The organism is Mycobacterium sp. NGS59 (genome assembly GCF_059812345.1).
The window spans coordinates 402,412-460,082 of record NZ_JCALCN010000001.1 but is presented as its reverse complement, the minus strand read 5'-3'; the positions used below and the strand labels follow the sequence as shown (position 1 = coordinate 460,082).

Annotated in this window: 39 protein-coding genes and 1 riboswitch (1 of these 40 running past the window's edge); of the genes, 20 read left to right on the top strand and 19 right to left on the bottom strand. The window is 67.8% G+C overall.

The genetic code is table 11. The features are described 5' to 3' along the window. The 5 genes from sucT to AC5Y46_RS01875 all read left to right on the top strand — a co-directional run. On the top strand, window positions 1-1,002 hold the 3' end of the coding sequence (gene sucT, locus AC5Y46_RS01895) for an acetyltransferase SucT (protein WP_499989896.1). It extends 1,146 nt beyond the left edge of the window; 1,002 of the gene's 2,148 nt are visible here — the last part of the coding sequence; its start codon lies off the left edge, out of view; the stop codon is at window positions 1,000-1,002. Between the two features lie 52 nt (window positions 1,003-1,054). Then, window positions 1,055-3,247: a glycogen debranching protein GlgX gene (glgX, locus tag AC5Y46_RS01890; RefSeq protein ID WP_499989895.1), complete on the top strand. Its 2,193-nt coding sequence runs from the start codon at window positions 1,055-1,057 to the stop codon at window positions 3,245-3,247. A 3-nt stretch (window positions 3,248-3,250) separates the two neighbouring features. Further along, window positions 3,251-5,551 carry a malto-oligosyltrehalose synthase gene (treY, locus tag AC5Y46_RS01885; protein ID WP_499989894.1) on the top strand — a complete coding sequence of 767 codons (2,301 nt, stop codon included), beginning with the start codon at window positions 3,251-3,253 and terminating at the stop codon, window positions 5,549-5,551. Further along, the gene (gene treZ / locus AC5Y46_RS01880) at window positions 5,544-7,268 is read left to right on the top strand and encodes a malto-oligosyltrehalose trehalohydrolase (RefSeq protein ID WP_499989893.1); all 1,725 of its coding nucleotides are present in this window, start codon (window positions 5,544-5,546) and stop codon (window positions 7,266-7,268) included. Before treY ends, treZ begins: the two co-directional genes overlap by 8 nt. A gap of 68 nt (window positions 7,269-7,336) precedes the next feature. Continuing rightward, window positions 7,337-8,404: an alpha/beta hydrolase gene (locus AC5Y46_RS01875; protein ID WP_499989892.1), complete on the top strand. Its 1,068-nt coding sequence runs from the start codon at window positions 7,337-7,339 to the stop codon at window positions 8,402-8,404. On the opposite strand, the gene AC5Y46_RS01870 is transcribed toward AC5Y46_RS01875, so the two are convergent. Then, a complete protein-coding gene (locus tag AC5Y46_RS01870) occupies window positions 8,386-9,003 on the bottom strand; it encodes a TetR/AcrR family transcriptional regulator (RefSeq protein ID WP_499989891.1) in 618 nt (205 codons plus the stop codon). The genes AC5Y46_RS01875 and AC5Y46_RS01870 overlap by 19 nt on opposite strands. A gap of 88 nt (window positions 9,004-9,091) precedes the next feature. On the opposite strand from AC5Y46_RS01870, the gene AC5Y46_RS01865 reads away from it, so the two are divergent. Further along, entirely contained in the window at window positions 9,092-9,475 is a 384-nt protein-coding gene (locus tag AC5Y46_RS01865) for a nuclear transport factor 2 family protein (RefSeq protein ID WP_499989890.1), read from the top strand. Next, window positions 9,472-10,518 (top strand): TIGR03857 family LLM class F420-dependent oxidoreductase, encoded by a 1,047-nt coding sequence (locus AC5Y46_RS01860; protein ID WP_499989889.1) that lies wholly within the window; start codon window positions 9,472-9,474, stop codon window positions 10,516-10,518. Before AC5Y46_RS01865 ends, AC5Y46_RS01860 begins: the two co-directional genes overlap by 4 nt. Window positions 10,519-10,558: 40 nt before the next feature. Here AC5Y46_RS01860 and AC5Y46_RS01855 read toward each other — a convergent pair whose 3' ends face one another. Beyond that, window positions 10,559-11,884 (bottom strand): aminotransferase class I/II-fold pyridoxal phosphate-dependent enzyme, encoded by a 1,326-nt coding sequence (locus tag AC5Y46_RS01855; protein WP_499989888.1) that lies wholly within the window; start codon window positions 11,882-11,884, stop codon window positions 10,559-10,561. Window positions 11,885-11,924: 40 nt separating this feature from the next. Here AC5Y46_RS01855 and AC5Y46_RS01850 point away from each other — a divergent pair, with 40 nt between their 5' ends. Further along, window positions 11,925-12,572 carry a pyridoxamine 5'-phosphate oxidase family protein gene (locus tag AC5Y46_RS01850; RefSeq protein WP_499989887.1) on the top strand — a complete coding sequence of 216 codons (648 nt, stop codon included), beginning with the start codon at window positions 11,925-11,927 and terminating at the stop codon, window positions 12,570-12,572. 4 nt (window positions 12,573-12,576) lie between these two features. Here the strand turns inward: AC5Y46_RS01850 and AC5Y46_RS01845 are convergent, their stop codons facing one another. Continuing rightward, complete coding sequence (locus AC5Y46_RS01845) at window positions 12,577-13,794, bottom strand: oxygenase MpaB family protein (protein WP_499989886.1); 1,218 nt, start codon at window positions 13,792-13,794, stop codon at window positions 12,577-12,579. Window positions 13,795-13,867: 73 nt separating this feature from the next. Between AC5Y46_RS01845 and AC5Y46_RS01840 the strand changes: the two genes are divergently transcribed. Then, window positions 13,868-14,494, top strand: coding sequence for a TetR/AcrR family transcriptional regulator (locus AC5Y46_RS01840; RefSeq protein ID WP_499989885.1), 627 nt, complete (start codon window positions 13,868-13,870; stop codon window positions 14,492-14,494). Between the two features lie 104 nt (window positions 14,495-14,598). Here AC5Y46_RS01840 and ilvA read toward each other — a convergent pair whose 3' ends face one another. The 6 genes from ilvA to AC5Y46_RS01810 form a co-directional block, all read right to left on the bottom strand. Continuing rightward, on the bottom strand, window positions 14,599-15,882 hold the full coding sequence (ilvA, locus tag AC5Y46_RS01835; RefSeq protein WP_499944152.1) for a threonine ammonia-lyase: 1,284 nt from the start codon (window positions 15,880-15,882) through the stop codon (window positions 14,599-14,601). A gap of 33 nt (window positions 15,883-15,915) precedes the next feature. Beyond that, window positions 15,916-16,353, bottom strand: a complete 438-nt coding sequence (locus tag AC5Y46_RS01830; RefSeq protein WP_499989884.1) for a nitroreductase family deazaflavin-dependent oxidoreductase — start codon at window positions 16,351-16,353, stop codon at window positions 15,916-15,918. 19 nt (window positions 16,354-16,372) lie between these two features. Continuing rightward, on the bottom strand, window positions 16,373-18,286 hold the full coding sequence (locus AC5Y46_RS01825) for a lysophospholipid acyltransferase (RefSeq protein ID WP_499989883.1): 1,914 nt from the start codon (window positions 18,284-18,286) through the stop codon (window positions 16,373-16,375). Between the two features lie 17 nt (window positions 18,287-18,303). Further along, window positions 18,304-20,127 carry a fatty acid--CoA ligase FadD11 gene (gene fadD11 / locus AC5Y46_RS01820; protein ID WP_499989882.1) on the bottom strand — a complete coding sequence of 608 codons (1,824 nt, stop codon included), beginning with the start codon at window positions 20,125-20,127 and terminating at the stop codon, window positions 18,304-18,306. Between the two features lie 451 nt (window positions 20,128-20,578). Continuing rightward, window positions 20,579-24,112: a DNA polymerase III subunit alpha gene (dnaE, locus tag AC5Y46_RS01815; RefSeq protein WP_499989881.1), complete on the bottom strand. Its 3,534-nt coding sequence runs from the start codon at window positions 24,110-24,112 to the stop codon at window positions 20,579-20,581. A gap of 69 nt (window positions 24,113-24,181) precedes the next feature. Beyond that, on the bottom strand, window positions 24,182-24,619 hold the full coding sequence (locus AC5Y46_RS01810; protein WP_499989880.1) for a type II toxin-antitoxin system Rv0910 family toxin: 438 nt from the start codon (window positions 24,617-24,619) through the stop codon (window positions 24,182-24,184). Between the two features lie 65 nt (window positions 24,620-24,684). On the opposite strand from AC5Y46_RS01810, the gene AC5Y46_RS01805 reads away from it, so the two are divergent. Genes AC5Y46_RS01805 through AC5Y46_RS01785 form a run of 5 tightly spaced genes read left to right on the top strand, consistent with a single transcriptional unit; the run spans window position 24,685 to window position 32,316 of the window. Further along, entirely contained in the window at window positions 24,685-26,538 is a 1,854-nt protein-coding gene (locus tag AC5Y46_RS01805; protein WP_499989879.1) for a serine/threonine-protein kinase PknD, read from the top strand. Beyond that, on the top strand, window positions 26,535-28,358 hold the full coding sequence (locus AC5Y46_RS01800) for a serine/threonine-protein kinase (RefSeq protein ID WP_499989878.1): 1,824 nt from the start codon (window positions 26,535-26,537) through the stop codon (window positions 28,356-28,358). Before AC5Y46_RS01805 ends, AC5Y46_RS01800 begins: the two co-directional genes overlap by 4 nt. Further along, a complete protein-coding gene (locus AC5Y46_RS01795) occupies window positions 28,358-29,986 on the top strand; it encodes a hypothetical protein (protein ID WP_499989877.1) in 1,629 nt (542 codons plus the stop codon). The genes AC5Y46_RS01800 and AC5Y46_RS01795 overlap by 1 nt, the downstream gene beginning before the upstream one ends. A 60-nt stretch (window positions 29,987-30,046) precedes the next feature. Then, window positions 30,047-30,643: a hypothetical protein gene (locus AC5Y46_RS01790; protein ID WP_499989876.1), complete on the top strand. Its 597-nt coding sequence runs from the start codon at window positions 30,047-30,049 to the stop codon at window positions 30,641-30,643. After that, window positions 30,640-32,316 carry a coiled-coil domain-containing protein gene (locus AC5Y46_RS01785; protein WP_499989875.1) on the top strand — a complete coding sequence of 559 codons (1,677 nt, stop codon included), beginning with the start codon at window positions 30,640-30,642 and terminating at the stop codon, window positions 32,314-32,316. Before AC5Y46_RS01790 ends, AC5Y46_RS01785 begins: the two co-directional genes overlap by 4 nt. A 10-nt stretch (window positions 32,317-32,326) precedes the next feature. Here AC5Y46_RS01785 and AC5Y46_RS01780 read toward each other — a convergent pair whose 3' ends face one another. Beyond that, a complete protein-coding gene (locus AC5Y46_RS01780; RefSeq protein WP_499989874.1) occupies window positions 32,327-33,130 on the bottom strand; it encodes an SDR family NAD(P)-dependent oxidoreductase in 804 nt (267 codons plus the stop codon). A 4-nt stretch (window positions 33,131-33,134) separates the two neighbouring features. Further along, window positions 33,135-34,151 (bottom strand): SDR family NAD(P)-dependent oxidoreductase, encoded by a 1,017-nt coding sequence (locus tag AC5Y46_RS01775; RefSeq protein ID WP_499989873.1) that lies wholly within the window; start codon window positions 34,149-34,151, stop codon window positions 33,135-33,137. A gap of 70 nt (window positions 34,152-34,221) precedes the next feature. Here AC5Y46_RS01775 and AC5Y46_RS01770 point away from each other — a divergent pair, with 70 nt between their 5' ends. Together AC5Y46_RS01770 and AC5Y46_RS01765 are read left to right on the top strand one after the other, a co-directional pair. Further along, window positions 34,222-34,896 carry an MliC family protein gene (locus tag AC5Y46_RS01770; protein ID WP_499989872.1) on the top strand — a complete coding sequence of 225 codons (675 nt, stop codon included), beginning with the start codon at window positions 34,222-34,224 and terminating at the stop codon, window positions 34,894-34,896. A 2-nt stretch (window positions 34,897-34,898) separates the two neighbouring features. Next, entirely contained in the window at window positions 34,899-35,675 is a 777-nt protein-coding gene (locus AC5Y46_RS01765; protein WP_499989871.1) for a class I SAM-dependent methyltransferase, read from the top strand. Here AC5Y46_RS01765 and AC5Y46_RS01760 read toward each other — a convergent pair. Both AC5Y46_RS01760 and lspA read right to left on the bottom strand, forming a co-directional pair. Continuing rightward, a complete protein-coding gene (locus AC5Y46_RS01760; RefSeq protein WP_499989870.1) occupies window positions 35,658-36,584 on the bottom strand; it encodes an RluA family pseudouridine synthase in 927 nt (308 codons plus the stop codon). The two genes, AC5Y46_RS01765 and AC5Y46_RS01760, sit on opposite strands and share 18 nt — an antisense overlap. Beyond that, a complete protein-coding gene (gene lspA / locus AC5Y46_RS01755; protein ID WP_499944134.1) occupies window positions 36,577-37,191 on the bottom strand; it encodes a signal peptidase II in 615 nt (204 codons plus the stop codon). Before lspA ends, AC5Y46_RS01760 begins: the two co-directional genes overlap by 8 nt. Window positions 37,192-37,292: 101 nt before the next feature. Here lspA and AC5Y46_RS01750 point away from each other — a divergent pair, with 101 nt between their 5' ends. Beyond that, the gene (locus AC5Y46_RS01750) at window positions 37,293-38,222 is read left to right on the top strand and encodes an asparaginase (protein WP_499989869.1); all 930 of its coding nucleotides are present in this window, start codon (window positions 37,293-37,295) and stop codon (window positions 38,220-38,222) included. Here AC5Y46_RS01750 and AC5Y46_RS01745 read toward each other — a convergent pair. Then, the gene (locus AC5Y46_RS01745; RefSeq protein ID WP_499989972.1) at window positions 38,187-39,548 is read right to left on the bottom strand and encodes a DNA polymerase IV; all 1,362 of its coding nucleotides are present in this window, start codon (window positions 39,546-39,548) and stop codon (window positions 38,187-38,189) included. The two genes, AC5Y46_RS01750 and AC5Y46_RS01745, sit on opposite strands and share 36 nt — an antisense overlap. A 192-nt stretch (window positions 39,549-39,740) precedes the next feature. Here AC5Y46_RS01745 and AC5Y46_RS01740 point away from each other — a divergent pair, with 192 nt between their 5' ends. Further along, window positions 39,741-41,381 carry a PE family protein gene (locus AC5Y46_RS01740; protein ID WP_499989868.1) on the top strand — a complete coding sequence of 547 codons (1,641 nt, stop codon included), beginning with the start codon at window positions 39,741-39,743 and terminating at the stop codon, window positions 41,379-41,381. A 73-nt stretch (window positions 41,382-41,454) separates the two neighbouring features. Here AC5Y46_RS01740 and ileS read toward each other — a convergent pair whose 3' ends face one another. From ileS to AC5Y46_RS01715, 5 genes are all read right to left on the bottom strand, one after another. Then, entirely contained in the window at window positions 41,455-44,592 is a 3,138-nt protein-coding gene (ileS, locus tag AC5Y46_RS01735) for an isoleucine--tRNA ligase (RefSeq protein WP_499989867.1), read from the bottom strand. Window positions 44,593-44,884: 292 nt separating this feature from the next. After that, window positions 44,885-45,109, bottom strand: a complete 225-nt coding sequence (locus AC5Y46_RS01730) for an Rv1535 family protein (RefSeq protein ID WP_499989866.1) — start codon at window positions 45,107-45,109, stop codon at window positions 44,885-44,887. Window positions 45,110-45,367: 258 nt separating this feature from the next. Continuing rightward, window positions 45,368-45,536: riboswitch (M-box (ykoK) riboswitch) on the bottom strand. 181 nt (window positions 45,537-45,717) lie between these two features. Next, window positions 45,718-46,839 carry an NAD(P)H-dependent flavin oxidoreductase gene (locus AC5Y46_RS01725; RefSeq protein WP_499989865.1) on the bottom strand — a complete coding sequence of 374 codons (1,122 nt, stop codon included), beginning with the start codon at window positions 46,837-46,839 and terminating at the stop codon, window positions 45,718-45,720. Between the two features lie 177 nt (window positions 46,840-47,016). Further along, a complete protein-coding gene (locus AC5Y46_RS01720) occupies window positions 47,017-47,592 on the bottom strand; it encodes a carboxymuconolactone decarboxylase family protein (protein WP_499989864.1) in 576 nt (191 codons plus the stop codon). A gap of 59 nt (window positions 47,593-47,651) precedes the next feature. Then, a complete protein-coding gene (locus AC5Y46_RS01715; RefSeq protein ID WP_499989863.1) occupies window positions 47,652-49,406 on the bottom strand; it encodes an AMP-binding protein in 1,755 nt (584 codons plus the stop codon). Window positions 49,407-49,536: 130 nt separating this feature from the next. Here AC5Y46_RS01715 and pks2 point away from each other — a divergent pair, with 130 nt between their 5' ends. Continuing rightward, window positions 49,537-55,824, top strand: a complete 6,288-nt coding sequence (gene pks2, locus AC5Y46_RS01710) for a sulfolipid-1 biosynthesis phthioceranic/hydroxyphthioceranic acid synthase (RefSeq protein WP_499989862.1) — start codon at window positions 49,537-49,539, stop codon at window positions 55,822-55,824. Window positions 55,825-55,889: 65 nt separating this feature from the next. Further along, entirely contained in the window at window positions 55,890-57,320 is a 1,431-nt protein-coding gene (locus AC5Y46_RS01705; RefSeq protein ID WP_499989861.1) for a condensation domain-containing protein, read from the top strand. The last annotated feature ends 351 nt before the right edge of the window (window positions 57,321-57,671 follow it).

Below are 57,671 nucleotides of genomic sequence, written 5' to 3'. Positions count from 1 at the left end.
CCCGCCCGAGCGGTCACCTGGCAACTGCGGCTGCGCCGACCCACGCTCGCGTTGGGATCGCTGGTGGTGCTGTTGGGCGTCAGCCTTGCCGCGACGTCCTTCACCTGGCGTGAGCATCTCGTCGTCGAGCGGGCCGGCGGCAAGGAACTCAGCGGGCTCAGCGCGCTCGACTACCCCGGCGCCCGCGCCCTCACCGAACACGTGCGGGTGCCCACGCTGCGCATGCGGCCCACCGTGCTGGAAGTCAAGGAAGACCTGCCCGCTTCCACCCGCGACGGCTGTATCAGCGACTTCGTCAACCCGACGATGGTGAACTGCACGTACGGCGACACCGACGCGCCGCGCACCATCGCGCTGGCCGGCGGGTCGCACGCCGAACACTGGCTGACCGCCCTGGACCTGCTGGGCCGGCTGCACCATTTCCGAGTGGTGACCTACCTCAAGATGGGGTGCGCGCTGTCCACCGAACAGGTCCCGCTGATCATGGGTAACAACGCGCCCTATCCCCAGTGCCGCCAGTGGGTGGAGACGACGATGGCGAAACTGGTCGCCGACCGCCCGGACTACGTTTTCACCACCACTACCCGGCCCTGGAACATCAAGCCCGGCGACGTGATGCCCGCTACCTACATCGGCATCTGGCAAACGTTGTCGGACAACAACATTCCGATCCTGGGCGTTCGGGACACCCCGTGGTTGGTCAAGGACGGTCAGCCGTTCAACCCCGCCGACTGCCTGGCCAAGGCCACCAAGTCGCATTCCTGCGAACTCAATCGCTCAGACCTGCTCTCCGAGCACAACACCACCCTCGACTTCGTCGGACAGTTCCCGTTGCTCAAGCCGCTCGACTTGTCCGACGCCATCTGCCAGCCCGACAGTTGCCGCGCGGTCGAGGGGAACGTGCTGATCTACCGTGACGCTCATCACTTGACCCCGACCTACATGCGGACCCTGGCTCCCGAACTGGGACGGCAGATCGCCGCGGTCACCGGCTGGTGGTGACGGGCCCGTCGTCAACCCTCCGATCCATGCCCGGCACCGTTAAGGTCGAGTGATGGCTGGGACCGACCGAGGGACCGACACAGCATTCGACGGCGCGGACGAGTCGCCCTCTCTGGCGATGGTGTGGCCTGGGACGCCGTTCCCGCTGGGCGCGTCGTATGACGGTGCGGGCACCAACTTTTCGCTGTTTTCCGAAGTCGCCGACAGCGTCGAGTTGTGCCTGATCGGGCGGGACGGCAGCGAATTCCGAATCGACCTGGACGAAGTCGACAGCTACATCTGGCACTGCTACCTGCCGAACGTCACACCCGGGCAGCGCTACGGATTCCGGGTGCACGGTCCGTTCGATCCGGCTGCCGGTCACCGCTGCGACCCCAGCAAGCTGTTGCTCGACCCGTACGGCAAAGGGTTCGTCGGGGACTTCACGTTCGATCAGGCCCTGTATTCCTACGATCTGGCGGTCGCGGCCGAGGACCCGTCGGAGACCGGCATCCCACCGATGGTCGACTCGCTGGGTCACACCATGACCAGCGTGGTGATCAATCCGTTCTTCGACTGGGCCTCAGATCGCGCGCCGTGTACGCCGTATCACGAGACGATCATCTACGAGGCGCACGTCAAGGGCATGACCCAGACCCATCCGGGTATCCCGCACGAGCTGCGCGGCACCTACGCCGGGCTGGCTCACCCGGTGATCATCGATCATCTGAAGTCGCTCAACGTCACCGCCATCGAATTGATGCCGGTCCACCAGTTCCTGCACGACCACCGACTGGTCGACCTGGGACTGCGAAACTATTGGGGTTACAACACATTCGGGTTTCTCGCCCCGCACTACCAGTACGCGGCAAGTCGCAAGCCCGGCGGCGCGGTCGCCGAATTCAAGTCGATGGTGCGCGCCTTTCACGAGGCGGGCATCGAGGTCATCCTCGACGTGGTCTACAACCACACCGCCGAAGGCAATCACCTCGGCCCCACCATCAACTTCCGGGGCATCGACAACGCGGCCTACTACCGCCTGGTCGACGGCGACCTGCGCCACTACAAGGACTTCACCGGCACCGGGAACAGTCTGAATGTCCGGCATCCGCACACTTTGCAATTGATCATGGATTCGCTGCGGTACTGGGTACTAGAGATGCATGTGGATGGATTTCGCTTCGACCTGGCGGCCACTTTGGCGCGTGAGTTCTACGACGTCGACCGGCTGTCGGCGTTTTTCGACCTCGTCCAGCAGGATCCCGTGGTGAGCCAGGTGAAGTTGATCGCCGAGCCGTGGGACGTCGGCGAAGGCGGTTACCAGGTGGGAAATTTCCCAGGTTTGTGGACCGAATGGAACGGGAAGTATCGCGACACTGTGCGCGACTACTGGCGGGGGGAACCCGCGACCCTGGGCGAGTTCGCATCCCGGCTGACCGGTTCGTCTGACCTCTACGAGGCGACGGGTCGCCGCCCCAGCGCCAGCATCAACTTCGTCACCGCCCATGACGGGTTCACCATGCATGATCTGGTGTCCTACAACGAAAAACACAACGTGGCCAACGGCGAGGACAACCGCGACGGCGAAAGCCACAACCGGTCCTGGAACTGCGGTGTGGAGGGTCCCACCGACGACCCGGAGATCACCGCGCTGCGGTGCCGGCAGATGCGCAACTTCTGGACCACGCTGATGGTCAGCCAGGGCACTCCGATGATTTCCCACGGCGACGAGTTCGGGCGCACTCAGTCGGGCAACAACAACGTGTACTGCCAGGACTCCGAGGTGTCCTGGATGGACTGGTCGTTCGTGGACAAGAATGCCGACCAGCTGGAGTTCGCGCGCAAGGTGACCGCATTGCGCAAGAGACACCCGGTATTTCGGCGCCGCCGCTTCTTGAAGGGACAGCCGATCCGCAGCGGTACCGGAATCCATGACATCGCCTGGCTGACTCCCGCGGGCCAGGAGATGACAGTGCAGGACTGGGACAACGTCTTCGGCAAGTCGATCGCGGTGTTCCTGGACGGCCAGGCACTGGCCGAACCCAATCGACGTGGTGAACGGGTGGTCGACGACTCATTCCTGTTGTGCTTCAACGCCTACGACCAAGAGGTTACCTTCGTCATGCCGCGCGGTGACTACGCCCGGGAATGGGTGGTGGAACTGGACACGACCATGCCCACCGGGGCCTCGAATCGGGTCATCCGGGACGGCGAAGAGCTGCCAGTGCCGGGACGCTCGGTATTCGTACTACGTAAGACGTTGTAACACATGGCCATTCCGATTCTGGCAACCTACCGGTTGCAGCTCCGCGGTGCGTCCAGTGGCTTCGCGTTCACCCTCGCCGACGCCGAGAACCTGTTGGATTACCTCAACGACCTCGGGGTGTCACACCTGTACCTGTCCCCCATTCTGACCGCCGCCAGCGGTTCCTCGCACGGCTACGACGTCACCGACCCGACGACGGTGTCGCGCGACCTCGGCGGTCCGGAAGGTCTGGCCCGGTTGGCCGCCGCGGCGCGTGAGCGCGGCATGGGGCTGATCGTCGACGTCGTCCCCAACCACGTGGGTATCGACGACCCCCAACAGAACACCTGGTGGTGGGACGTGCTGCGGCATGGCCGGGACTCGCAGTATGCGTCCTACTTCGACATCGACTGGACACTGGACGATTCGGGGCGAATCGTGTTGCCGCTGTTGGGTTCCGACGACGACGCCGCCGATCTGAGCGTCGACGGGGATCAGCTTCGGTTGGGTGACCTGGCGCTGCCGATCGCACCCGGCACCGGCGACGGCAGCGGACCCGAGGTGCACAACCGGCAGCATTACCGCCTGGTCGGTTGGCGGCGCGGAGTGGTCGGGTACCGCCGATTCTTCTCGATCACCTCCCTGGCAGGCTTGCGTCAGGAGGATCGATCGGTCTTCGATGCCAGCCACGCCGAGGTGGCCCGCTGGTTCAGCGACGGGATCGTTGACGGGGTGCGGATTGACCATCCTGACGGATTGGCCGATCCCGCAGGTTATTTGGGCTGGTTGCGCGAGTTGCTCGGTCCCGAGGCGTGGATCGTGATCGAGAAGATCCTCGGTGTCGACGAGGCGCTGGAGCCCACGCTGCCGGTCGCCGGCACCACCGGCTACGACGTGCTGCGGGAGGTGGGCGGGCTGTTCGTCGACCCCACCGGGGCGCCGGCGCTGACCGAGCTCGTCGACTCCGCCGGACTGCGTTACGACGACATGCCGCGGTTGCTGGCCGATCTGAAGATCCGCGCCGCGACCGACACCTTGGCCAGTGAACTGGCTCGCCTGCGCCGCAGCGTCGTGGCAGCCGCGGGCGCGGATGACCCGCTGTTGCCCGAGGCGGTCGCCGCTCTGCTGACCCACATCGACGTCTACCGCTGCGACTACCGCGGCCTGGCCGCGCTCCTGCCGGCGGCGCTGGCCGAAACTCAGTCTGAGCGACCAGAATTGGGACCGGCCCTGCAGGTGCTGGCCGCTGCGCTGGCGCACGGCGGGGAGGCCGCCACCCGACTGCAGCAACTGTGTGGCGCGGTCACCGCCAAAGCTGTCGAAGACTGCCTGTTCTACCGTGACGCCCGGCTGGTGTCACTGAACGAAGTCGGTGGTGAGCCGCACCGGTTCGGCGTCGGGGCCGCCGAGTTCCACCAGAGCGCCGCCACCCGCGCGCGGTTGTGGCCGCGGGCCATGACCACGCTGACCACCCACGACACCAAACGCGGCGAAGACGTCCGCGCCCGCATCGGTGTGCTGTCTCAGGTGCCCTCGTTGTGGTCGGAATTCGTCGCGCGGTGGGAGAACCAGAGCCCCTCCCCCGATCCGGCGACCGGACAGTTCTTGTGGCAGAACATCTTCGGCGTCTGGCCGGTAACCGGCGAGGTGACCGGCAGGCTACGCGAACGGCTGCACGGGTATGCCGAGAAAGCGATCCGGGAAGCCGCCTGGCACACCACCTGGAACGATCCGAACACCGAATTCGAAGACGCCGTGCACGGTTGGCTGGACTCGGTACTGGACGGCCCGATCGCCGGCGAGCTCACCAAGCTTGTCGCGCAATTGAATCCGCACGCCGCCAGCGACGCGCTGGGCCAGAAGCTGCTGGCGTTGACGGTGCCCGGAATCCCCGACGTCTACCAAGGCACCGAGTTGTGGGACGACAGCCTCGTCGACCCCGACAACCGCCGCGAAGTCGACTACGCGAGTCGTCGCGCGGCGCTGAAAGAGCTGCAGCACCCCAAGATTCGGATTGTTGCCGCCGCACTGCGGCTGCGGCGAGCCCGTCCGGACACCTTCCTGCACGGCGAGTATCGTCCCGTGCTCGCCGAGGGCGACGCGGGTGATCACATCGTGGCGTTCAGCCGCGGTGGCAACGTGGTGGTCGCGGTCACGCGCTGGACGGTGCGGCTCAAAGACTCCGGGTGGGGCAACACGGTGGTGCCGTTGCCCGAAGGTTCCTGGACCGACACTCTCACCGGCGCCATGTCGAGCGGACCTGTGTCGGCCGTGGAGTTGTTCGCCGAGCTCCCCGTCGTCCTGTTGGAGCGCAACGATGCCTGAATTCCGGGTGTGGGCGCCCAAACCCGAGCGGGTGCGCCTGGACGTCGACGGCTCGGTGCACGACATGACCCGGACGGACGACGGCTGGTGGCACACCGGCGTCGAGGCGGCGGGTGACGTCCGGTACGGCTTCCTGCTCGGCGACGATCCCACCGTGCTGCCCGACCCGCGCTCGGCGCGCCAGCCCGACGGGGTGCACGAGCGCTCCCAGTTGTGGGACCCGGCCAGCGCCGCGTGGACCGACGGCGAGTGGGCCGGTCGATCCGTTGAGGGCGCGGTGATCTACGAGCTGCACGTGGGCACGTTCACCCCGGACGGCACGTTCGACGCTGCCGTCGAAAAGCTGGACTACCTGGTCGATCTCGGCGTCGACTTCGTGGAGTTGATGCCGGTGAACTCCTTCGCCGGCACGCACGGCTGGGGCTACGACGGTGTGTTGTGGTACAGCGTGCACGAGCCCTACGGCGGGCCCGACGGCCTGGTCCGGTTCGTCGACGCCTGCCACGCAAGGGGTTTGGGGGTGTTGATCGACGCGGTGTTCAATCACCTCGGCCCGTCGGGTAACTACCTGCCTCGCTTCGGACCGTATCTGTCGTCGGCCAGCAACCCGTGGGGCGAGGGCATCAACATCGCCGACGCCGACTCCGACGAGGTGCGCCGCTACATCATCGGGTGCGCGCTGCGCTGGATGCGGGACTTCCACGCCGACGGGCTGCGACTGGATGCCGTACACGCGCTGGTGGACACCACCGCCTTCCACATTCTGGAGGAGATGGCCACCGAAACCGACTGGCTGTCCAGGCAGGTCGGTCGCCCGCTGGCGCTGATCGCCGAGAGCGACCTCAACGACCCGCGGCTGATCACCTCCCGCGACGAGCACGGGTACGGCATCACCGCGCAGTGGGCCGACGACATCCATCACGCCGTCCACACCGCGGTGTCCGGCGAACGGCAGGGCTACTATTCCGATTTCGGGTCGCTGGCCACGCTGGCGCAGACTTTGCGGCACGGTTTCTTTCACGCCGGCACGTATTCGTCGTTCCGGCGGCGCCGGCACGGGAGACCGCTGGACACCGCCCGGGTACCGGCGACGCGGTTGCTGGCCTACACCTGCACCCACGACCAGGTGGGCAACCGCGCGCTGGGCGACCGTCCGTCGCAGAACCTCACTCCCGGCCAACTCGCCGTCAAGGCCGCCCTGGTTCTCGGATCACCGTATACGACAATGCTTTTCATGGGTGAAGAGTGGGGCGCGTCGACCCCGTTCCAATTCTTCAGTTCCCATCCCGAACCCGAGCTGGCGCAGGCCACCCGGGACGGGCGCAAGGCGGAGTTCGCCGAACACGGCTGGGATGCCGACGAGATCCCCGATCCGCAGGATCCGCACACCTTCACCCGGTCCAAGCTGGACTGGGCGGAGACGGTTGACGGCGACCATGCCCGGGTTCTGCAGTGGTACCGGGACCTGATCGCCCTGCGGCACAACGAACCCGATCTGGCCGATGCGTGGCTGGACAACCTCGTCACCGAGTACGACGAGGAACAGCGCTGGATCCTGCTGCGCCGCAACCACTTGGCGATCGTCTGCAACCTGGGCACTGAGCCGGTGAGCGTGCCGGTATCCGGCGAGGTGGTGCTGGCCTGGGACGATCCGGATGTCGGCTCTGATGCCACGGTGGTGCCCGGCCATTCGGTGGCGATACTGCGCTGTGGGTGAGTGAGTCGCGGCGTCGTTCACCCCCGTTGAGAATCTGCAGGCAAAGCGCTAGTGGCAAGGCCGGGGCAATGACGAAGAGGCATCCGAAAGCCCGTCCGGTCGCCGTCACCAACGCGGCGCTGCGCCTCGGCGTCAAAGTCGTACCGGCGATACCCGAACGGCTCAAGCTGCTCCTGGCCGGCGGCACGAGGATCACCGTGGACGGCAACACCCTGGAGGCCACCGCTCAGCTGATGTTGGCCGTGCAGCGACGCACCGGCACCGGCGGTCTCGGAGCATCCGGCGACGTCGACACCGCCCGCGCGCTGATGCGCAACTCCCACGTGGCGATGAAGGCCCGAATACCGCTTCCCACAACGGACTTGACCATATCCGGCCCGGAAGGACCACTCCGGGCGAGACACTACCGAGCGACCGCGAACGCGCCGCTGCTCGTCTTCTTCCACGGCGGCGGCTTCGTGGTGGGCGACATCGAATCCCACGACGGGCTGTGCCGCCAGATCTGCCGGGACGCGAAAGTCCACGTGCTGTCGGTGGACTACCGGCGGGCACCCGAGCACAAGGCACCCGCCGCGGTTGAGGACTGCCTGGCGGCCTACCAATGGGCACTCGCGCACGCCACCGAACTGGACGCCGACAGCCACCGGATCGCCGTCGGCGGAGACAGCGCCGGAGCCAATCTGGCAGCACTCGTCACCCAGCGCAGCCGCGAGGAAAACCTGACACCGCCGGCCCTGCAGGTGCTGCTCTACCCGGTGGTCGACCTGTCCGCCCAGACCCGCTCTCGCGCATTGTTCGCCGAAGGGTTCTTCCTCTCCAAGGCCGAGATGGACTGGTTCTCCGAGCTGTACCTGGACGGCACCGACCTCACGGCCGACGATCCGCGCGTGTCACCACTCAAAGCCGACTTGTCCGGTCTGGCACCGGCATTGGTGCGCACCGCGGGATTCGATCCGCTACGCGACGAGGGAAACGAGTACGCCGCGGCCCTGCGCGCAGCCGGCGTCGAGGTGGACCACCGGCAGTTCGACACGCTTCCGCACGGCTTTGCCAGCATCGCTCCCCTCGGGGGCGACAGCGCCGACGCCATCGCGGAGACCATCGCTGCCATCGCGGCTCACCTGCGTGTCCCGTAGTCCCGAATGATCCGCCGGCGAACGTTTTCCAGGTGGTGGACCAGGTCGTAACCGTCGTCCAGCACCAGCCAGTGATGCGCGACGCCGAACACCGCGGTGCTGATGTCGTCGACGGCGGCATCGACGTCGACGTCGAAACGCACCGATCCGTCCTCGATGCCCTTGCGCAAACCGGCTTTCACCTTGCGCCTGCCTTCCAGCAGTTGTCCGACCGAGCGCGCCCGCAACGCCGACGTCGTCTTGACCGCTTCGAATGCCGCCACGAACATCGCGCGCAGAAACTGCGGATCCGAGTCGGCCAGCTGCCCGATCCGGTCGAAATGCGCCAGCGCCTGCGCCAACCCGCTCGCGTCCGGATCCAGATCCGGACTCAGCTGCGCCAGGTATTCCCGCATGAACACCGCATCGAGCACCGCGTCCTTACTGCCGTACCTGGCGTGCACCATCGCCCGGCTGTACCCGGCGCGCAGCCCGATCTCCGCCGCAGTCGTTGCCTCCCAACCTTTTTCGACAATCAACTCGGCAGCGGCACGCGCCATCCTGCGGTTGGAGGTCTCGACCCGTTCCGGTTGCGAGAGCCCACGCGTCGGAGAAGGCACGGTTGCATATTAGACCGTCCGCAACTAGGTTAGTTGCGCATTGTCAAATAAGTTGTCGACAGAACTCCGTGGCTTTGGAGGTGTTCGGATGAGCGCGACCACCCGCACCGCCCGCGAAGTGGTCGAGCTGTACAACCTCGTGGTCTGGAACCGACGCGACTTCGCCCTGGCCGAGGAATTGATGGGGGACAATGTGATTCGACATGACGTGGGCGAAGCGGTCACCCTTACCCATCAGCAGGCCGTCGACCGGATCGTCGAGCACTGGGCGATGTTCGAGACCATCCGGTTCGATCTGAACCTGGTGGTCGCGGGTGACGACGGTGAGCACGTCGCCGTCGTCTACCAGTCCCCCATGAAGCTCAAGGACGGCACTGAGGTAGACATCGGAAGTATGGAGATCTTCCGGGTTGTCGACGGCCGCATCACCGAGGTGTGGAACTGCGGCTACAAGCAAGGGATTTGGGCATGACCGACCGGGTGCTGGACGAACTGGGCTACTACCTGCTGGCCGGCGCCGGAGGTGAGGGCCCGGCGACGCTGATGGACGAGGCCCGCCGCGGCGAGGAACTGGGTTTCGGCACTGGGTTCATCTCCGAACGCTGGAACGTCAAGGAGGCGTCGTCGCTGACGGGCGCGGCGCTGGCCGTCACCAGTCGCATGCAGATCGCCACGGCGGCAACCAATCACAACACACGTCACCCGCTCATCACGGGGTCTTGGGCCACCACCATGCATCGCCTCTCCGGGGGCCGCTTCACTCTCGGTCTGGGGCGCGGAATCGCGGCTATGTACAAGGCATTCGGCGTGCCGTCGGTGACGACCGCCCAGATGGAGGACTTCGCGCAGGTGATGCGCAAACTCTGGCACGGTGAGCTCGTCTTCAACCACGACGGCCCCATCGGCAAGTACCCGGTGCTGTTCCTGGATCCCGACTTCGACGAGGACATCCGGCTGGCGATCGTGGCGTTCGGTCCGCAGACCCTCGCGCTGGGCGGCCGCGAGTTCGACGACGTCATCCTGCACACCTATTTCACCCCGGAGACGTTGCAGCGCGCGGTCAAGACGGTCAAGGACGCGGCCGAGCAGGCCGGCCGCGATCCGGCCACCGTGCGGGTGTGGTCGTGCTTCGCCACCGTCGGCGATCACCTGCCCGAGGAGTTGCGATTGAAGAAGACCGTCGCTCGCCTGGCCACCTACCTGCAGGGTTACGGCGAGTTGCTGGTCGACACCAACGGCTGGGATCGCGCTGTGCTGCAACGCTTTCGCGACGACAAGGTAGTGCAGTCCATCCCCGGCGGCATCGACCACAAGGCCAGCGCGGAGCAGATCGAGCACATCGCCACGCTGATCCCCGACGAATGGCTCGAGCCGTCGGCGACGGGAACGGCCCAGCAGTGCGTCGACCGGGTGCGCCAGGAGTTCGACTACGGCGCTGACGCGGTCATCATGCACGGCGCGACGCCGGACGAATTGGAGCCGATCGTCGCGGCCTACCGCGCCACCGTGGACTGACGACCCGAGAGGATCCGCCAAGGACTCACCACGCGTTGACTCACACGCTGGCTCTCCCGGTACCGTGGACCGCGTCGGCGATGGCGTCCGCCAGCGGCTCGATGTCGTCGCTGCACAATTCCGCAATCGTGACCCGCATCCCGGGCGGCGCCTCGATCCGGAACCGCGTCCCTGCCGAGGCGGCCCAGCCCGCATTGAGCAGACGGGTGATCGCGACGGTCTCGTCGGGCACCGGGACCCAGACGTTGAGTCCCGACCGCCCGTGTGCGGCGACCCCACGCTCGGCCAGGGCATCGCACAGCGCGTGGCGGTTGTTGGCGTACCGATCCCCGGCCGCGACGATCAGGTCGGTGACCTCCTCGTCGGACCACATGCGCACGGCGAGGTCCTGCAGCAGATGACTCACCCACCCGGGCCCCAGCCGCAGCCGCCCGTGCACCCGTTCGACAGTGCGGCGATCTCCCGCGAGGACGGCCAGCCGCAGGTCAGGGCCGTACGCCTTCGACACCGACCGCACGAAGGCCCACCGGCGCGTCGCCCCGGCCAGCGGGTGCAGCGCAGCACCGGAGATGCCGGCGCAATGATCGTCCTCGACGACGAGGACATCGCTGGTCTTGCCGGCGAGCAGACGACGCAGGGCGCCCGCGCGCTCCTTGGACAGTGCGGCGCCGGTCGGGTTCTGCGCGCGGGTGGTGACGATGACCGCCTGTACCCCGCGGCGCAGCGCCCGTGCCATGCTCAACACCAACGGCCCCTCGTCGTCGACCTGGACCGGCTCAGCGGAAAACCCAAGGGCCGCAATGAGATCAAGCAGATTCGCCCAGCCCGGATCCTCGACGGCGACCCGGTCCCCCGGACGCAGATGCGCGGTCAGCGCGCGCTCGATGCCGTCCAGCGCGCCGCTGGTCACCGCGAGGTGATCGGCTGCGATCCCGTCGGCGGCCAGGTCGGCGCGGGCGTGATCGACCAGTGCCGGCGACATCGCCGGCGTCCCGTACAGCACCGGCGCACCCGGCGATGGAGCCAGACCGAGGGCGGTGATGGGCAACAGCTTGGGGTCGGGGTTGCCGCTGGACAGGTCGCGGACACCGTCGGGCACCTCGATACCCAGCAGCGAACGGGTGGTGGTCGCCGGCCGGCTACGCACCCGGGTGCCACGCCGACCCGCGGTTTCGATCGCGCCGCGATCGCGCAGCAGCCGGTACGCGGCGGCGACAGTGTTGGCGTTGACGCCCAGTTGAGTGGCCACGTCGCGGATGGACGGCAGCGCTTCACCGGGCTCGAAGGCGCCTTGGGAGATGCCTTCTTCGACGCTGGCGGCGATGGAGTCCGCGCCGGTTCCGGAAATGATGTATTGTTCTGGCACGTTTTACATTATGTACTAGTACAAACTAGAAGGCAAGTAAATGTCGACCGAATACCAGCTCACCCCGCACACGACCCCCACCCGGTATCGGGAACGCGCCCGCTACGAGCGCGAGACGGTGCACCGCATTCTGGATGAAGCGCTGATCTGCCACCTGGGATATGTCCGCGACGGGCGCCCGGTGGTGCTACCGACGACACACGCGCGCGTTGGCGAGACGCTGTACCTGCACGGGTCGTCCGGGGGCGGTCCGATGCTGGCCGCGCGGCCGTCGGGGTTGCGCATCTGCGTCACGGTCACCTTGGTCGACGGACTGGTGCTGGCCCGTTCGGCGATGCACCACTCACTGAACTACCGTTCGGTGGTCGCGATGGGCACCGCGCGTCTCGTCGACGACCCACAGGAAAAGTCGCGGGCGCTGAATGCGCTGCTCGACCACATTCGGACCGGGCGCGCCGCCGACTGCCGGCCGCCGAACGCACGTGAGCTGGCCGCCACCGCGGTGCTTGCCCTCGACCTCACCGAAGTCTCGGCCAAGGTGCGCGAGGGCGGCGTGGCCGACGACCCGGAGGATCTGACTCTTCCGCACTGGGCCGGGGTGGTGCCGTTGCGGTTGACGGCAGCCAGACCGGTACCGGATGTGGACCTCGACCCCGCCACCGAACTGCCGTCGTATCTGCAGGGCTAACCGCTCAGGCCACCGTCAGCTGCGCGGCCGCGCCGCCGATCTTCGTTTCGTCGTCGCCAATCATGGTGCGCAGCAACGTTTCCTGTTCCCGCGTACCGCGTTGCGCTGCGCGGTCGAGGCCGCCGGGACGGGTCAGGTCGACCACGCTGCGGACAATGTTGACCGGGAAACGCAGCAAGGGGAACCACGGCGGCATGTAGGTCGGCAAGCCCAGGGAACGCATGGCGCGCGGACCCAGGAACCCGCTCGTCACCGAAATGTGCTGCGCCCAGGCCAGACGTCGGCGCAACCGCGGCAAGGTGCGATAGTGCCAGGCCAGCGGGTCGTCGACCATGGGGACCGCCAGCTGTCTGGTGGACTCGTCGGGAATGGCGAGCGCCGTCAGGGTGTGGTAGAGCACCCGGATCCCGTCGCGGAAGCTACGGGGCAACCATTCGTCCTCCACGCCGATCAGCCAGCCCACGTAGCGGGTCAGGTGGGCGATGGCGTCGAGATCGCCCGGTGTCTGCGCGATGCCCATGCCGATGGCGCCGGCCGCCGGGGCGATCAGGGCGCCGACGAGGGTGGCGGCCATGTCCGTTTGGTTGACCGGCAGGCCCCATTCGTCTGCTCGCCAGTCCGGCATGGCTGCGACGTGCCGGCGCACGAAGGCATGGATCAGCCGGACCCGAAGTGTCGATTGATAGCCGATGCCACGCGGGGTCAGGCCGCCATCATCGATGACATCCATCGCCCACTGCATCGTCTCGGCGAACCGCTTATTCGAGCCCTTCTCGAGCGCACCGGTGCGCAGCAGGGTCTTGTTGAACCCGGAGAACTGATATCCACCGAGCAGCGACACGTCGCGCGCGATGTACATGCCGTCGGCCCCGCCCCTGCGCAGCGCCCGCTGGCCCCGGCGCAGCACGTCCCAATCGACCCACGCGGGCGGCGACTCGACCTGAACGAAGAAGTCGCGCAACGGTTGTGGCGCGTCCGGCATGCTGTCGATACCGTCGGCAAGCGCCTGGTCGAACAACGCCCGGGCGTGTGTCGCGCTGGTCGACGACATCCACTCGACGAGCTGATCCATCGGCGCGTCGCCAACCGTCAGGCGCTCGCCGAGCCGCTGCCATTGCCGCGGCGAGGGTCCGCGCACGCCCAGCATCATCGCCATCAGCCGCACGCCAGCGGGGACGGGACGGGGCCGGTCGGGATGGCGAGTGGGAATCCGCGACGTCATCTCGTCCTCCTGACCCCGGGCGCTTTGGATAACGGCTGTGATCCGAATCTAAAGCGCGAGTAAGGTGCTGTCAATGAAACGCGCGGAGGTGGTACGCGACTACGGCGGGATCAGCGCGGACGACCGCCGCGCCGAGCGCCGCCGCAAGTTGATCGCCGCCGGTCGCACGATCTGGGGCGAGTCGGGAGTCGCCGAGGTGACCGTGCGCGGCGTGTGCACCGCTGCCGGGCTCATCCCCCGCTACTTCTACGAGCAGTTCCCCAACCGCGAAGCGTTGCTGTTCGCGGTGTCCGACGACGTTCGCGACCAACTGCTCGCGGCCCTGGTGCACGCCGGGGTCGGTGATCCCGGGACGCTGACGGACAAACTCAGGTCCGCGCTGAAAGCATTTCTCGACATCATCGCCGCCGACCCGTACATCCACCGCATCGCCACCGACGACGTGAGTACCGTCGCCGGGCTGGCCCGGCACCGCACCAGCATCCTCGGGATGATCACCGATTCCGTCATCGAGCAGAGCCCCCAGGTTCTCGACGCGCCCCCGGCCGATCCCGCCGGATTGCGCCGGGGGGCTCAGTTCATCGTCGGCGGTGTGAATCAGATCATCGAAGCGTGGCTGCAGGACCCGGTGGAGAGCCCCGACGAACTCGCCGCGGCATGCGCCGACCTGTGCGTGGCCGTCGTCCGCTCGTCCGAGTAGCGGCGCGCCAGTAAGTGGGGCGCAAGTAGTTGGGGGCGAGCAGACGCAAAAGCCCCCTATTTCGGCACGAAATGGGGGCTTTTGCGTCTGCTCGCCACACCCCACTAGAGCAGCAGGTAGCGGTAGGCCGGCGAACCCGGCTGCAGGGTTTCCACGTGCATGTCGGTGGCCCGCATCCGCGCCAGCAACCCGTCCAGGTCCGCCGCGGATCCCAGTTGGATCCCGACGAGCGCCTCCCCCGTCTCGCGGTTGTTGCGCTTGACGTATTCGAACAAGGTGATGTCGTCACCGGCGCCCAGCACCTCGTCGAGGAACCGCCGCAGCGCTCCGGGCTCCTGCGGGAAGTCGACCAGGAAATAGTGCTTGAGGCCCAGGTGGACCAGCGACCGCTCCAGCACCTCGCCGTACCGGGACACGTCGTTGTTGCCGCCGGAGATCAGACACACCACGGTGGAGCCGGGTTCGACGTCGGCTTCCAGCAGGCCGGCCACCGACAGCGCCCCGGCGGGTTCGGCGATGATGCCCTCGTTCTGGTACAGGTCGAGCATCGCGGTGCACACCGCGCCCTCGTCGACGGTCGTGATCGACACCATGTCCCCCGCTGCCGACAGGGCCGCATACGGCAACGCGCCCGCGCGCGCCACCGCCGCGCCGTCCACGAACTGGTCGACGTGATCCAGGGTGACCGGCTCGCCGGCGGCCAGCGCAGCCATCATCGCAGCCGCGCCCGCGGGCTCGATCCCCAGCACCGCGGTGTTGGTGGTCCGTTCGGCCAGGTAGGTGGTGATACCGGCGATGCATCCGCCTCCGCCCACGGGCACCACCACCAGGTCGGGCTCGACGTCGAGCGCGTCCAGGATCTCGACCGCGATGGTGCCCTGACCGGCCATGGTGCGCAGGTCGTCGTACGGCGGCACCAGCGTGGCGCCGGTGCGGGCGACGTCGTCGCGGGCGGCTTCGGCGGCCCGATCGTAGGTGGATCCACCGACGATCAAGTCGATGAAACCGCCGCCGTGGTAGACGATCCGGTCGCGCTTCTGCCGGGGGGTCTTCGCCGGCACATAGACGCGGCCGTGCACCCCCAACGCCCGGCACGCGAACGCGAAGCCCTGCGCGTGATTACCGGCCGACGAGCACACCACCCCGGCCGCCAGCTCCTCGTCGGAGAGCTGCACCAGCAGGTTGTAGGCACCCCGCAGCTTGTAGGAGCGCACGACCTGCAGATCTTCGCGCTTGAGGTAGACCGCCGCGCCGGTAATGTCCGACAACCGGTCGCTGTACTGCAGCGGCGTAGGCGTGACCACCGCAGCAATCCGCTTGGCCGCCCCGTCGATGTCAGCCGCGCACAGCGGCAGATCGCGCGGGTTCTGGCTCAGTTCGGCGGACACCGGTCAATGGTGCCATGCCGCGGCAACGCCAGCTCAGCTCACCGGGGTCAGGACGAACACCGGGATTTGCCGGTCGGTCTTGGTCTGATACTCGGCGTAATCGGGCCAGGCCTCGACGGCCCGCTCCCACCAAGTGGCCTTCTCGTCGCCGAACACCTCGCGCGCGTCGTAGTCGCGGGCGACCGCGCCGTCTTGCAGTTCGACCCGGGGGTTCTTGGCGATGTTGTAGTACCAGACCGGGTTCTTCGGAGCGCCGCCGAGCGAGGCGACGACGGCGTATTCGCCGTTGTGCTCGACGCGCATCAACGGCGTCTTGCGAAGTTTGCCGGTCTTGGCGCCTACGGTGGTCAGGACGATGATGGGCTTGCCCTTCATGTCCGCGGCATCGGCCCCGCCGGATTCCACGTACTTGTCGGCCTGCTCACGGGCCCAATCCCACGGGCTGGGTGCGTATTCACCGGAAAGTGGCATGGCACCAACTCTAGGCCCGCTACGTACCTGCGTGGCCGACCACGGTCCGGGCCAGTTCCGCGATGCAATTGACCCGCCGGGTGGCGGTGGCGATCTCGTCGGCGAACTCCTGGCGCCGTTTGGCGAGATCGGCCTGGTCAGCGCCTTCGACCAGCTCGCGGTGCCGAGCCAGTCGCAGCGCGGTCTTGAACAGCTCCATCGATCGTGACTCGGCGTTGGCGATCCGGCGTTGCAGCTCCCACTGCTTGCCCACCTCGAGGCATTCAGTCAGGAACGCCTCCTCGTCCAGCGCCTCGTCTTCCAGGGCGGCCAGCCGATTGGCGACGATGTGGTAGGCGTCCAGGAACGGCCGCAGCACCAAATGCGCAAGCAACAGATCAGCGGACTCCAACAACCCCCGCACCTCGGCCGCGCTGACGCTCTTGGTGGTGTCCTCGACCGGACCGATCAACCGCACTTCGTCGGCCAGTTCCTTCTCGAACTGCGCCCGCGCCGAGAACAGGAACTCGAACTTCAGCAACTCGCGCAGCTGTAGCGCTTCGTCGCGCACCGCGGCGGGTGACACGTCGGCTCCGCCTTCGGAGGCCGCCAGCAACGCCAGCTCGGCGATGGCGCGGTCGACCAGGATGTGGATCGCGGTGTTGCGGTAGAACGCCGCGACCAGGTGCTGATCGGCGCCGATCCCCCACACCGCCTCGGTGCCGGCGTCGTACACGCTGACCACCCCGGAGGCCACCATCTGATGCAGCGTCCACCGGATCGTCGACTTGTTCGTCAGGTCGGCGGCCCCGGCCACCGCCCAGTCGCGGGCGGCGATGTAGCTGGCCAACGGTCGCACCGTGGCCAGCACCTCGCTGATGGACAGCGAACGGTCGGCGCCCAGCAGCGCCAGGCTCACCACCGCGGTCGGCGTGACCGGGGTGGCGCGGTTGATCCGGTGCTCGACGTCCAGCGCGATGCGTTCGACGACGGTGCCGGTTCCCGACGGGTCCGCCCGCAGTTCCTCGAGACGCTTGCGCAACGGCAGCGGCTCACCGAAGTCGAGATAGGCGCGGCCCAACCGTTCGCCCTGCTGTCGGGACAGCCGGACCAGGAACCGGAAGTCCTCCGGACGTTTGGTGGCGCCGTAAGCTTCGGTGGTCATCGCCTCCACCTCGTGCAGCTGGTCGTACACGATCGAGGTCGGCACCAAATACACCTCGGAGTCGTGGACTCCGTCCACGCCGGCACCCCCTCCCGGACCGTCGATTTCGTCGACGGCATCGGTCAGATAGCGCAGGATGCCGAACACCGGGGGGCGCAACTTGCCGGTCCGGGTGCGTCCGCCCTCAATCGACCAGGTGAGGTTGGTGTGGTTCTGCACCAGCTGCGCGGTGTAGGCGCGCAGCACGAACCGGTAGACCGGAATGTCTTTGGTCTGGCGGCGAATGAAGATCGTGCCGGTGCGCTTGGCGAAGCCACCCATCGGGAAGAAGTTCAGGTTGGCCCCGCCGAACGTGAACGCCGACGACAGCCGATTGGCCGCGATCTCCTCGGGCAACAACATGCCGTCCAGGTAGGACCGGTGGGAGAACGCGAACGCCAGCGTGGCCTTGCGGTCCAGCGCGCGCAGCTGCGCGATCTGGTCCTCGTCGACCAGCACGTCATACGCCCGCATCAGCCACCGGCTGAACCCGCGCCACGCCTGCACCGCCCGCTCGTCCAGCGACGCCGCCACTTCCCGCAGATAGCCGGCGGCCTCCACCCGCACGCTCTCGGGATCCCCGCCGAGTTCGTCGGCCAGCGCGTCCAGGCGCTCACCGAACCACTGCGCGTCCAGCAACTGGGTGACCGCGTCCGGATCCGTCGCCAACGGTGTGGTGGACTCGTCGACAATTCCGGTGCGCTGCAACAGCTTTCGCACCCCGCTGCGACCGACCTCCCGTGCAGTCACCGCTACTCCCCCTCCGCTCAGGCCGGCTGCGCGGACGCAGCCGCGGGTTCGTGAACGTCAGATCCCGGCTCGCTGGCGTACAGCTCCTCGATCTCGGCACCGTACTTGGCGTGGATCGGCTTGCGCTTGAGCTTCATCGTCAGCGTGATCTCGTCACCCCCGGGCTCCCACAGGGTGGGCAGGATGCGGAAACGCTTGACCTGCTCCACCCGTGACAGTTTCTCGTTTCCCGCGGCGACGCCCGCAGCGATCTGCGCGATCACCTCCGCGTCGGACGCGAGTGCCTCCGGTGACGGGTCGAGGCCGCGTTGGGCGGCATACGGGCCCACCGAGTCGGCGTCGAACACCAGCAGCGCGGTGTTGTAGGGCCGGCCGTCACCGATCGCGATCATCACCCCCACCATCGGGCAGGCGGCCACGATGGTGTTCTCGATGTTGGCCGGCGACATATTCTTTCCGGCCGCGTTGATGATGAGTTCCTTCTTACGATCCACCACCCGCAGGTAGCCGTCGTCGTCGATTTCGAAGATGTCGCCGGTGTGCAGCCACCCGTCGGAGTCGATCGCTTCGGCGGTCTTGGCGGGTTCCTTGCGGTAGCCCTTCATCACCAGCGGCCCACGGACCAGGTACTCACCGTCGTCGGCGATCCTGCCTTCCAGGCCGGGAAACAGTTTGCCGACGGTGCCCAGGCGTGCGTCGCGCGGATGGCTTGCGGTGGCGGCGCAGCTGAGCTCGGACATCCCCCAGAGCTCGGCGATCGGGATGCCGATGCCGGTGAAGAACGCCAGCGTCTCCTTCGGTATCGGAGCCGCCCCGGAGACCGCCCACCGCAGTTCGCCGAAGCCCAGCTTCTCGCGGAGCTTCGACAGCACCAGTTCGTCGGCCTGGTCCCACTCGGCCGCGTCGTCCTCCGACATCGGCTCACCGGCCAGCAGCTTTTGCGCACGTTTGTCCGCCACCGACATGGCCCACTGCAGCGCCGCCCGCTTCGTCTCGTCGGACTCGTTGGCGACGGTGAATTCGATTCCCGCCTTGAGCTTTTCCCACACCCGGGGCACCGCGCCCCAGACGGTCGGCCGGGCGTCGGGCAGTGCCCCGACGATTGCTCGCGGGTCGGAGACCGTCGTGATCTGCGTTCCGAAGATCTCCTGGGAGTACAGGCAGCACATCCGGTCGGCGATGTGCGCCGTGGGCAGGAACGACGTGCCCCGGTCTCCGAACTCGACGCCCAGCACGTCGTCCAGACCGTACCCCTCGAACAGCAGGTTGGAGTGGGTCATTTCCACACCCTTGGGGTTCCCGGTGGTGCCGGACGTGTAGATGAGGGTGACGATGTCGTCGGGTTGCACTGCGCGCCAGGTCGATTCGAAGTCGAAGTCTTCGGCGGCGGCTTGGTACAGGTCGTCTATCGAGAGGGTGCCCTCGGGGTGGCCGTCGATGCAGATGATGTGCTCGATCGGGGCGCCGCTGGCTCGGATCCGGTCGACGTACTGTTCCTCGCAGATCACCACCTTGGTGCCGGCGTTGTCGAACACGTAGGTCAGCTGTTCGGCGGGCAGGGTGTTGTACACCGAAAACGACGTGGCGCCAACGTGTTGCGCGCCGACTTCGAGCGGGTAGAACTCCACCCGGTTGGCCATCATCAGCGACACGGTGTCGCCGCGCTTGATGCCGAGACCGGTCAGGCCGGCCGCCACCTGGCGGACCTGGTCTGCGTACTCACGCCAGGTCACTGTCTGGGTGTTGCCGGGGGTGCGCAGGGCCACCGCGTCGGGATCGACCGCCGCGGTGCGCTGAAACGCCTCACACAGGGTGGCCGGTCGCTCGGATGGGGTCGTCACACGGGTAACCCTACGTCCTTCGTCCGCGGGCGCCGAGAGTGAATATCACGACGCAACACGCCGATTGATCGTCGTTGAGTTCACTTTCGGCAGGCAGGCGCGTAGTAGGTGCACGACGACGAGCAAGAACGCACATGTGCCGAGGGTCGTACCCCTGACAGCGGACGACCCCCTCGTCGGGTTCGTCCTGGTCGACGACATTGTGCAGCTCTACCACGATGAACTCACTGAATTGCTCGGCACACTATCTCCGCCGACAATGCAGGAAATCAGCAAAGCGCTTCGCATCGCACTGCCTTGAGCGCATCCATGCAATCTCGCCACTCGTTTCTGAGCGAAAGCGCTGAGCGTACGTCTGCCGCGTCGCGACCGTCACGCTGGTGTTGCGTTCGAACGTGAGCGCGGCGCTGGCGTGACGTTCGGCGCAGCTCGGAATGGATGCGCCGCCGGCCTAACTCCCCAAACACCCCGGGCCGAGTAGTTCCTTGAGGTCCCCCATTAGCGCCGGCGACGGCGTCACCCGCAGCGCCTGATCGAGCTCGAGCGTGGTGATCCGGTCACCGCTGATCAGCCGCAGATGAACCTGCGCGGTGCCGGGGTGGCGGGCCAGCACCTGCTTGAGGGCGGTGACCTTGTCGATGGTGCACTGCCGGGTCGGCAGGCTGACCGCCAGCGGCCGGTTGGGCTGAGCGTTGGTGAAGTCGGGCACCACCAGTTCGTTGGCGATCAAGCTGATGCGGTCGTCGCGAATGGCCACTTTGCCGCTGACCAGCACCACCGCGTCGTCGGCGATGTCGGCGCCGAAGGTGGAGTAGGTGTGCGGGAAGAACATCACCTCGATACCGCCAGTCAGGTCTTCCAATTGCGCTGACGCCCATGGCATCCCGTTCTTGTTGACCCGACGGTTCACCGACGCCAGGATGCCGCCGACGCGCACTTGCGCATCGTTGGGTACATCGCCGTCGAGGATCGCCGGGATCTGCGTATCGACCTGCCCCGCCAGCAGGTGCGCCACTCCGTTGAGCGGATGACCGGACACATACAGGCCCAGCATCTCCCGCTCCAACGCGAGCTTGTGCTTGTCCTCCCACTCGTCCTCGGGCACCCGGATGGTGAACACCGATTCGACGCCCGAGTCGCTGCCACCGAACAGGTCGAACTGCCCCATCGCCTCGGCCTTCTTGGTGCCCAGCACGCTGTCGACGGCATCGGTGTGCACCAGGAACAGACCCTTGCGAGCGTGCCCCAGGGAGTCGAACGCCCCGGCCTTGACCAACGACTCGGTGACTTTCTTGTTGCACGCCGAGATGTCGATCTTGTTCAGATAATCCGAGAAGTCGGTGAACTTGCCTTTCTCGTTGCGGGTGCCGATCAGCGAGGCCACCACATTGGCCCCGACATTGCGCACCGCACCGAGACCGAAGCGGATGTCGTTGCCCACCGACGCGAAGTTCTGCACCGACTCGTTGACGTCGGGCGGCAGCACGGTGATCCCCAGCCGGCGGCAGTCCGCAAGATAGACCGCCGCCTTGTCCTTGTCGTCGCCGACCGAGGTGAGCAGGCCGGCCATGTACTCACCCGGATAGTTGGCCTTGAGGTAGGCCGTCCAGTAGGAGACCAACCCGTACCCGGCTGCGTGGGACTTGTTGAACGCATACCCGGCGAACGGAAGAATGGTGTCCCACAAGGCTTTCACCGCTTTTTCGGAGAAGCCGTTGGCGTTCATGCCCTCGTAGAAACCCTTGTATTCGGCCTCGAGCACCTCGAGCTTCTTCTTGCCCATCGCTTTGCGCAGCACGTCGGCCTTGCCCATGCTGTAGGAGGCGACCTTCTGCGCGATGAACATGATCTGTTCCTGGTAGACGATCAGACCGTAAGTCTCGGAGAGGATTTCGCGCAGCGGCTCTTCGAGTTCGGGATGGATCGGCTTGATCGGCTGCCGCTTGTTCTTGCGGTCGGCGTAGTCGTTGTGGGCGTTCATGCCCATCGGTCCGGGGCGGTACAGCGCCAATACGGCGACGATGTCGTTGAATTCGGTGGGCTGCATGCGGCGCAGCAGATCGCGCATCGGCCCGCCGTCGAGCTGGAACACTCCCAGCGTGTCGCCGCGACCGAGCAGTTCGTAGGTGGCCTGGTCGTCCAAAGGCAGCGACTCCAGGTCGAGATCGATGCCCCGGTTGGCTTTGATGTTCTCCAGCGCGTCGCCGATGATCGTCAGGTTCCGCAGGCCCAGGAAGTCCATCTTCAGCAGGCCGATGGCTTCACACGAGGGGTAGTCCCAGCCGGTGATGATGGCGCCGTCCTGCGGTCGTTTCCACAGCGGGATGGCCTCGGTCAGCGGCTCGCTGCTCATGATCACCGCGCAGGCGTGCACACCCGCGTTGCGGATCAGGCCTTCCAGGCCGCGCGCGGTCTGGTAGATGGTCCGCACGTCCGGATCGGACTCGATCAGGCCGCGGACCTCGGCGGCTTCCTTGAACCGCTCGTGGGCCGGGTCGGTGATCCCCGACAGCGGAATGTCCTTGGCCATGATGGGCGGCGGCAGCGCTTTGGTGATTCGGTCGGCGATCGCGAACCCGGGCTGCCCGTAGTGAATGCGCGCCGAATCCTTCAGTGCGGCTTTGGTTTTGATGGTGCCGAAGGTGATGACCTGGGCGACGCGGTCGTGGCCCCACTTCTCGGCGGCGTAGCGCACCATCTCGCCGCGACGACGGTCGTCGAAGTCGATGTCGATGTCGGGTGCCGACGGGCGCTCCGGATTCAGGAAGCGCTCGAACAGCAGACCGTGCGGGATGGGGTCGATGTTGGTGATCCCCATCGCGTAGGCGACCAGGGAGCCCGCCGCCGATCCACGTCCCGGCCCGACCCGGATGTCGACCGATTTCGCGTAGTTGATCAGGTCGGCCACGATCAGGAAGTACGCCGGGAAGCCTTTGTCGCAGATGACCTTGATCTCGTATTCGGCGCGGTCGAGGTACTCCTGGCCGACGCCGGCCGGGAAACGCCTGTCGAGCCCGGCCATCACCTCGTGACGCAGCCACGAAGCCTGGTCGTATCCGTCGGGCACGGGGAAGATCGGCATCCGGTCGCGTGGTGTCCACACGTCGGCGTAGGACTGGACCCGTTCGGCGATCAGCAGGGTGGAGTCGCAGGCCCCGGGGACCTCGTCGTCCCAGAGCCGGCGCATCTCGGCGGCGGACTTGAGGTAGTAGCCGTCGCCGTCGAACTTGAACCGGTTCGGGTCCGACAGCGTCTTGCCGGTCTGCACGCACAGCAACGCCTCGTGGTTGTGGGCGGCTTCGCGGGTGACGTAGTGACAGTCGTTGGTGGCCAGCGGCCGGATGTTGAGTTTGCGGCCGATCTCGAGCAGTCCCTGCCGGACGCGCTGTTCGATCGAGATGCCGTGGTCCATCAACTCCAGGAAAAAGTTGTCGGCGCCGAAGATCTCCTGCCACTTGGCGGCGGATTCCAGGGCTTCGCGCTCATGGCCGAGGCGCAGCCGGGTCTGCACTTCACCGGACGGGCAGCCGGTGGTGGCGATGATGCCTTCGGCGTGCTCGGCGATGAGCTCGGCGTCCATCCGCGACCACTTGCCGAGTTGGCCCTCGAACGAGGCCAGCGACGACAGCCGGAACAGGTTGCGCAGGCCGGTCGCGTTCTCGGCCATCAACGTCATGTGCGTGTAGGAGCCGCTGCCCGAGACGTCGTCGCCCTTCTGGCTGGGATCACCCCAGGTGATGCGTCGGGTGTCGAATCGGGACGCGGGAGCGATATAAGCCTCGACCCCGATGATCGGCTTGACGCCGGCCTTGGTCGCCGAGTTGTAGAACTCGCTGGCGCCGAACATGTTTCCGTGGTCGGTCATCCCGACCGCGGGCATCCCCAGCCGCGTCACCTCGTCCAGCATCGGCGTGATCTTCGCGGCACCGTCGAGCATCGAATACTCGGTGTGGTTGTGCAGGTGCACGAAGGAGGACTCATTCATAGGGACGCCAGTCTATGACCGCCCACCGACACGTTCTCGGCGTGTCGCAGAACGTGTCTTGAGCGATTTTCAGCCGTAGAGCTCGAGGAAATTATCCAGCGACTTTTTCACGTCACCTTTGGCCGCGCGGGCCGCGACGGACCCGATCGGACCGAACAGGGCGGGTCCGCCCAGGTCGACGGACAATCCGAGGGTGGAGGCATCCCCATGTGCCTTGACGGTCAGGGTCACCTTGTACTTTGCCCCGCCTTTGCCCTCCCCCGACATCGCGACCGAGTGTGGCGGGTCCCACTTGGTGATCGTCCAGGTCACCCGGTTGCGCAACTTCTTGGAGCGCGCGACACCCACGATCTGGGTGCCCTCGGTGATCTCGCTGACGTCGGGCACGTCGCTGCGCCAGCCTTCGTGCAGCACCAGCCAGTCGCCCAGCGTCGAAAGGTCCGAGACGTGTTCCCACATCTCCTGCGGGGTCATCGGCGCGTCCAGGGTCAGGTCAACAGAAGCCATGGCGGTGAGCGTAACGCCGGTGGTGCGCGCCGGATACGCTCGGCGACGAAGCGGAGGGTCGGGTAGTGGTCGAGAATCGGGCGGGTTCGCAGTTCGGACCGTATCGGTTGGTCCGGCTGCTGGGCGCCGGCGGCTTCGGCGAGGTCTACGAAGCCGAAGACACCGCCATGCACCGGGTGGTGGCGCTCAAACTGCTGAGCAGCACGTTTTCGCTGAACCCGGTGTTTCGTGAGCGACTGTTCCGGGAGGCGCGGACCGCTGGGCGGCTGCGTGAACCGCATGTGCTGCCGATCCACGGCTGCGGTGAGATCGACGGACAGGTCTACATCGACATGCGGTTGGTGCGCGGGGTGGACCTGGAGACGGTGCTGCGCCGGGACGGCCCGCTGGTGCCGGCGCGCGCTGTGAACCTGGTGAGTCAGATCGCCGGCGCTCTGGACGCCGCGCACGCCGAGACGGTGCTGCACCGCGACGTCAAACCCGCCAACATCCTGTTGTCCGGGGACGACTTCGCGAGCCTGGTCGACTTCGGTCTGGCCAGCGCCGCCGGCGAAGCCCGGCTCACCCGGACCGGCAAGGCCGTCGGCACCTTCGATTACGTTGCCCCGGAACGCCTTTCGCAGCACCCGGTGATCGACCACCGCAGCGACGTGTACGCGCTGGCCTGCGTGCTCTACGAACTGCTGACCGGTGAGACGCCCTATGCGCAACACCAGGACCTCAGCGCGCTGATCAACGCTCACCTGACCGTGCCGATTCCGCGGCCCAGCCAAGCCCGGGCCGGCATCCCCGCCGCGCTGGACGAGGTCGTCGCGAAGGGCATGGCCAAAAACCCCGACGATCGGTACCCCAGCGCGGGCGAACTCGCCGGGGCCGCCCAGCGCGCCCTCGGCCCCGCCGCCACCACCCGTGAGTGGGCGATCACGCCGCCGCCCCCACCACCGGCGCCCCGACCGCTCCCGCCGCCGGCCTGGGCCCACCCCCCGGGCCGAAAACCGATCCGCCGCAAGGTGATTGCCGTCACCGCGGCAACTGTGGTGGCCGCGGTGGCAGTGGCCGCGATGGTGGCAATCGCGCGCCGGCCCGCGCCGTCACAGTCCACGAGCACCAGCACGTCGCGCCCCTCGTCGAGCGTCCCGACCGTGTTGAAATATCCCGACCTGGTCAAGGCGCGCGGCGTGGCCGTCGACGGCGCCGGCAACGTCTACGCCACCGAGCTGACCAACCGCTCCCCCAACGGCCGGGTGCTGAAGCTGGCCGCCGGCCAAAGTTCCCCCACCGAATTGCCGTTCGGGGAGCTCTTCGCCGAGGGGGTGGCGGTGGATTCGGCGGGCAACGTCTACGTCGCCGACTCCCACGCGCCGGGAGTGTGGAAATTGGCGCCGGGCGCGCGCGGGCCCACTCCGATGCCGTTCGGGCACCTCGGACGGCCACTGGGTGTGACGGCGGGCAGGGACGGCAGTCTCTACGTCACCGACGGGGCGCTGCGACAGGTGCTCAAGCTGGCGCCCGGCGCCTCGAGCCCGACCGTGCTGATGCCCACCACCCCGTTGAACACGCCCGTCGGGATCGCGGTGGACGACGACGGCAACCTCTACATCGCCGACAGCGACGACCGGCATGTGTTGAAGCTGCCCGCCGGTGCCGACACCCCCACCGAACTACCGTTCGCCGGACTGCAGCAGCCCTACGGTGTGGCGGTGGACAAGAAGGGCAACGTCTATGTCTCCGACATCGAAGGTCGCGGCATCTTCAAGCTGGCCGCCGGCGCGACCAGCGCCACCCAGGTGACCTTCCCCGGGTTGAACTACCCGTTCGGGGTGGCGACCGACAAGGACGGTGACCTGTTCGTCGTCGACTGTCACCGCGGCGACGACTGTGCCACCGGTAAAGTCCTGGAACTGGGTGCCGCGCAATGACTTCTGCCCCGCGAGTGGGTTCCCGGTTCGGGCCGTATGTACTGCGCCGGCTGCTGGGCAGCGGTGGGTTCGGGGAGGTCTACGAAGCCGAAGACACCGTCATGCACCGGGTGGTCGCACTGAAACTGTTGTCCAGCAGCTACTCTCACAATCCGGCGTTTCGGGAACGGCTCTTCCGCGAGGCCCGCACCGCCGGGCGGTTGCACGACCCGCACGTGGTGCCGATCCACGGCTGCGGTGAGATCGACGGGCAGCTCTACATCGACATGCGGCTCATCGAGGGCACCGACTTGCAGAGCACGCTGGAACGCGGCGGGGCGCTGGGCGCGGCGCGCGCGGTGCATGTGGTGCGGCAGATCGGCGCCGCGCTGGACGCCGCGCACGCCGAAACGGTGATCCACCGCGACGTCAAACCCGCCAACATCCTGCTCGGCCGTGACGACTTCGCCTGCCTGGTCGACTTCGGGCTGGCGAACGCCGCCACCGACACCAAGCTCACCAGCGAGGGCACCACGGTCGGCTCGTTCGCCTACCTGGCCCCGGAACGTCTCGCCTCCGGGCAGGTCACCGCGGGCGCCGACATCTACGCGCTGGCATGCGTGCTGTACGAATGCCTGACCGGGGTGACACCGTATGAGAATCGAACGGAGATACCGGCTTTGGTGGCTGCACACCTGGCGTCGCCACCGCCGCAGCCCAGTCGGGAACATCCCGGCATACCGGTCGGTTTCGACGAGGTCATCGCCCGTGGCATGGCCAAGGACCCCGCGGCCCGCTACCGCAGCGCCGGCGAATTGGCAGCGGCAGCGCAGCGCGCGTTGAGCACCCCGGTGAATCAGTGGACGCCGCGACAGGTTACGAACACCCAGCCCTGGACGCATCCGAAACCGTTGCGGCGCAAGTCTAGTCGACGCGCGCTGTGGACAGCCGCCGCCGTCGCGGTGGTCGCCGTCGTCGTCGCGACCGTCGCGGTGCTGGCTTGGCCCGCCCCGAACCGGCACGCCGATCCCAGCGGCAGCGCCGCGCCGCAGACCGCCAGCACCGCCCCGGCGTCCACCAGCACGGCGCCGACCTTGAACGCCACCCGGTTGCCGGTCCTCGGAAACGGCCAGCTGAGCGGTGTGACGGTCGGGCCCGGCGGTGACGTCTACGTCGTCGACACCAGCAGCACCCGGATCTACAAACTGGCCCCCGACTCCACGGCGCCTGTCGAGCTGCCCTTCCGCGGACTCAGCCGGCCCAAACGCGTGAGCGTGGACACGGCCGGCGGCGTCTACGTCACCGACCTGCCCCGCGAAGGAGGCGGCAGAGTCTACAAATTGGCTCCCGGTTCCACCGACCAGGTCGAGTTGCCGTTCGGCCGACTCGTTCCCAACGGCATCGCGGTAGACCCTGCCGGCACGGTCTACGTCGCCGCCAACGACCGGGTGCTCCAGCTCGCACCCGGTGCGGCTGCTCCGACCGTATTGCCTTTCGGCAGTGGATTTTTCGAGGACGTGGCGGTGGACGGCGCCGGCAACGTCTACGCCCTGCAGGCGGGTCGGGTGCTCAAGTTGGCCCGCGGGGACACCGACCCGGCCCAGGTTCCGTTCGGACAGCTCGGCAGGGCGCAGGGTGTGGTGGTCGACGGTCAGGGCAACATCTACGTCGTCGACAACGCAGACAACATGGGGCGCTTGGTCAAACTCGCGGTGGGCGCGGCGACCCCGACGCTGTTGTTCGCACCGGAGAACCAGCCGTTCGGCGGTATAGCCGTCGACGCGGCCGGCGGCATCTACCTGACCGAGAACAACCGACTGCTCAAGGTCGGGCCGGGCTGATGGGCGATACCCCGAGCGGCGACCTGAAAACCATACTGGTGCAACATGGTCCGCTGGATCCGGCGCGTGCGGTCGACGTGGTGCGCCGGGTCGCGGCCGCGATCGACGCCGCCCACGCCAACCGGACCGGCCACCGCAACGTCACGACGACTGCCATTCTGCTGGCCGGTGACGGGTCGGTGTACCTGAGCGACACCGGCGGGGCCACGCCGTCAGCCGACCGGACCCGAGTGCTGGTCACCGACAGCGGGGCGGCCTATCGTGCCGACATCCACGCGCTGGCACAGGTGCTCTACGAATGCCTGACCGGGCACCCGCCGGATCCCGCCGGGCCGGTCCCACCCCCCAGCGTTCAGCGCCCCGGCGTCCCCGCCGGCCTCGACGCCGTCATCGCCCGCGGCCTGGCCGCCAATCCCGACGACCGGTACCGCAGCGCCACCGAGCTGGTGGCCGCGGCACAGGGCGCCCTGGCCGACAAGCCCGCGCGACCTTCCCAGGCAGCCACCCGCTCGTTCGAACTGCCGCAGCCGGTCGTGCCCAGTCCACAACCGCCGCAATGGGATCCGATCCACGGACGTTCGCCGACGGTGTCCTACCCGCCCTCGCGTCCTGTCCAGCTGGCGCCGCCGCGGCGACGACGGCGCATCGGTCCTCTGGTTGCCGCCGTCGTCATCGTCGCCGCCGTCGTGGCCGGCGCCATTGCAATCCCGCGGTTGGCCCACCGCGGCGATCGGGCCGCTCCCACCACGAGCACCGCCCCGCCGCGACGCACCTATACCGCGCAACCCACCGTGTTGCCGTTTCCCGGCCTCTATCCCACCAAGAGCGTCGCGGTGGACGGTGCCGGCAATGTCTATGTGCTGGCCTCCGTCGTCCCGGCCGCCGACGCCGGCCCATTCGAGTCAGCGCCGGCGAAGCTGTGGAAGCTGGCGTCGGGCGCCGGCGGCGCGACCTCCCTGGACGTCACCGGCGCCAACTTCCGTTCGGCGACAGACCTGGCGGTCGACACGGCCGGCAACATCTACTACAGCGACGACGCCCAGGTCTATCTGCTCGAGTCGGGCAAGACCAGCCCAATTCGGTTGCCGTTCCGGGGTTTTTCCTCGATAAAGGCCATCGCGGTCGACCAGGCCGGCAACACCTATGCGGCCGGGGCCCTGATGAGTGACGGCACAGATCTGAAGTACGGGGCGAAGAAGCTGGCTCCGGGCGAGAACCGGCCGACCGACCTGTCCTTCCAGAACCTGTTTCTGCCGCGCGGGATGGCCGTCGACAAGGACGGCAACGTCTATGTGTCTTCCGCCATCAAGGGCGCCGGCCGCGGTCAGGTCCTCAAACTTGCCGTCGGAGCAACCAGCCCCGTCGCGTTGACCATCCCCGGACTCATCGAGCCGAATCACATCGCGATCAGCAGCGCGGGAGACATCTTCGTCGGCGACGGATTCGGCAAGGGCTTCTTCCAGTTGCCCCCGGCGGGCAGAGCTGTCGAGGTGCCGCTGGGCGGCCACACCAGCGGCGTCGCGGTGGATTCCGAGGGCACCGTCTACGTCCTCACCTCGGCGCGGTCAGATCGATCCGACAAGATCGTCAAACCAGGCCAAGTGCTCAAGATCGCGCCCGACCGTTAGCAACTCGGTACGCCAGGTTCGCGCGGTTTTTCAGGGGCCGGTTGCGGTACCGTCCGAGCCATGAGCTTGCCATCGGCGCGTGAATTCTTGACGTCCGCGGGGTTCGGCGGCGCCGCGGCCCTGACCGTCGCCATCATCCTCGCGGTCATCGCGTATTTCGCCGCGCGCCGGGCCGCCCGACGGGAAGAGGCGCAGACCGAACAGCGTGAGCGCCACCACCAGGAACTGCGCGAAGACGAGCAGCGCAGCGCGGCGCTCGCCCGCTGCTGGCAGCGGCTGGTGTGGGTGGTGGAAACCGCGGGGATCGAACCGGCCGCCAGCGAGAACGCCACGTTGGGCCTCGGCCCGGAATTGGCGCTGGAACTGCTGCGCGGGTTGTTGCGCGACGCCGAGCACCTCGGCGACGACACGTTGGCCCGGTCGGTGACGGTGTATATGAACCAGTTCTCGCTGGTGCTGGCACAGCAGGCCGGTCCGCTGTCCCAGTTCACCGCCCGGCAGGGATCACGACGGGACGCCCCGGCGCCGCGGGAGGCCCCGGCGACGCGTGAGGCCCCGGCGCCGCGTGAGGCCCCGACGCCGCGTGAGGTGGCCGCCGATCCCGCCGAGGACGGCGCCGCCGAACCCGCCGGCAAAGGAAGGCGCCGTCACGCGTGAGCACTACCCGGCAACACATCGAGGACCTCGACCCCGCGGCGTGGGCGGCGTTGACCAAACGCGCCGCGGCGGATGCGGTGTCGGCCGCCGAACGGCAGGGCCAGCAGCCGCCCACCGAGTTGGTCGCGCTCGCGGCGATGAGCGAGCGCGAGTTGATCGACCACCGCCAACGCTCCGGCCCGGCACGCAAGCGACTCTCGCCGGTGATGCGGTTGGTCGAGGCCGACCACATGCGGGTTGCGGCCGAGGGCCAAGCGCGGGAGGCCCAGCAGGGCCGCAAGGACGCCGAAGCGGCCGTGTCGATGGCGCGGGCGCAGGCCGAACAGTCGGCCCGGGTGGCCACCGCCGCGCGCGAACGGGTTCGTCAGGTGCAGGCGCAAGCCGCTCAGCGGGAGGAAGAGTGGGCGGCCGAGCGGGCAGCCGCCCAGCAAGCTGCCGAGCAGCGGGAGACGGAACACGCCGCCGAGCGGACGGCCGCCCAGCGAGCTGCCGAGCAGCGCGAGGCGGAACGCGCCGCCGAGCGCGCGGCCGCCCAACGAGCCCTGGAACAGGTGCAGGCCGAACTCGCCCAGGTCCGCGCCGACACCGCCGCCGAACTCGCCACCGCCGCCGAACAGATCAGCGCCGCCGAAAGCCGGGCCGAACAACGGCTGGCCGAGCGCACCGAGGACCGGGCGACTGGTCGTCAAGCCTTCGAACAGGTACGCGCCGAGCTCGACCGGGTCCGCGCGGACACCGCGGCCGAGATCGCCGCGGCCACAACGAAAGTCACCGCAGCTGAGGCTCGCGCCGAGCAGCGGGTCGCCGAACGTGCAGCCGCACGCGAGAGCGCCCAGCGCGCCCTGGAAGAAGTGCGCCTCGAACTCGAACAGATCCGCGCCGACGCCGCAGCCGAAGTCGCGTCAGCCCGCGGACAGGCCAAAGGCGCGATCACGGCCGCGCAGCGGGCCGCCGAGACCGAAGTGGCCCGGATCAAGGCCGAAATGGAGCAGCTACGGTCGGCCGCCGCGGCGGAATTGACCAAGACCCGCGGGCAGGCCGGCGAACAGGTCACGTCCGTGCGCGAGGCGGCTGCGGCCGAAGTGGCGCGGGTCCGCGCCGAAGCCGACGAAGCCAAAGCCGCCGTCACCCAGGCACGAACCGAGATCGCGGAATTACGCGCGAGCTCGGCGGCCGAACTGGCCGCCGTTCGCGAGCAAGCCGGCGCACAGATCGAGGCCGCACGCGAAGCTGCGCAGGCCGAAGTCGAGGCCGCCCGGGCGAATTTCGCAGCCGACCCCGCGGAAGCGTCGCCGCACCTATTGACGATCCCTGTTCCGCCGCTGGGCATCTCCGCCCACACCGGGAGCATCGAGCAAGCGGTTTCCACGGTGCGCCAGATCGATCACCTGTTGGACGCCGGGGGCGGTGACGTCGAGGCGGTGCGCGGCCTGGTACAGACCGCGCGGGCAGAGGCGCAAGACCTGGCCGAGCAGTTGCACAATCTGCCCGCGCGGTATCAGGCGCCGTGGCAGGTCGAGGCCGCCGAAGGTTACGCGGCCGCCGCCGCCAATGCTTATGGCGCTCTGCTGCAACGGATCTCGACCCTGACCGACCAACTGCGCGGTTCCGACGCCGATGCGGTCCCGCTGGTCACCAGTTGGCTGGACGACCACCCGTGGCGACGGGCGTAGCGCCGAGCGGTCAGCGTCCGGGCCCACCGCGCAGTGCGTTGCCGATCCGGATCCCCGGCAGTAGCAGAGTACGCGGGATGAGCCGCCCGCTGGTGCTGACGACCTTGGGCACCACCCCCGGCACCACGGTGCGCTTACCGGCCAGCATTCCCTGGATTGCTTGCTCGGCAACGTCTTCCGGCGAAGTCTGAAACAGCGGCAGGCTGAACCGCTCGGCGTCGGCGATCTGCGCCCACTCGGTGGGTACCGGCCCCGGACACAGCGCGGTCACCGACACCCCCGTGCCGTGCAGCTCCTCTTGGACGGCCTCGGAGAATGTCAGGACAAACGCTTTGGTGGCCGAGTACACCGCCATATACGGGATGGGCTGGAATCCGGCGATGGAGGCGATGTTGAGCACCGCCCCCGCTCCGCGCTCCACCATGCCGGGCAAGGCGGCGTGCGTGAGTTCGGTCAAGGCCAGCGCGTTGAGGGTGACCTGCTCGCTCTCCCGCTCGAACGGCGACTCCCAGAAGTTGCCGCTGGTACCGAATCCCGCGCTGTTGCACAGCCCGGCAATCGAGTCGCTGCGCAATCGATCGATCAGTTTCGAGCGGGAGTCGGTGTCCGACAGGTCCAGGGGCAACACCTCGACCTCGACTTTGTGCTCGCCGCGCAGCTTTTCGGCCAATTCGTCCAGGCGTTCCCGGCGACGGGCGACCAACATCAGCGGAAAGCCGCGTTGCGCAAGGCCTTTGGCCAGTTCGGTGCCGATCCCCGAGGAGGCGCCGGTGATGACGACGGTGGTCTGTTTGTTCGGTTTGGGAAGGCTCATGATGTCACCAGTGGATTCCGCGGGTCGCCTGCAGGAAGGTCTCGCTTCGCTTGTCGAATTGTTCGGTGTCCGTTGAGGATTCGCTTCCCTTGGCGGCCGAGGAGTCATCGAACATGCCGAACGCGCGGTTGCGCACCCGGTCCATCACGGCCGGGTTGACGGCGTCGGCGACGGCGGCGAACTGCCCGAACGGGGAACTGGCCCGACGGGGCCGGTGGATCAGCGCGTCGGTGATCACGCCGGCCGCCTGATCCGGCGTCAGCGCCGGGAACTTGTCGTACATCTTGGTGGGGCTGATCATCGGCGTACGCACCAGGGCCATGTGCACGGTGGTGAAACGGACGTTGTCGCTGACCGTCTCGGCCTGCAACGCGTCACACAGGCTGTCCAGCGCCGCCTTGCTGGCGATGTAGGCCCCGAACCGCGGCGCCCGCGTCTGCACGCCGACCGAGGAGACGTTGATGATCTGCCCGAAGCCGCGTTCACGCATGCCGGGAATGAACTTGAGGATCAACTGGACCGCGCCCAGGTAGTTCAACTGGATGGTCCGCTGGTAGTCGTGGATCCGGTCGTAGGACAGCGCCAGTGAACGCCGGATGGAACGCCCGGCATTGTTGACCAGGATGTCCACCCCGCCAAGTTCCTCGATCACCTTGTCGGCCATCTCGGCGATGGCGTCCACGTCGGACAAATCGCACGGGTAAACGTGCGCGGTGCCGCCGTTGGCTCGGATGTCGTCGGCGACCTTGTCCAGGTTCTCTTTGGTGCGCGCGACCAGTGCCACGGTGCCGCCGGCTTCGGCGATCTTGTGTGCGGCGGCCTCACCGATGCCCGACGACCCGCCGGTGATCAGCGCGACCTTGCCCTCGACGGCCTCGTTGAGCGAGCGGCCCTGTACGGCATCGAGCAGGTTCCGCCAGTAGAACGGACGGTACCGTCCCGCGGAGTTCGGCGTGTTGATCAGGTTGGACACAGCAGCGAACGGTTTCTCGACCAGGTTCGTGAGGTCACCGAGATTCATTGACAGTTGCTCCTGATGGCGGTGTGGATGGTGTGACACAGGTCATACAGCCAACCTAGGATATCGACCGATGAATAGGTACCGATTGCGGATGCCGAGAAAGCTTGCCCCCGTACTGATCGCCGTGATTGCGGCCGGTCTCGGCGGTTGCGGTTCGCGACCGGCGCATACCGGCTCGTCGACCACGAGTTCGTCGCCGGGTCTGTCGGCCAGCGTCACGACCACCTTGCCGACCCCGGTGTTGGACTGCGCGCGATCCACCAACAAAGCCCAGCAACTGGTGTGTAGTGACCCCGAACTGACAGTCCTGGACCGCCGGGCGCAGACCGCCTATCAGCAGGCGCTGGCACGTCCCGGGGCAGACCAGGCAACGCTGGCGACGGCGCAGCACGCCTTCCTGACCGTGCGCGACGGGTGCGCCGATTTCGTCGACATCCGGACCTGCCTCGCCGAGGCCTATCAGACACGACTGGTGGAGTTGGCCATCGCCGACCCGGCCACGGTCGCGCCGCCGGTCGCGACATACAACTGTCCGGCGGACGAGGGACCCTTGACCGCCCAGTTCTACAACGAACTGGATCCGAAAGCGGCAGTGCTCAATTGGAAGGGCACGCGCATCATTCTGTTCATCCAGCCGTCGGGCAGCGGCGCACGCTACGGACGTCAAGGGTCCGAATACTGGGAGCACCAGGGTGAAGTCACGCTGAACCTCAACGGCATCAATTTCGTGTGCCGCACTCAGTGAGCATGCGGCGCACATTCGAAGACTTGGTGGCAGAAGCCGATTCGGCATCGGTGGACGGCTGGGACTTCTCCTGGCTCGACGGGCGCGCGACCGAACAGCGCCCGTCGTGGGGGTATCAGCGGCTGATGAGCAGCCGGTTGGCCGGCGTCTCCGCCGCGCTGGACGTGCAGACCGGAGGCGGCGAAGTGCTGGCCGGGGCGGACACCTTCCCCCCGACCATGGCCGCCGTGGAGTCCTGGCCGCCCAACGCGGCGTTGGCGACCCAACGTCTGCATCCGCGCGGCGTCGTGGTGGTGGCAACCCCGACCGAGTCGCCGCTGCCGTTCGCCGACGAGGCCTTCGACCTGGTGACCAGTCGGCACCCCAATACCGTCTACTGGACCGAGATCGCGCGGGTGCTGCGTCCCGGCGGCAGCTACCTGGCCCAGCACATCGGTCCGGCCACCGTCTGCGAGCTGGTGGAGCACTTCATCGGTCCGCAGCCCGAGGCCTGGGCCCGCCGTGACCCGGAAACCCAACGGGCACAAGCTGAATCGGCCGGTCTGCAGATCGTGCAGCTGCGGTCCGAGCGGTTGCGCCAGGAGTTCTTCGACATCGGCGCGGTCGTCTATTTCCTGCGCAAGGTGATCTGGTGCGTCCCCGACTTCACCGTCGAGCGCTATCGCCGGCAGCTGCGCGAGTTGCACGAGCGGATCGAGGCTGACGGTCCGTTCGTCGCGCACGCCGCGCGCGTGCTGGTCGAGGCCCGCAAACCCGCTCGGTCATCTTTCGGCGCGTAGCACGTCCAAGGCGTGCCGCAGGTCGGACGGATAGGGGCTGACGATCTCGATGCGGCGGCCGTCGGCCGGGTGGGCGAACGCCAACGACCGGGCATGTAGCCATTGCCGTTCCAGGCCAAGCCTTTTCGCCAGCTTCGGGTCGGCGCCATAAACCAGGTCTCCGCAGCAGGGATGATGCAGCGCCGCGAAGTGCACCCGGATCTGGTGGGTGCGACCGGTTTCCAGATGCACATCGAGCAGGCTGGCGGCGACGAACGCTTCCACGGTGTCGTAGTGGGTGATGCTGTGTCGGCCGGTGCTGGTGACCGCGAACTTCCACTCCGGGCCGTGATGACGGCCGATCGGCGCGTCGATCGTGCCGCTGGACGGGTCCGGATGTCCTTGCACCAGTGCGTGATAACGCTTGTCGACGGTGCGCTGCTTGAACGCCCGCTTGAGGACGGTGTAGGCGCGTTCGGAGCGCGCCACCACCATCACCCCGGACGTGCCGACGTCGAGTCGGTGCACGATGCCCTGGCGTTCGTGCACGCCCGAGGTGGTGATGCGATAACCCGCTGCGGCCAGACCGCCCAGCACCGTCGGCCCCGTCCAGCCCACCGACGCGTGCGCGGCCACCGCAGCGGGTTTGTCGACGGCGACGATGTCGTCGTCGGAGTACAGCACCGTCATGCCCTCGATGTCGACGGGGGTGTTCTCCAACGGTTTCGGCGGTTCGGGCAGCCGTACCTGCAGCCAGGCACCCGCTGCGAGCCGGTCGGACTTCCCGGCCGGGACGCCGTCGAGTTCGACGCCGCCGTCCTCGGCGATGGCAGCGGCGGCGCTGCGGGACAGTCCCAGCAGGCGGGCCAGCCCGGCGTCCACGCGCATGCCCGCCAATCCCTCCGGGACCGGCATCGTGCGTTCAGTCACCAGCGTCGTCGGATTCAGGCCGAATATCGTTTTCTGCGTTGGCTTTTCGTCGTCCCACGGTGTCGAAGTCGTACCCGAAGATAGACAGCGCGACCAGCAGGATGGCGCCGCCCACCACCGACGGGTCAGCGACGTTGAACACCGGCCACCAGCCCACCGACAGAAAATCCACGACGTGTCCGCGCAGCGGTCCGGGGGCCCGGAAGAAGCGATCCACCAGATTGCCCATCGCGCCGCCGAGGATCATGCCCAAGCCCAGCGCCCACCAGGGCGAGACCAGTCGGCGGCCCATCCAGAAGATCCCGACCACCACGCCGGTCGCGATCAGGGTCAGCAGCCAGGTGTACCCGGTCGCCATCGAGAACGCGGCGCCCGAGTTACGCACCAGCGTCCAGGTGACCGTGTCGCCGATGATCGACACCGGCTGACCGGGCGGCAACAGCTTGACCGCCAGCACCTTGGTGATCACGTCGAGCGTGAGCACCACGGCCGCGACCGACAACAACAGACGCAGCCGGCGCGTCGGGTGGGCCTGGGGTTCGCGGGCTTCGTCGGTGTCGCCGGCAGAAGTCAGCGGATCAGCGGACCCGGATGGTTCGTCAGGCACCCGTCCATTGTCCACTAGTGGCGATCGCCCAGCGCGGCGCAGCCACCATCGCACCAAGCCCGCACACTCGTCGCAGCCCGCGGGTGCGGGATGATTCGCGAATGGGCCGTGTCACCGTCGTCACCACCGGGGGAACGATCTCCACCAGCACCGGCACCGACGGCGTGCGCCGGCCCGCCCACTCGGGCGCCGAACTCGCCGCAGGCCTCGACGTCGACGTGGTCGACGTGCTGGCCGTAGACAGCTCCGAACTGGTACCGGCCGACTGGGACCGGATCCGCGCCGCGGTGGACGCGGCGATCGACGACGGGGCCGACGGCATCGTCCTCACCCACGGCACCGACACCATGGAGGAAAGCGCCCTGTGGCTCGAACTGACCTATTCCGGCAGCGTCCCGATCGTGCTGACCGGCGCCATGCGCAGCGCGGACGCGCCGGACGCCGACGGTCCGGCCAACCTGCGTGACGCCGTCGCGGTCGCGGCCGATCCGGCCGCCCATGACCTCGGAGTGCTCGTCTGCTTCGCCGGCCGCGTGCTGCAACCGCTGGGCCTGCGCAAGATGGCGACGCAGGACCTGAGCGCGTTCGACGGGAGGTTGCTGGGCACCGTCGATGGCGCGGTGTCCTGGACGGGTGCCAAGGTGCGGCCGTTCGTCGGCCGGGTCGGCGCTGCCGAGGCGCCGCGCGTGGACATCGTCGCTGCGTACCTGGGCAGCGATGCGGTAGCGCTGGATGCGTTCGTGGCCGCCGGGGCGCGGGGCGTGGTGTTGGAGGCGCTCGGCTCGGGCAACGCCGGCGCGGCGGTGATCGACGGGGTGCGGCGGTTGTGCGGCTCCGACGGGGTGGTGGTCGCGGTGTCCACGCGGGTGCCCGGCGGCCCGGTGAGCGCGGGCTATGGACCGGGTCACGACCTGGTGCAGGCGGGCGCGCTGACGGTGCCGCGGTTGGCGCCGTCGCAGGCCCGGGTGCTGCTGATGGCGACGCTGGCGGCGGGACTACCGGTCGCCGACGTCGTCGGCCGCTGGGGCTGACAGTCGCCCGACATACTCCGGCCAGTCCAGGCTGTCCACCGGGTTGGCCGCGCTGAGGTCGGCGGTGTCGAGCGGGAACGTCCGGGCTTGGCCGGGTCCGGTACTACGCGTCTCGAACCGGACGGTGACCACACCGTGGCCGGCGCCCTGAACCCAGCCGTGCCCGAAGTCACGGTGCATCACGTCGTCGCCGACCCGCCACGACGGGACATCCTGCCCGGTCAGCAGGGCCGCGCGCAGCGTCTCGAAATCCTGGTGGTGGACGTCGTCGACCGGTTCCGGGCCCACGTCCAGGTCCGGAAACAGCGACTCCTGACGCACGTCGCTCAGACCCGAAAAGCCAACGCCCAGCAGACGAATGGGTCCGATCTGCAGCGGATCGAGCAACAGTCGGCGAGCGACCGCCACCAGGGCGCTCGGTTCGGTGGTGGCGTAGGGCAGCGTCGCCGAGCGGGTCAGCGTGCTCATGTCCGATTTCTTCAACTTCACCGTCACCGTGCGGGCGCCGCGGCCGTCTTTGAGCAAGCGCCGATGGGCGTGCTCGGCGATCGGCTCGATCGCTTCACGCAGCTGGTCCAGCGTGGTCAGGTCGGCGGCGAAGGTCGACTCGGCGCTGATCTGTTTGGCTTCGGCGCGCTCGGCAACGGCGCGGTCGTCGATGCCGCGAGCCAGCCGGTGCAGCGCGGGCCCGACGGTGGCGCCCAGGATGTCGGCCACCTCGGGATCGGACAGCGCGGCCAACTGCCCGATCGTCTCGATGCCGAGGCGGTGCAGCTTCTCCTCCGCGACGGGTCCGATCCCCCACAGCCGCCGCACCGGCAACGCACCGAGCAACGGCTGTTGCTCGGCGGGCCGAACCACCCGGATTCCGTCGGGTTTGGCCAGATCGGAGGCGATCTTGGCGATCTGTTTGCCCGAGCCCGCGCCCACCGAGGCGATCAGACCCGTCTCGTGACGCACCTGTCGTCGCAGCTCCTCGCAGAACGACTGCACCTCGTCCGCCGATGCGCCCGCCAACTGGGCGGGTTCCCCGAAAGCCTCGTCGAACGACAGTTGCTCCACGACCGGCACCAGGTTGCGCACCGTTTCGAAGACGCGCCGACTGGCCACGCCGTACACCACACCGCGCGGCGGCAGCACCACCGCCGCCGCCCCGACCAGCCGGCGAGCCTGGTGCATCGGCATCGCCGAGCGGGCGCCGAACACCCGCGCCTCATAGCTTGCCCCGGCCACCACTCCCCGGCCGCCCAGCCCACCCACCAGCACCGGGCGGCCACGCAGGGTCGGCCGGGTGAGTTGTTCGACGGACGCGAAGAACGCGTCCATGTCCAGGTGCAGCACCCATCGGGACTCCACGGGTGTCGATGCTATTGGCGTTGTCGATGGAGGATCGGGCCAGCGTGCCATTAGCGTGGCTAAAATATCGAGTTCTACGCATGTTTAATTGAGGGTTTGGGTGGTGATTCACCACCAGCGCATACCGGTTTGCCGCTGACATCGGGGTCGAGGGAGTTGGCTATGTCATTCGTCGTTTCACCGGATTGGGTTCAGGTCGCCGCGCAGGAATTGGCGGGCATACGCGCTGCATTGACCGAAGCCTCGAATTCCGTAGCCGGTGTGACCACCGGTCTCGCGCCCGCCGCCGCCGACGAAGTCTCTGGTGTCATCGCCGCGTTGTTCGGCGATTTCGGCGAGGAATTTCAGGCGATCAGCGCTCGGACTCAGGCTTTCCATGCGGAATTCGTCAGGGCGCTGAATTCGAGTGTGGGCGCTTACCTCAGCACGGAAACCGCGATAGCCCAACAGCTGCTGGCAAGCGCCGCGCCGGCGGCTGCGGCGGCGTTACCGGCGGCGTCGATCCTGGATGGGCTGACTGGTCCCGGCGGGCTGTTGGGCGGCCTCGGATTGGTCAATCCGGGTGGGCTGTTGGGCGGCCTCGGTATTCCCTCCCTCAACGCATTGCTGCCTGGTGTCTTCGGTCCGACGCCCGGACCCACGCCGGTCAGCTTGGCCGCGATCACCGGACCTTACGAGCGACTGTTCAGCAACACCGTCGCGAATCTGCAGAGCCTCGGCAACGGCCTGGCCGCCAATCCGTTCCCCTTCCTGCGGCAGTTCGTCGCCAATCAGATCAGCTACGGGGCAATCGTCACTTCGGCATTCTCGAACGCGGGTCAGCATTTGAGCAGTGGGGCGTTCAGCCTGATCCCGGGCGACCTCACGCCGATCGCGTCGATACCGGCTCGAATCGGTCAGAACTTCGTCAACGTGTTGTCGACCATCACCGATTTCTCGTACTCGGTCGGCACGAACATCAATCCGTTGACGGTTGGATTGAACCAGCTCGGCGCTTTGGAATTGGGGGCGGCCTTCTTCGGATTCCCGATCGCGTTGGGCATTGACTTCATCGGTTCGCCGATCACGACGGGCAGCGCGGTCGTCTCCGTCGCCTCGGCGTTCGGCAGTGCGGTGCAGAGCGGGGACGGTTTCGGGGCTCTCGTCGCGGTCTTGACGGCTCCGGCGGTCGTGACCGATGGCTTCCTGAATGGTCAGGTCTCCTTCGGTTTGGGCCTACCGGGTGTGACCCTGCCGCTGGGCGTCGGCCCGCTCCCCGGCGTTACCGTGCCGCTGACGGCGCAGATCCCGCTCGGCGGAATCCTCACGCCACTGTCCACGACGACGCTGGTGGTGAACCCGCTGGCAAGCCCGACCCCGTTGTTGTCCATCCCGCTGGGCGGCACCCCCACCGGCGGAATCCTGCCGGGCTTGTTGCTCTACGCGCCACAGCAGTTGGCCGAGGCGATAGGTGCGCCGCCGATGCTCGGCCCGCTGGTTCCGTTGCCGGAGGTAGTGCTGCCGGGCATCGGCTCACTGCCGAACCTGAGCGGTGTGACGAACGGGCTGCGCGACGTGCTCGGCGGGCTGGGCAGCGGCCTGCCCGACTTGGGCGGTTTGCTGGGCGGATTGGGCAACCTGGGCGGCTTGTTGGGCGGCTTGCCGGATCTGGGAGGTCTGCTGGGCGGGCTAGGCGGTCTGGGTCTGCCGGGGTTGCCGGGCTTGCCGACTCTGCCCGGTTTGCCGGGTCTGCCGGGTCTGCCGGGTCTGCTGCCGGGGCTGGGCGGCGGCTCCACTCCGCCCCTCCTAGGCGGCCTGCTGTAGTCACCATTTCCGGCGCGAACAGACGCAAAGGCCCCCATTTCCGGTCGGAAATGGGGGCCTTTGCGTCTGCTCGTCACACTTTGGCGATGCCGACCCGCACCCCGTCGCCGATCTCCGCGGCCTCGTCCGGTTCGCCGAATTCGAAAGTGGTGGCCAGGATTTCGCCCGCGATCAGGTCGCGGTGCGTACGCGCCCACGCTTCGCGCTCGGCGGGCACGGCAATCACCACGTTGATCCGGTCGGACACCTCCAGGCCGGTCGACTTCCGCAGCTCCTGCAGTTCGCGGATGCGGTCCTTGGCCCAGCCTTCGGCTTCCAATTCCGGGGTCACCGTCCCGTCCAGCACCACCAGTCCGGCCCCACCAGGCAGCGCGGCGGTGAACTCGGGGTCGGCGGCGACCAGTCGCGAGCTGTACTCGTCGGGCTGCAGCACCGCCGGCCCCGCTGTCAGGGTGCCGTCGGGGTTGACGACGCCGTCGCCGGACTTGACGGCTTTGATCGCCGCCTGCACGTCTTTGCCCAGCCGCGGTCCGGCGACGCGGGCATTGACGGTGAGTTCGAACCGCCCGTAGGTGTCGATCGCGTCGGTCAGTTCGACGTGCTTGACGTTGAGTTCGTCGCCGATCAGATCGGCGAAGGGCCGCAGGCTGTCCGGATTCTCCACCGCCACAGTTAGTTTCGGCAACGGCAGCCGTACCCGGAGCTTCTTGGCCTTGCGCAGCGAGGATGCCGCCGAGCACACCTCACGCACCTGATCCATCGCGGCTACCAACTCGGGGTCGGCCGGCAGTTCTGACGACTGCGGCCAATCCGTCAAATGCACCGAACGCCCACCGGTCAGACCCCGCCAGATCATCTCGGTCACCAACGGCAGCAGTGGCGCGGCCAGCCGCGCGGTGACCTCCAGCCCGGTGTGCAGGGTGTCGATCGCGTCGGCGTCCTCCACCCAGAACCGCGAACGTGACCGTCGCACATACCAATTCGTCAACGCCTCGGTGAACTGGCGTAGCTGTTCGCAGGCCCCGGAGATGTCGCAGACATCCAGCGCGTCGGTCAGGTCGTCGCGCAGCACCGCCAGCTTGGCCAGGATGTAACGGTCCAGCACATTCGTCGAATCGGTGCGCCAGGTACCGACTTTCGGCGCATAGAGCGCCAAAAAGCTGTAGGCGTTCCAGAACGGCAGCAGCACCTGCCGCACCCCGTCGCGGATGCCCTGCTCGGTGACGATCAGGTTGCCGCCCCGCAAGATCGGCGACGCCATCAAAAACCAGCGCATAGCATCGGAGCCGTCGCGGTCGAACACCTCGGTGACATCTGGGTAGTTGCGCAGCGACTTGCTCATCTTCTGGCCGTCGGAGCCCAGCACGATCCCGTGTGCCACACAGGTTTTGAACGACGGCCGGTCGAACAGCGCGGTGGCCAGCACGTGCAGGGTGTAGAACCAGCCGCGGGTCTGGCCGATGTACTCGACGATGAAGTCGCCCGGATAGTGGGCTTCCCCCTCTCCCGCCGCCCCGCCCAAGAACCACTCCTGGTTCTCGAACGGGTAGTGCACCTGGGCATATGGCATCGAGCCCGAGTCGAACCACACGTCGAGTACGTCCGCGATCCGGCGCATCGTGCTGTTGCCCGTCGGGTCGTCGGGGTTGGGCCGGGTGAGTTCGTCGATGTAAGGCCGGTGCAGGTTGTCCGGACGCACCCCGAAGTCACGCTCCAGCTCGTCGAGGCTGCCGTAGACATCGATTCTCGGATAAGCGGGATCATCGGACTTCCACACCGGAATCGGCGTGCCCCAGTAGCGGTTTCGCGAGATCGACCAGTCCCGGGCACCCTGCAGCCACTTGCCGAACTGGCCGTCCTTGACGTGCTCGGGATACCAGGTGATCTGCTGGTTGAGCTCGACCATGCGGTCGCGGAACTGGGTGACCCGCACGAACCACGACGACACCGCCCGGTAGATCAACGGGTTTCGGCAGCGCCAGCAGTGTGGGTACGGGTGCTCGTAGGTCTCGTGGCGCAGCAGCACCGCACCGTTCTCGGCGGCGGGTCCGCCGCCGGCCTTCAGGTCGCGGATGATCTGTGGGTTGGCTTCGAAGACGTGCTGTCCCTGGTAATCCGGGACGGTGGCGTCGAAGCGGCCCTTGGCGTCGACGGGGGTGACGGGCACGATGCCGACGGGGTCGGTCGTCGCCATGTCGTCCTCGCCGTAGGCCGGCGCCATGTGCACCAGGCCGGTGCCGTCCTCGGTGGTGACGAAGTCGGCGGACAGGACCTGAAAAGCGTTGTGCGAGTCGGTGAAATAAGGGAACGGCGGCAGGTAGCGGATGCCCAGCAACTCAGCGCCGGGGTACGTCCCCAGCACCTCGGGCTCCTCCCCCAACTCGCGCGCGTACGCGGCCAGCCGCGCCTCGGCCAGCACGAAACGCCGGTCGCCGGCCTGCACCTGCACATAGCTCACGTCGGGATTGACCGCGACGGCGAGGTTCGACGGCAGCGTCCACGGGGTCGTCGTCCAGATCAGCAGATACGCGCCATCCAGCGGACCGCCCGTCACCTTGAATCCCACCGTCAGGGCGGGGTCCTGGCGGCTCTGGTAGACGTCGTCGTCCATCCGCAGTTCGTGGTTGGACAAAGGTGTTTCGTCGCGCCAGCAGTACGGCAACACCCGGTAGCCCTCATAGGCCAGGCCCTTGTCCCACAGTTGTTTGAACGCCCAGATCACCGACTCCATATAGGACAGATCCAGTGTCTTGTAGTCATTGTCGAAGTCGACCCAGCGGGCCTGACGGGTGACGTACTGCTGCCATTCGTCGGTGTAACGCAACACCGAGGCGCGGCACGCGTCGTTGAACGCGGCGATGCCCATCGAGTCGATCTGCGACTTGTCGGTGATACCCAGCTGCCGCTCGACCTCCAGTTCCGCGGGCAAACCGTGGGTGTCCCAACCGAATCGGCGCTCCACCTTGTCCCCGCGCATGGTGCGGTAGCGCGGCACGATGTCCTTGACGTAGCCGGTCAGCAGATGCCCGTAGTGCGGCAGCCCGTTGGCGAACGGCGGACCGTCGTAGAAGACGTATTCGGTTGCACCGTCCCGGTTGGCGATGCTGGCGCGAAAGGTGTCGTCGCGGAACCAGTAGTCGAGCACCTCGAGTTCGAGTGCCGGAAAATCGGGCGCCCCGCTGGCCAGCTTCGGGTAAGCCTGGTCGGTCACGTGCGTCGTCTCCCTGTAGCCACCTTCAGGCCGGGGACGACGATGCGCGGATGCGCAAGCGCCGCGGTACCACCCCGCTTGCCACGCTCACGCGTGACCGCTCGAAAGGCTGTGACGGGCCTACCCGTTCGGTTCTACTGGGCCGCACTGGCTGTTCTTCCGAAAGCTCCCCGGTGATGGCCGGATCGACGCCAACAAGAAATTCTAATGGACTCCGAGGAGCTAGCTCACCGCAGGACGCACCCGCAGTCGGCTAGCCCCTCGGAGTCCAGAGTTGCTCGCTGTCCATGCGTTACGCCTGCACCTCGAGAACGCCGATGCGCCACAGCGCGGCGTACATGTGCCGCAGCGGAACGCTGAGCAGGCGGGCGGCGCCGTCGACCAGCGGGTCGCTGCCGGCTGCGCCGATCCGGCTTGCCGCCTTCTTGGGCGCCGGGGCAGCGGGTACGTCGCGCACCACGTGCAGCCGAGGGGCAGCGGGGATGGTTACAACTTCGTCATACAGAGCGCTGGTCATGATCGCCTCCTAGCGGATAGCCAACGATTACAGGTGGACCTCAAGGAATTCTTGGTAGATCCCGTCCCGCAACGGCTCCGATCTAGTGGCGTCTCAGCCGAGAACGCCGCACCGAAGATCGGTCAGGGACGAAATCACGCCCGGATATCGACCCGGACTGCCACTGGAACTCATGCGTCCCTCACCTCCTCTCGGTCACGACAAACACTGTTGTCAGTGTGCACACAAAGGAGAACAGAATCCGGCAAATGCCGGAAAACCGCACCCCTCTCGTCAGAGCTTTGGCACTACCCGACGTGTCCGATAACCGGAAGCCACCTGGGCTCAACCCTTAAGCCGGGAAGAGCTGTCCTGACCCGGGGCGTCTTTCGACGTTCGGGGTCAGTGGCCTATGTTCGTGTAGCCGCCTCACCTAACGAGGTGCTTGCCCGACCGATCATGCACCACTCGGCCCGCCCGGTCAACGCGCCCCACCGTCCGTGTCGCAATCTTTCATGCAGTGCTACGTGCAGATGTGGGCACGATCACACTCTTTTCGCCGAGCGTGTTGCTACTGCGAAAATTCGCAAGGTTTTTCGCAGTGGCTGCACGCTCGACGACGGCACGGGTCAATCGGTCAAACCGTCCAACCGGCCGATGGTGTCGATGTACTCCTCGACCATGTCCAGCACCACCGCCCGCGTCGGCCGCACCCGGTCCAGCGAGCCGACCACCTGGCCGACGAAGTAGGTGGCCAGCTCCCGGGCCTTCGCGCCGGGATGAGCCGCGGCCTGGTTGATCCGCACCTGCGAGTCGGTGACCAGCGCGGTCTGCAGCGGCATACCCAGCGGGTCGGGGGTGTCGGGGCGCTCCCATTCGTCGGTCCACGAGGTGCGCAGCATCCGCGCCGGCTTCCCGGTCAACGACCGGGAACGCACCGTGTCCGACGAGCTCGCCGCCAGAAACTTGTCCTTGACCACCGGCGCGGTCTCGGCCTCCTCGGTGGTCAGCCACACCGATCCGCACCACACCCCTTCGGCGCCCAGGGCCAGCGCCGCAGCGATCTGGCGCCCTCGGGCGATCCCGCCGGCGGCCAGTACCGGCGTCGGCGCCACCGCATCGACCACTTCGGGCACCAGCACCATGGTGGCCACGTCACCGGTGTGACCGCCCGCCTCGGTGCCCTGCGCGACGATCAGGTCTACACCGGCTGCGGCGTGCCGGCGGGCATGTTCGGTGGTTCCGGCCAGGGCGGCGACCAGCACGTCATGGCTGTGAGCCCGCTCGACCAGGTCGTGCGGCGGAGGTCCGAGCGCGCTGGCGATCAACCGGATGTCGTGGGCGAACGCCACCTCCAGCAGCGGTTCGTAGCCTCGTGGCGAGATGTTGAGTCCGCCCCGGATCGCCTCTTCGGTATCGGCGTGCTGCCCTACCCCGTAGCGGGTCAGCAACTCGTCGACGAACGCGCGGTGCTCCTCGGGGAGTAGGTCCTGGGCCTGGCGTGCGTTGATACCGCCGGTGTCGGCGCCGACGTATTTTGGCGGCAACAGCAGATCCACCCCGTAGGGCTTGCCGCCGGTCTGCTCCTCGATCCAGGTCAGCTCACTGTCGAGGCGTTTCGGGCTATGCGCGGTGGCGCCGAGGACCCCGAATCCCCCCGCATTGGTCACCGCGGCGACCACGTCCCGGCAGTGGCTGAACGCGCAGATCGGAAACTCAACGCCGAGCATCTCGGCGACCCTGGTTCGCATGCCGCCAAAGCTACGCCGCCGCGGACCGGGACCGTTCGCCGAGCGTCACGCTAGCGTGACTGCGGACGCCGAACGTCACGCTGGCGTGACGCTCGGCGCGGGCGGGTAGGGCGCCACGCCGTCGGGCGGCTAGGGCGCCACGCGGTCGGGCGGCTAGGGCGCCACGCCGTCGGGCGGCTAGGGCGCCACGCCGTCGGGTGGCCAACTGGCCACGCCGTCCTCCAGCGGGACCTGCAGACTCTGCAAGATCGAAGCCACCATCCGCCACGCCCCGATCGCGGTCACCAGCTCGATGAGAATTGTTGTGTCGCCGGCAAATTCGCTTTCACAAGCCGACCAGCTGGCCGCGCTCAGCGCACCGTCGCGCACGATGTCGTCGGTGGCCGCGAGCACGGCACGCTCGCTGGGCCCGAACCCTTCGTAGGCCTGCCAATCCCGAACTCCGAGCAGGTCGTCGACCGACACCCCCAGCCGCGAGGCGACCCGCCAGTGCTGGGTCCACTCGTAGTCGCATCCGGTGAGCCAGCCGATCCGCATGATCGCCAATTCGCGCAGGCGGTGGTCCAGGGCACCGTGCCACAGCAGCGTGGCGAGCATGTCGTTGAAGACCCGCGCCAGCCGCGGATGGTTCAGCAGCGTCTGGAAGATGCTGAGTTCGGCCATGTAGTCCGGGACGCCCGCCTCGTCGGCAGCGGCCCTGGCCTCGTCGACGGGCAGCAGCGGTATGCGGGCCGGTTTGCTGGCTTGGGTCATGGTGTGAGCGCTCCCGGGTGACGACGCCGTCGAATCCTCCGCAATGGTAGCCAGACGGGTCAGGCGTCCAACCGGGCGAAGGCCTGTTCCCGGTAGAGCTCGACGGATTGTTGCCGCCGAATCTTGCCGCTGGTGGTGATCGGAATCGACCCCGGCGACACCATCACCAGATCCGCCACGCTCAGCCCGTGCGCGTCGAAGATCGCGGCGCTGATATCACGCTTCACGCCGTCGAGCCGCTCGCTCAGTTCGGCATGGGACTCGTCGTTCTTCTTCTTGACCTCGACGATGGCGACCAGCTTCTCGGTGCCGTCGAACGGAAACGCGATCGCCGCGCACCGGCCGGGGTTGATGGCCTGGACCGTCGCCTCGATGTCGTCGGGAGAATGGTTGCGGCCGTAGACGATCAACAGATCCTTGATGCGGCCGACGATGAAAAGTTCACCGTCGGAGAAGAATCCGGAGTCTCCGGTCCGCAGCCACGGCCCCTGCGGGGTGCCCGGCGACGGGTCGACGATCTGCGCGCCGAACGTGCGGGCACTGTCTTCGGGCTTCTGCCAATAGCCCGACGCGATGTTGCCACCGTGCACCCAGATTTCGCCGACGGTTCCTTCCGGGCACTCCAGGCCGGTGTCGGCATCGACGATGCGCACCGAAAGCGACTGCGGGGCACCGTAACTGACCAAGGCTGTGCCGGTGCCGTTCTCGACGCGCACCGCCTGGCCGTCGGGCAGCTTCTTGGCGTCGAACTCGACGATCTCCGGCGGGTCGCCCACCTTGCGGGTCGCGATGTACACCACCGCTTCGGCCATCCCGTAGGCGGGCCGTAATGCTTTGGCCGGGAAGCCGAATGGGGCGAACCGATCGGCGAATCGCTTGAGTGTGGCGGGCTGCACCCGCTCGCTGCCGTTGAGGATGGTGTGCACACCGCTGAGGTCACGCCCGGCCAGGTCCTCGTCGGACGTCTTGCGCACAGCGATGTCGAACGCGAAATTCGGCCCGGCCGAGATCGTGTTGCCGTAGCGGGCCAACAACTGCGTCCAGCGCGCGGGGCGCTGCAAGAATCCCACCGGACTGGTCAGCACGGTGTGCCTGCCGGCCAGGATCGGCATGATGGCGCCGAGCAGCAAGCCCATGTCGTGGTAGAGCGGCAGCCACGACACGACGGTGAGGTCTGCCGGCGGCGCGCCTCCCTCGTTGACGAAGAAGTCGGCCATGATCTGGCCGAAGTTCGCGGCGACGTTGTCGTTGGAGACCGTGACGCCGGCGGGTGTGCGGGTGGAGCCCGAGGTGTACTGCAGATACGACGTCGCCGCTCCCTGGTCACCGGTGCTGCGCGCCGGCCGCGACGACGGCGGGCGGGAATCCAGATCCAGCAGGTCGACTTCGACGATCGCCGGCGCGTTCTGCCCGACGTGCGGGTCGACGCTCTCCTTGACGTTGGCCACGGCCGCCGACGTCGTGAGGATGACCGCGGGCGCGGTGTCGGCGAGCACCGCCGTGGTCCGCTCGTCGTGGGCGCCGCCGTAGGGAACCGACAGCGGCACCCCGATGAAACCGGCCTGCAACGCCCCGAGGAAGCCGACGACGTATTCGAGTCCCTGCGGCGCCAGGATCAGCGCCCGGTCGCCCGGCGCCCCCGACTTCTTCAGCACCTCGGCGACATTCAACGTGCGCCGATACAACTTCGCCCAGGTCAGCGATTCTTCGCCGCCTTCCCAGTCCTGGTCGTAGTCGATGTAGGTGATCGCGGCGCCGTTGGGGTTCAGGCTCGCGCGTTCGCGCAGCACGGCAGGGATCGAAGAGCCAACCACGGCTGGCAACACTACCTGCCACCGCCGTGCCGCCGCGGTCGCTTTGCCCGAAGTCGGACGTGCCCGACCCGCGGCAGCCGCGCAAACGTCGGCGCGTTGCTCCCGGGCGACACGGCTTTGAACAGGAAGGATGTGTTTCCAAGCGCGAGGCGGCGCGAGACGCGACGACAAGGCGGTACGGACAGTGCGCCACCGGCAGGTCACTCCGGTAGCCGTCATCGGCATGGCCTGTCGGCTGCCCGCCGGCATCGATTCCCCCGACGAGTTCTGGGATGCGTTGCTGCGCGGCGACGACCTGATCACCACGGTGCCCGCCGACCGCTGGGACGCCGAGGACTACTACGACCCCGAACCGGGGATGCCAGATCGGTCGGTGTCGCGCTGGGGCGGTTTCCTGGACGATGTCGCCGGCTTCGATCCCGACTTCTTCGGAATCAGCGAGCGTGAGGCGACCGCGATCGACCCGCAGCACCGGCTGCTCATGCAGACCTCGTGGGAAGCGTTGGAGCACGCCGGATTGCCGCCGAATTCCCTAGCCGACTCGCCGACCGGCGTGTTCGTCGGCCTGTGCCACGACGACTACGCCCACGTCACCGACGCGGCCGGCGCGCTGGGCGACGCCTACGGGTTCACCGGCACCGCGATGAGCATGGCCGCCGGCCGGGTCTCCTACGCACTGGGCCTGCGCGGCCCGTCGCTCACCGTGGACACCGCATGCTCGTCGAGCCTGGTGGCGCTGCACCTGGCGTGCCGCAGTCTGCATGAGCACGAGAGCGACCTGGCCCTGGCCGGCGGTTGCATGGTGATGCTGGAACCACAGCTGTTCGCCTCGGCCTCCGGGCAGGGCATGCTCTCCCCCACCGGGCGTTGCCGACCGTTCGACGCCGCCGCCGACGGGTTCGTCCGTTCCGAGGCGTGCGCGGTCGTGTCGTTGAAGCGGCTGCCCGACGCGATTCGTGACGGCGACCGGATCCTGGCCGTGGTGCGCGGTACGGCGATCAACCAGGACGGCCGCACCGACACCATCACCACTCCCTCGTTGGACGCACAAGTCGCCGCCTACCGCGCCGCCTTGCTCGCCGCGGGTGTGGACGCCGACACCGTCGGTCTGATCGAGGCGCACGGTACCGGCACACCGGTCGGTGACCCCATCGAATTCCGCAGTCTGGCAACGGTTTACGGTACACCCGGGCACCGCTGTGCGCTGGGCTCGGCGAAGGGCAACCTCGGCCACACCGAGGCAGCCGCCGGAGCGGTCGGGCTGGTGAAAGCGATTCTGTCCCTGCGACACGGCGTGATACCGCCGATGGCGAATTTCACCCGGTTGCCCGACGAGCTCGCCGCCGTCGACACCGGGCTCTTTGTGCCGCAACGGATTACCACCTGGCCGGGACAAGGTCCGCGCCGTGCTGCGTTGTCGTCCTACGGCATGTCGGGGACCAACGCGCACGCCATCCTCGAGCAGGCACCGCCAGTCGCCGACGAGCCGGTCAACCGGCCCGTGCCGCAGCCGCGGTTGTTCGCGATCTCGGCCGGCTCACCCGCGGCGTTGCGACAGACCGCACACCGACTAGCCGACTGGGTGGACCGGAAGCAGCCCGCGGCCCAGGACCTGGCCTACACCCTGGGACGGCGGCGCGCTCACCGCCCGGTGCGCATCGCGGTGCCGGCCTGCGACACCGGAGAGCTGATCGTGCGGTTGCGTGAATTCGCCGACGGCGACGTCGCCCCGGCCGCCGCCGTCGGGCTCGACGACCGCGGTCCGGTATGGGTGTTTTCCGGGCAGGGTTCGCAGTGGGCGGGTATGGGCGCCGACCTGTTGGCCAACGAGCCGGCGTTCGCGGCGGCGGTGGCGGCCGCCGAGCCGCTCATCGCCGCCGAATCCGGCTTCTCGGTGACCGCCGCCATGACCGACCCGCAGACCATTGCCGGCATCGACCGGGTGCAGCCGACGCTGTTCGCCATGCAGGTCGCACTGGCCGCGGCCATGAAGTCCCACGGCGTCCGGCCCGCGGCCGTGATCGGGCATTCGCTGGGCGAAGTGTCGGCCGCCGTTGTTGCGGGCGCACTTTCGCTCGAAGACGGGATCCGGGTGATCTGCCGTCGCTCCCGGTTGTGCCTGAAGCTGGCCGGCGCCGGGGCGATGGCGGCCGTCGAGTTGCCCGCCGCACAGGTCCGCGAGGAACTTGCCAGGCGCGGCGTCAAAGACGTGGTGATCGCCGTGGTGGCCGCACCGCATTCCACCGTGGTCGGCGGCGCGGCCGACGCGGTCCGTGAGTTGATCGGGGTGTGGGAGAAGCGCGACGTCATGGCCCGCGAGGTCGCCGTCGACGTGGCCTCCCACACGCCGCACGTGGCTCCGATACTCGACGAGCTCACCGATCTGCTGGCCGATCTGAAACCGCGGCCCCCGCAGCTGCCCTACTACTCGGCGACGCTGTTCGATCCCCGCGAACGGCCGGTCTGCGACGCTCGCTACTGGGTGGACAACCTGCGGCACGCCGTGCGGTTCTCCGCTGCGGTGAAGGCCGCGCTGGAGGACGGACACCGGGTGTTCGGTGAACTGTCCCCGCACCCCCTGCTGACCCGTGCCGTCGAACAGACCGCGCAGAGCCTGGACATGCCGGTGGCCGCGATCGCCGCGATGCGCCGCGACGTGACCGGCCCATCCGGGCTGTGCGCGATGGTGGCCGATCTGCACGCCGCCGGTGCCGGTCCCGATTTCGCGGAGTTGTGTCCCGAGGGCCGGTTGGTGGATGCGCCGCTGCCGGTGTGGGCGAACCGGCGCCTGCTGCTCACCGCCGCGACGCGGGGCCCGGCCAAAGCCAATACCGTTGCCGCACATCCACTTCTGGGTGCCCACGTGCAACTCATGGAAGAACCCGAGCGGCACGCCTGGCAGGCCGAGGTCGGCACCACGACGTTGCCGTGGCTGAGCGATCACCGGATCAACGGCGTGCCCGCGCTTCCGGGCGCGGCCTATTGCGAGATGGCGCTGACCGCGGCCGCCACGATGCTGGGTGCGCAGACCGAGATCCGCGATGTCCGGTTCGAACGGATGCTGTTACTGGACGACGAGACCCGGGTGGGCTCAGTCGCGGTGGTCGAGTCCGGCGACGAAGCCACCTTCGTGGTGCAGACCGAATCCGGGGGCGAAAGGATCCGGCGGGCCTCGGCCATGCTGCGGCGCAGCGACGACGACCGGCCCCCCGCCCACGACCTGGACACGCTGCTGGCCGAACACCCTTGCCGCGTCGAGGGCGACCAGTTACGAGAGTGGTTCGCTGGCAGGGGAATTCAGTTCGGGCCGGCGTTCGCGGGTTTGGCCGCGGCGCACCTCGCCGATGGCGCGGTCGGCACCGTCCTGGGCGAGATCGTCGCGACCCGGCCGATCCGCACCCATCAATCGGGCTACGCGATACACCCCGCGCTGCTGGACGCCTGCTTTCAATCGGTGGCAGCCCATCCCGCGGTGCGCGGCGTGGGCAACGGCGGGTTGCTGGTGCCCCTCGGCGTGCGCCGACTCCGCGCCTTCGGCGTGGCGCGTAACGCGCGTTACTGCCTCACCACGGTGACGGTCTGCGGCGGCGAAGTCGAAGCCGACATCGACGTCACCGACGAGCACGGGGACATGCTGTTGGTGATACGTGGACTACTGATGGGCACCGGGCGCTCCGAAACCGCCGACCGCGACCGGCTGTTGAGTGAGCGACTGTCGACCATCGAGTGGCGACGCCGCGAACCGCCCTCACCCACAGCCACCGCTGAAAGCTGGTTGCTGATAACCCTTTCCGGCGACGACCCGTTCGCAACGGACCTCGCGGCGATGTTGCGCCGGCGTGGCGCGCGATGCACCGCCATGCGCTGGGTCGGAGACCCCGCGGAACTGCGCCGCCAGCTGAACGTCGGCGACGTGCGCGGGGTGGTCGTGGTCGCCGGACGGGCAAGTTCAGATCCGGTGGCCGTCGATCGCGTTCGGCATCTGATCCGCATCGCCGGTGAACTCCCCGGTGCCCGCGACGAAGCACCCAGGCTCTACCTGATCAGCACAAACGCCCAACCGGTCCGGCCCGACGACCCCGTCGACCTCGGCCAGGCCGGCCTGCGCGGCCTGTCGCGGGTGATCGGCGCCGAGCACCCCTATCTACGTGCCACCCAGATCGACGTCGACCGCGGCACTCATCCGGACCACGTTGCCGGCGAACTACTCGCGGACACCACCGAAGACGAGACCGCGTGGCGCAGCGGCGAATGGCTGACCGCACGCTTGTGTCCGGCGCCGCTGCGTCCCGAGGAACGGATGACCGCGGTAGTCGACCACGCGGACGGCGGTCTGCGCGTGCGGGTCCGCACCCCGGGTGACCTGCAGACCGTGGAGTGCGTCAAGGTCGACCGGAAGCCGCCGGGCGCCGGACAGATCGAGGTCGCGGTCCGCGCATCCAGCGTCAACTTCGCCGACGTGCTCGCGGCGTTCGGACGCTACCCGTCCTTCGACGGGACACCACCCCAGCTCGGCCTCGACTTCGTCGGGGTGGTGAGCGCGGTCGGACCCGATGTCACCGACCACCGGGTCGGCGACCGGGTCGGCGGTATGGCGCCGGGCGGTTGCTGGGGAACGTTCGTCACCTGTGATGCGGCCCTGGCCGCAAAACTTCCCACCGACCTGAGCGACGGCGATGCCGCCGCGGTCACCACCGCATACGCCACCGCCTGGTACGCGTTGAACGAACTGGCCCGCATCCGCGCAGCCGACAATGTGCTCATCCACTCCGCGACCGGAGGCGTCGGCCAGGCGGCGATCGCGATCGCCAGCGCCTTCGGCGCCGAAGTGTTCGCCACCGCCGGCAGCCCGGAGCGCCGGAACTTGTTGCGCGACATGGGCATCAAGCATGTCTACGACTCCCGCAGCACCGACTTCGCCGCGCAGATCCGCGCCGACACCGACGGCTACGGCGTCGACGTCATCCTCAACTCATTGACCGGCGCGGCCCAGCGCGCCGGCCTCGACCTGTTGTCCTTCGGCGGGCGGTTCGTCGAGATCGGCAAGCGCGACATCTACGCCGACAGCCGCCTGGGCCTTTTCTCGTTGCGGCGCAACATATCCCTGCACGCCGTCGACCTGGCCCTGATGAGCGTCACCCATCCGCGCCGGCTGGGTGCTGTGTTGAAAGACGTATACCGGCTCGTCGCGGACGGTTGCCTGGCGCCGCCGTCGCGGACCCACTACCCACTTGCCGACGCGGCCGAAGTGATTCGTGCCATGAGCGCCGCCGAGCACACCGGCAAGCTCGTCCTCGACGTTTCCCATGCTGAGCACAGCACCGTGCTGGTTCCCCCCGAACAGGTCCCGGTGTTCCGGCCCGACGGCTCCTACGTCGTCACCGGCGGTCTCGGTGGCCTCGGACTCTTCCTCGCCGAACAGATGGCCGCCGCCGGCGCGGGGCGCATCGTGCTCAACTCCCGCTCGCGGACGACCCGAAAGGCGTCGGAGACAATCGAATTGGTCAGATCCACCGGCGCCGACGTGGTGGTCGAGTGCGGCGACATCGCCCACCCCGACACCGCGGCCCGGCTGGTCGCCGCGGCAACCGCCACCGGTCTGCCGTTGCGGGGTGTGTTGCACGCCGCCGGGGTGGTCGACGACGCCACGTTGACCAACATCACCGACGAGCTGTTGGAGCGGGACTGGGTTCCGAAGGTGCATGGCGCGTGGAACCTGCATCACGCCAGCGCATCTGCGGACCTGGACTGGTTCTGCTCGTTCTCCTCGGCTGCGGCCTTGCTGGGTTCGGCGGGACAGGGCGCCTACGCCGCGGCCAACAGCTGGCTGGACGCCTTCGCCCACTGGCAGCGAGCCCAGGGTCGGCGGGCCGTGACCGTCGCGTGGGGAGCCTGGGCCGAGATCGGTCGCGGCGCGGCCCTAGCCGACAGCGGTGAGACGACGATGATCACCCCGGACGAAGGTGCCTACGCCTTCGAAAGCCTGTTGCGCCATACCCGTTGCTACTCCGGATATTTCCCGTTCAGCTCCGCTTCAACTGTCGGGTCGCCCTGGCTCACCGCGCTGGCAGCACGCAGTCGGTTCGCCGAATTGCTCTGTGCCGCAACACCGAGCCGGCGATGCGGCGGATCGGAGTTCCGCACCGAACTGATGGCGCTGCCGACCGAGGAATGGCACGACCGGCTTCGGCAGTTGGTATCCGAGCAGATCGGCGACATCCTGCGCCGCAGCGTGGACCCGGATCGGCCGCTGTCGGACTACGGTCTGGATTCGCTGGGAAATCTGGAAGTACGCACCCGGCTCGAGACGGAGACCGGTATTCGGTTGCGCTCCACCGACATCACCACGGTCCGTGATCTCGCCCAGCGGCTGGGCCAGAAACTCGCCCTGACCCACGACGCTCCGGTGTCAATGTGAGGGTCGGCCGCCGCCACGAAATACCCTGAACTGTCGGCACTGCCCGAGGAGCGAATTTGGTCGTCATGGGCCACCTGGGTCTCGGGACAATCAGTGACTGGATCCCCGAACCCGGTTCCGTCTGGTCGTGGCACGCGACGGCGGCGTGCCGGCAAGCGGTGCGGCAGGCGCCGATCAGCGTCGTCCCCCCGAGTTACATCCAGGCCCGGCATCTGCGCTGTTTCCGGCAACAGCAGATTCGCGGTCTGGACATGTCGCGGCTGCTGGTGATCGCGTTCGACATCGGGGGCCAGTGCGACATCCGCGCGATGACCTATGTCTTCAACGCCCATCTGCGCCGGCACGACACCTATCGCAGCTGGTTCGAATTCACCGATACCGGGCACATCGTCCGGCACACCATCGCCGATCCGGAAGCCATCGAACTCATCCCGGCCGAACAGGGCGAGCTCACGGCCAGGCAATGGCAGGAACATCTGCTTACCACGCCGAACCCGCTGGAATGGGACTGCTTCCGCTTCGCGATCATCCAGCGCGACGACCATTTCACCGTCTGCGTCAGTGTCGACCACCTGCACGTCGACCCGATGTTCATCGGCGATGTCTTCTGGGAGATCCGGGCGATGTACAACGCGCTGATGGACGGCGACGGTCCCATCGCCCTGCCGCCGGCCGGGAGCTACGCCGACTACTGCTTACGGGAGCGCGCCTACACCGCGGCGCTGACGCTGGATTCCCCGGACGTGCGGCAGTGGATCGAGTTCTTCGAGGACAACGACGGACACCTGCCGACCTTTCCGTTGCCCCTGGGTGACACGTCCGTACCGGCCGGCGGTGAGCTGCTCTCGGTGCGACTGCTCGACGCCGACCAGACCGCCGGCTTCGAGTCCGCCTGCACCGCGGCCGGTGCCCGCTTCAGCGGTGGCGTGTTCGCGTGTGCCGCGCTCACCGAGTACGAACTGGTCGGATCGCGGACGTATCACGCCCTCACCCCCGTCGGGACCCGCAGCACAGCGGCTGAGTTCCGCACGACCGGATGGTTCATCGGTCACGTTCCGTTTGCCGTCCCGGTCGCCGCGTCGTTCGGCGAGACCGCCCGCGGCGCCCAGACGGCGTTCGATGCCCGCAGTCACCTGGCCCATGTCCCGTTCGAACGGATCCTGGAACTCGCTCCCTGGCTGCACGCGCCGCCCGCGCACCACAGCTTCCCGATGCTGTCGTTCCTGGACGCCGGCGTCCCGCCGCTGTCCGCGGTGATCGCCACCCAGCTGGACCGGATGAACACCCGGGCCTTCAGCGACGGCCGCATCGCCGCGCGAGTCTGCATGTGGGTCAACAAGTTCCACGAGGAAACCACCGTGACCGCCTCTTTTCCCAGCAATCCGGTCGCCTACGAGTCGATCGCGCGGTACCTGCAGACGATGAAATCGGTCTACGTCCGGGTGGCCGAGGGACGCCTCAGCACCCATTCGCCGAGTGTGAATCTCGTGACGTGACACGCCGGTGAACCGTCGCCAGGTTCACTCTCGCCGCCCGGGAAAACAGTAGGAAGGGTGCGATCTGCCCGCGCCGCGCCAGACCCCGCACGAGCCCCGGCCCTGAACCGCGCCGACGCCATGAGCTGGGACTTCGCCATCCCGCGGCGGTCAACACCCGCCCGCTGAAGCGTCCCGTCGCCGTCGGCGTCGGCATCTTTTTTTGTACGTCCGCACGATTTTCCCAAGTGAGACCACGCAACCGGCTACGCTGCTGATCGCCACCTCTGACAATTCAGCGTGGGGACAGAGGGGCACGTCTGCTGCTGCGGCTCGTCTCATAGCGGACAGCCTGGAAGATCGCCCGCCGAA

Bases quoted from the DNA above. Each gene is read 5' to 3' on its own strand.
- AC5Y46_RS01850 (WP_499989887.1), top strand. From the start codon at position 11,925: ATGTCGACCGAATACCAGCTCACCCCGCACACGACCCCCACCCGGTAT.
- treY (WP_499989894.1), top strand. From the start codon at position 3,251: ATGGCCATTCCGATTCTGGCAACCTACCGGTTGCAGCTCCGCGGTGCG.
- AC5Y46_RS01865 (WP_499989890.1), top strand. From the start codon at position 9,092: ATGAGCGCGACCACCCGCACCGCCCGCGAAGTGGTCGAGCTGTACAAC.
- AC5Y46_RS01745 (WP_499989972.1), bottom strand. From the start codon at position 39,548: ATGGACGCGTTCTTCGCGTCCGTCGAACAACTCACCCGGCCGACCCTG.
- AC5Y46_RS01740 (WP_499989868.1), top strand. From the start codon at position 39,741: ATGTCATTCGTCGTTTCACCGGATTGGGTTCAGGTCGCCGCGCAGGAA.
- AC5Y46_RS01800 (WP_499989878.1), top strand. From the start codon at position 26,535: ATGACTTCTGCCCCGCGAGTGGGTTCCCGGTTCGGGCCGTATGTACTG.
- AC5Y46_RS01725 (WP_499989865.1), bottom strand. From the start codon at position 46,839: ATGCGAACCAGGGTCGCCGAGATGCTCGGCGTTGAGTTTCCGATCTGC.
- AC5Y46_RS01830 (WP_499989884.1), bottom strand. From the start codon at position 16,353: ATGCCACTTTCCGGTGAATACGCACCCAGCCCGTGGGATTGGGCCCGT.
- treZ (WP_499989893.1), top strand. From the start codon at position 5,544: ATGCCTGAATTCCGGGTGTGGGCGCCCAAACCCGAGCGGGTGCGCCTG.
- AC5Y46_RS01860 (WP_499989889.1), top strand. From the start codon at position 9,472: ATGACCGACCGGGTGCTGGACGAACTGGGCTACTACCTGCTGGCCGGC.
- AC5Y46_RS01770 (WP_499989872.1), top strand. From the start codon at position 34,222: ATGAATAGGTACCGATTGCGGATGCCGAGAAAGCTTGCCCCCGTACTG.
- AC5Y46_RS01795 (WP_499989877.1), top strand. From the start codon at position 28,358: ATGGGCGATACCCCGAGCGGCGACCTGAAAACCATACTGGTGCAACAT.
- AC5Y46_RS01780 (WP_499989874.1), bottom strand. From the start codon at position 33,130: ATGAGCCTTCCCAAACCGAACAAACAGACCACCGTCGTCATCACCGGC.
- AC5Y46_RS01720 (WP_499989864.1), bottom strand. From the start codon at position 47,592: ATGACCCAAGCCAGCAAACCGGCCCGCATACCGCTGCTGCCCGTCGAC.
- glgX (WP_499989895.1), top strand. From the start codon at position 1,055: ATGGCTGGGACCGACCGAGGGACCGACACAGCATTCGACGGCGCGGAC.
- AC5Y46_RS01705 (WP_499989861.1), top strand. From the start codon at position 55,890: ATGGGCCACCTGGGTCTCGGGACAATCAGTGACTGGATCCCCGAACCC.
- dnaE (WP_499989881.1), bottom strand. From the start codon at position 24,112: ATGAATGAGTCCTCCTTCGTGCACCTGCACAACCACACCGAGTATTCG.
- AC5Y46_RS01750 (WP_499989869.1), top strand. From the start codon at position 37,293: ATGGGCCGTGTCACCGTCGTCACCACCGGGGGAACGATCTCCACCAGC.
- AC5Y46_RS01775 (WP_499989873.1), bottom strand. From the start codon at position 34,151: ATGAATCTCGGTGACCTCACGAACCTGGTCGAGAAACCGTTCGCTGCT.
- AC5Y46_RS01790 (WP_499989876.1), top strand. From the start codon at position 30,047: ATGAGCTTGCCATCGGCGCGTGAATTCTTGACGTCCGCGGGGTTCGGC.
- AC5Y46_RS01730 (WP_499989866.1), bottom strand. From the start codon at position 45,109: ATGACCAGCGCTCTGTATGACGAAGTTGTAACCATCCCCGCTGCCCCT.
- pks2 (WP_499989862.1), top strand. From the start codon at position 49,537: ATGTGTTTCCAAGCGCGAGGCGGCGCGAGACGCGACGACAAGGCGGTA.
- AC5Y46_RS01845 (WP_499989886.1), bottom strand. From the start codon at position 13,794: ATGACGTCGCGGATTCCCACTCGCCATCCCGACCGGCCCCGTCCCGTC.
- AC5Y46_RS01810 (WP_499989880.1), bottom strand. From the start codon at position 24,619: ATGGCTTCTGTTGACCTGACCCTGGACGCGCCGATGACCCCGCAGGAG.
- AC5Y46_RS01765 (WP_499989871.1), top strand. From the start codon at position 34,899: ATGCGGCGCACATTCGAAGACTTGGTGGCAGAAGCCGATTCGGCATCG.
- AC5Y46_RS01875 (WP_499989892.1), top strand. From the start codon at position 7,337: ATGACGAAGAGGCATCCGAAAGCCCGTCCGGTCGCCGTCACCAACGCG.
- AC5Y46_RS01840 (WP_499989885.1), top strand. From the start codon at position 13,868: ATGAAACGCGCGGAGGTGGTACGCGACTACGGCGGGATCAGCGCGGAC.